Annotated in this window: 63 protein-coding genes and 5 pseudogenes (1 of these 68 running past the window's edge); 15 read left to right on the forward strand and 53 right to left on the reverse strand. The window is 35.5% G+C overall.

What is annotated here, in order from left to right:
- Positions 1-56 precede the first annotated feature (56 nt).
- From CD001_RS00670 to CD001_RS00805, 28 genes and pseudogenes are all read right to left on the reverse strand, one after another.
- Positions 57-467, reverse strand: a complete 411-nt coding sequence (locus CD001_RS00670) for a PH domain-containing protein (protein WP_096185717.1) — start codon at positions 465-467, stop codon at positions 57-59.
- Between the two features lie 546 nt (positions 468-1,013).
- Complete coding sequence (locus CD001_RS00675; RefSeq protein ID WP_096185719.1) at positions 1,014-1,919, reverse strand: alpha/beta fold hydrolase; 906 nt, start codon at positions 1,917-1,919, stop codon at positions 1,014-1,016.
- Entirely contained in the window at positions 1,888-2,346 is a 459-nt protein-coding gene (locus CD001_RS00680) for an RDD family protein (RefSeq protein WP_096185721.1), read from the reverse strand. Before CD001_RS00680 ends, CD001_RS00675 begins: the two co-directional genes overlap by 32 nt.
- 115 nt (positions 2,347-2,461) lie before the next feature.
- Positions 2,462-2,977, reverse strand: a complete 516-nt coding sequence (locus CD001_RS00685) for a GNAT family N-acetyltransferase (protein ID WP_096185723.1) — start codon at positions 2,975-2,977, stop codon at positions 2,462-2,464.
- 498 nt (positions 2,978-3,475) lie between these two features.
- Positions 3,476-3,658: a hypothetical protein gene (locus tag CD001_RS00690; RefSeq protein ID WP_096185724.1), complete on the reverse strand. Its 183-nt coding sequence runs from the start codon at positions 3,656-3,658 to the stop codon at positions 3,476-3,478.
- Between the two features lie 53 nt (positions 3,659-3,711).
- A complete protein-coding gene (locus tag CD001_RS00695) occupies positions 3,712-4,281 on the reverse strand; it encodes a GNAT family N-acetyltransferase (RefSeq protein ID WP_096185725.1) in 570 nt (189 codons plus the stop codon).
- Between the two features lie 170 nt (positions 4,282-4,451).
- On the reverse strand, positions 4,452-4,967 hold the full coding sequence (locus CD001_RS00700) for a GNAT family N-acetyltransferase (RefSeq protein WP_096185727.1): 516 nt from the start codon (positions 4,965-4,967) through the stop codon (positions 4,452-4,454).
- Positions 4,968-5,570: 603 nt separating this feature from the next.
- Positions 5,571-7,475 (reverse strand): endonuclease MutS2, encoded by a 1,905-nt coding sequence (locus CD001_RS00705; RefSeq protein WP_096185728.1) that lies wholly within the window; start codon positions 7,473-7,475, stop codon positions 5,571-5,573.
- 1,670 nt (positions 7,476-9,145) lie between these two features.
- On the reverse strand, positions 9,146-9,478 hold the full coding sequence (locus CD001_RS00710) for a hypothetical protein (protein WP_096185730.1): 333 nt from the start codon (positions 9,476-9,478) through the stop codon (positions 9,146-9,148).
- A gap of 136 nt (positions 9,479-9,614) precedes the next feature.
- Positions 9,615-9,890 carry a hypothetical protein gene (locus CD001_RS00715; RefSeq protein WP_096185731.1) on the reverse strand — a complete coding sequence of 92 codons (276 nt, stop codon included), beginning with the start codon at positions 9,888-9,890 and terminating at the stop codon, positions 9,615-9,617.
- Positions 9,891-10,061: 171 nt separating this feature from the next.
- On the reverse strand, positions 10,062-10,700 hold the full coding sequence (locus tag CD001_RS00720) for a DUF1349 domain-containing protein (RefSeq protein WP_257009674.1): 639 nt from the start codon (positions 10,698-10,700) through the stop codon (positions 10,062-10,064).
- Between the two features lie 264 nt (positions 10,701-10,964).
- Positions 10,965-11,171: a hypothetical protein gene (locus CD001_RS00725; RefSeq protein ID WP_096185734.1), complete on the reverse strand. Its 207-nt coding sequence runs from the start codon at positions 11,169-11,171 to the stop codon at positions 10,965-10,967.
- 145 nt (positions 11,172-11,316) lie between these two features.
- The gene (locus CD001_RS00730) at positions 11,317-11,781 is read right to left on the reverse strand and encodes an AAA family ATPase (RefSeq protein ID WP_096185735.1); all 465 of its coding nucleotides are present in this window, start codon (positions 11,779-11,781) and stop codon (positions 11,317-11,319) included.
- Positions 11,782-11,883: 102 nt separating this feature from the next.
- Entirely contained in the window at positions 11,884-12,393 is a 510-nt protein-coding gene (locus CD001_RS00735) for a DUF6141 family protein (protein WP_096185737.1), read from the reverse strand.
- Between the two features lie 1,087 nt (positions 12,394-13,480).
- Entirely contained in the window at positions 13,481-14,230 is a 750-nt protein-coding gene (locus tag CD001_RS00740; RefSeq protein WP_096185738.1) for an ABC transporter permease, read from the reverse strand.
- On the reverse strand, positions 14,220-14,993 hold the full coding sequence (locus CD001_RS00745) for an ABC transporter ATP-binding protein (RefSeq protein ID WP_096185740.1): 774 nt from the start codon (positions 14,991-14,993) through the stop codon (positions 14,220-14,222). Before CD001_RS00745 ends, CD001_RS00740 begins: the two co-directional genes overlap by 11 nt.
- Before the next feature lie 275 nt (positions 14,994-15,268).
- Positions 15,269-15,421: pseudogene (locus tag CD001_RS26730) on the reverse strand (DUF1048 domain-containing protein); the annotation flags it as partial.
- 165 nt (positions 15,422-15,586) lie between these two features.
- Positions 15,587-15,925 carry a DUF1048 domain-containing protein gene (locus tag CD001_RS00755; protein WP_096185741.1) on the reverse strand — a complete coding sequence of 113 codons (339 nt, stop codon included), beginning with the start codon at positions 15,923-15,925 and terminating at the stop codon, positions 15,587-15,589.
- Between the two features lies 1 nt (position 15,926).
- The gene (locus CD001_RS00760; RefSeq protein WP_096190441.1) at positions 15,927-16,265 is read right to left on the reverse strand and encodes a PadR family transcriptional regulator; all 339 of its coding nucleotides are present in this window, start codon (positions 16,263-16,265) and stop codon (positions 15,927-15,929) included.
- Between the two features lie 849 nt (positions 16,266-17,114).
- A complete protein-coding gene (locus CD001_RS00765) occupies positions 17,115-17,699 on the reverse strand; it encodes a GrpB family protein (RefSeq protein ID WP_096185742.1) in 585 nt (194 codons plus the stop codon).
- Positions 17,700-17,895: 196 nt separating this feature from the next.
- Positions 17,896-18,060: a DUF2197 domain-containing protein gene (locus CD001_RS00770; RefSeq protein ID WP_096185744.1), complete on the reverse strand. Its 165-nt coding sequence runs from the start codon at positions 18,058-18,060 to the stop codon at positions 17,896-17,898.
- 170 nt (positions 18,061-18,230) lie between these two features.
- The gene (locus CD001_RS00775; RefSeq protein WP_096185746.1) at positions 18,231-18,485 is read right to left on the reverse strand and encodes a hypothetical protein; all 255 of its coding nucleotides are present in this window, start codon (positions 18,483-18,485) and stop codon (positions 18,231-18,233) included.
- Positions 18,486-18,612: 127 nt separating this feature from the next.
- Positions 18,613-19,083: a DUF4871 domain-containing protein gene (locus CD001_RS00780; RefSeq protein ID WP_096185747.1), complete on the reverse strand. Its 471-nt coding sequence runs from the start codon at positions 19,081-19,083 to the stop codon at positions 18,613-18,615.
- A 98-nt stretch (positions 19,084-19,181) separates the two neighbouring features.
- Positions 19,182-19,841 (reverse strand): hypothetical protein, encoded by a 660-nt coding sequence (locus tag CD001_RS00785; RefSeq protein ID WP_096185749.1) that lies wholly within the window; start codon positions 19,839-19,841, stop codon positions 19,182-19,184.
- A gap of 82 nt (positions 19,842-19,923) precedes the next feature.
- Positions 19,924-20,556: a histidine phosphatase family protein gene (locus tag CD001_RS00790; RefSeq protein ID WP_306454050.1), complete on the reverse strand. Its 633-nt coding sequence runs from the start codon at positions 20,554-20,556 to the stop codon at positions 19,924-19,926.
- 163 nt (positions 20,557-20,719) lie between these two features.
- Positions 20,720-21,562 carry a nucleotidyltransferase gene (locus tag CD001_RS00795; protein WP_096190443.1) on the reverse strand — a complete coding sequence of 281 codons (843 nt, stop codon included), beginning with the start codon at positions 21,560-21,562 and terminating at the stop codon, positions 20,720-20,722.
- 136 nt (positions 21,563-21,698) lie between these two features.
- A complete protein-coding gene (locus CD001_RS26735; RefSeq protein WP_257009675.1) occupies positions 21,699-21,833 on the reverse strand; it encodes a hypothetical protein in 135 nt (44 codons plus the stop codon).
- A 734-nt stretch (positions 21,834-22,567) separates the two neighbouring features.
- Positions 22,568-22,982, reverse strand: a pseudogene (locus tag CD001_RS00805) (IS3 family transposase); the annotation flags it as partial.
- Positions 22,983-22,988: 6 nt separating this feature from the next.
- On the opposite strand from CD001_RS00805, the pseudogene CD001_RS00810 reads away from it, so the two are divergent.
- Positions 22,989-23,282, forward strand: a pseudogene (locus tag CD001_RS00810) (IS3 family transposase); the annotation flags it as partial.
- Positions 23,283-23,749: 467 nt separating this feature from the next.
- On the opposite strand, the gene CD001_RS00815 reads toward CD001_RS00810, so the two are convergent.
- From CD001_RS00815 to CD001_RS00845, 7 genes are all read right to left on the reverse strand, one after another.
- Positions 23,750-24,763 (reverse strand): DUF3231 family protein, encoded by a 1,014-nt coding sequence (locus tag CD001_RS00815; protein ID WP_096185753.1) that lies wholly within the window; start codon positions 24,761-24,763, stop codon positions 23,750-23,752.
- Between the two features lie 673 nt (positions 24,764-25,436).
- The gene (locus CD001_RS00820) at positions 25,437-26,879 is read right to left on the reverse strand and encodes an aldehyde dehydrogenase family protein (RefSeq protein WP_096185754.1); all 1,443 of its coding nucleotides are present in this window, start codon (positions 26,877-26,879) and stop codon (positions 25,437-25,439) included.
- A 31-nt stretch (positions 26,880-26,910) separates the two neighbouring features.
- Positions 26,911-27,660 (reverse strand): SDR family NAD(P)-dependent oxidoreductase, encoded by a 750-nt coding sequence (locus CD001_RS00825; protein WP_096185755.1) that lies wholly within the window; start codon positions 27,658-27,660, stop codon positions 26,911-26,913.
- Positions 27,661-27,681: 21 nt separating this feature from the next.
- The gene (locus tag CD001_RS00830) at positions 27,682-28,737 is read right to left on the reverse strand and encodes a tartrate dehydrogenase (protein WP_096185756.1); all 1,056 of its coding nucleotides are present in this window, start codon (positions 28,735-28,737) and stop codon (positions 27,682-27,684) included.
- Entirely contained in the window at positions 28,731-29,966 is a 1,236-nt protein-coding gene (locus CD001_RS00835; RefSeq protein WP_096185757.1) for a M20 family metallopeptidase, read from the reverse strand. The genes CD001_RS00830 and CD001_RS00835 overlap by 7 nt, the downstream gene beginning before the upstream one ends.
- 24 nt (positions 29,967-29,990) lie before the next feature.
- Positions 29,991-31,475: a sodium/pantothenate symporter gene (panF, locus tag CD001_RS00840; protein WP_096185758.1), complete on the reverse strand. Its 1,485-nt coding sequence runs from the start codon at positions 31,473-31,475 to the stop codon at positions 29,991-29,993.
- Positions 31,472-31,762: a YhdT family protein gene (locus CD001_RS00845; RefSeq protein WP_096190444.1), complete on the reverse strand. Its 291-nt coding sequence runs from the start codon at positions 31,760-31,762 to the stop codon at positions 31,472-31,474. The genes panF and CD001_RS00845 overlap by 4 nt, the downstream gene beginning before the upstream one ends.
- A 698-nt stretch (positions 31,763-32,460) precedes the next feature.
- Here CD001_RS00845 and CD001_RS00850 point away from each other — a divergent pair.
- Together CD001_RS00850 and CD001_RS00855 are read left to right on the forward strand one after the other, a co-directional pair.
- Positions 32,461-32,943 (forward strand): competence protein ComK, encoded by a 483-nt coding sequence (locus CD001_RS00850; protein WP_096185759.1) that lies wholly within the window; start codon positions 32,461-32,463, stop codon positions 32,941-32,943.
- Between the two features lie 87 nt (positions 32,944-33,030).
- On the forward strand, positions 33,031-33,324 hold the full coding sequence (locus CD001_RS00855) for a helix-turn-helix domain-containing protein (protein WP_179298548.1): 294 nt from the start codon (positions 33,031-33,033) through the stop codon (positions 33,322-33,324).
- 183 nt (positions 33,325-33,507) lie between these two features.
- Here CD001_RS00855 and CD001_RS00860 read toward each other — a convergent pair whose 3' ends face one another.
- Positions 33,508-34,413 (reverse strand): aminoglycoside phosphotransferase family protein, encoded by a 906-nt coding sequence (locus tag CD001_RS00860; protein ID WP_096185761.1) that lies wholly within the window; start codon positions 34,411-34,413, stop codon positions 33,508-33,510.
- A gap of 453 nt (positions 34,414-34,866) precedes the next feature.
- On the opposite strand from CD001_RS00860, the gene CD001_RS00865 reads away from it, so the two are divergent.
- Positions 34,867-35,214 carry a transposase gene (locus CD001_RS00865; RefSeq protein ID WP_142303525.1) on the forward strand — a complete coding sequence of 116 codons (348 nt, stop codon included), beginning with the start codon at positions 34,867-34,869 and terminating at the stop codon, positions 35,212-35,214.
- On the opposite strand, the gene CD001_RS00870 is transcribed toward CD001_RS00865, so the two are convergent.
- The 6 genes and pseudogenes from CD001_RS00870 to CD001_RS00900 all read right to left on the reverse strand — a co-directional run bounded on the left by CD001_RS00870 (position 35,206) and on the right by CD001_RS00900 (position 39,620).
- Entirely contained in the window at positions 35,206-35,958 is a 753-nt protein-coding gene (locus CD001_RS00870; RefSeq protein WP_096185763.1) for a DUF899 domain-containing protein, read from the reverse strand. The genes CD001_RS00865 and CD001_RS00870 overlap by 9 nt on opposite strands.
- 403 nt (positions 35,959-36,361) lie before the next feature.
- Positions 36,362-37,062, reverse strand: a pseudogene (locus CD001_RS26745) (IS3 family transposase); the annotation flags it as partial.
- Positions 37,063-37,166: 104 nt separating this feature from the next.
- Positions 37,167-37,433: a hypothetical protein gene (locus tag CD001_RS00885; protein WP_407081129.1), complete on the reverse strand. Its 267-nt coding sequence runs from the start codon at positions 37,431-37,433 to the stop codon at positions 37,167-37,169.
- A gap of 232 nt (positions 37,434-37,665) precedes the next feature.
- Positions 37,666-38,172 (reverse strand): hypothetical protein, encoded by a 507-nt coding sequence (locus CD001_RS00890; protein ID WP_096185767.1) that lies wholly within the window; start codon positions 38,170-38,172, stop codon positions 37,666-37,668.
- Positions 38,173-38,282: 110 nt separating this feature from the next.
- Entirely contained in the window at positions 38,283-39,380 is a 1,098-nt protein-coding gene (locus CD001_RS00895; RefSeq protein ID WP_096185768.1) for a hypothetical protein, read from the reverse strand.
- A gap of 27 nt (positions 39,381-39,407) precedes the next feature.
- Entirely contained in the window at positions 39,408-39,620 is a 213-nt protein-coding gene (locus CD001_RS00900) for a hypothetical protein (RefSeq protein ID WP_096185769.1), read from the reverse strand.
- A gap of 407 nt (positions 39,621-40,027) precedes the next feature.
- Between CD001_RS00900 and CD001_RS27120 the strand changes: the two genes are divergently transcribed.
- Genes CD001_RS27120 through CD001_RS27130 form a run of 3 tightly spaced genes read left to right on the forward strand, consistent with a single transcriptional unit; the run spans position 40,028 to position 40,347 of the window.
- Positions 40,028-40,162, forward strand: coding sequence for a hypothetical protein (locus tag CD001_RS27120; RefSeq protein WP_306454051.1), 135 nt, complete (start codon positions 40,028-40,030; stop codon positions 40,160-40,162).
- On the forward strand, positions 40,143-40,232 hold the full coding sequence (locus tag CD001_RS27125) for a hypothetical protein (RefSeq protein ID WP_306454052.1): 90 nt from the start codon (positions 40,143-40,145) through the stop codon (positions 40,230-40,232). Before CD001_RS27120 ends, CD001_RS27125 begins: the two co-directional genes overlap by 20 nt.
- Entirely contained in the window at positions 40,225-40,347 is a 123-nt protein-coding gene (locus CD001_RS27130) for a DUF771 domain-containing protein (protein ID WP_306454106.1), read from the forward strand. The genes CD001_RS27125 and CD001_RS27130 overlap by 8 nt, the downstream gene beginning before the upstream one ends.
- Before the next feature lie 269 nt (positions 40,348-40,616).
- On the opposite strand, the gene CD001_RS00910 is transcribed toward CD001_RS27130, so the two are convergent.
- A complete protein-coding gene (locus CD001_RS00910; protein ID WP_179298551.1) occupies positions 40,617-40,826 on the reverse strand; it encodes a hypothetical protein in 210 nt (69 codons plus the stop codon).
- A gap of 643 nt (positions 40,827-41,469) precedes the next feature.
- Here CD001_RS00910 and CD001_RS00915 point away from each other — a divergent pair.
- The 6 genes and pseudogenes from CD001_RS00915 (at position 41,470) to CD001_RS00940 (ending at position 45,836) form a co-directional block, all read left to right on the forward strand.
- Positions 41,470-41,706, forward strand: a complete 237-nt coding sequence (locus CD001_RS00915) for a hypothetical protein (RefSeq protein WP_096185770.1) — start codon at positions 41,470-41,472, stop codon at positions 41,704-41,706.
- Between the two features lie 21 nt (positions 41,707-41,727).
- Positions 41,728-41,838 (forward strand): annotated as a pseudogene (locus tag CD001_RS27200) (DUF3221 domain-containing protein); the annotation flags it as partial.
- Positions 41,839-42,010: 172 nt separating this feature from the next.
- Positions 42,011-42,454 carry a GNAT family N-acetyltransferase gene (locus CD001_RS00925; RefSeq protein WP_096185772.1) on the forward strand — a complete coding sequence of 148 codons (444 nt, stop codon included), beginning with the start codon at positions 42,011-42,013 and terminating at the stop codon, positions 42,452-42,454.
- Positions 42,455-42,683: 229 nt separating this feature from the next.
- A complete protein-coding gene (locus CD001_RS00930) occupies positions 42,684-43,937 on the forward strand; it encodes an aminopeptidase (protein WP_096185773.1) in 1,254 nt (417 codons plus the stop codon).
- A gap of 241 nt (positions 43,938-44,178) precedes the next feature.
- Positions 44,179-44,892 (forward strand): alpha/beta fold hydrolase, encoded by a 714-nt coding sequence (locus tag CD001_RS00935; RefSeq protein ID WP_096185774.1) that lies wholly within the window; start codon positions 44,179-44,181, stop codon positions 44,890-44,892.
- Positions 44,893-44,993: 101 nt separating this feature from the next.
- Complete coding sequence (locus tag CD001_RS00940; protein ID WP_096185775.1) at positions 44,994-45,836, forward strand: nucleotidyltransferase; 843 nt, start codon at positions 44,994-44,996, stop codon at positions 45,834-45,836.
- 332 nt (positions 45,837-46,168) lie between these two features.
- Here the strand turns inward: CD001_RS00940 and CD001_RS00945 are convergent, their stop codons facing one another.
- From CD001_RS00945 to istA, 3 genes are all read right to left on the reverse strand, one after another.
- Positions 46,169-46,786, reverse strand: a complete 618-nt coding sequence (locus CD001_RS00945; protein ID WP_096185776.1) for a CPBP family intramembrane glutamic endopeptidase — start codon at positions 46,784-46,786, stop codon at positions 46,169-46,171.
- Positions 46,787-46,899: 113 nt separating this feature from the next.
- A complete protein-coding gene (gene istB, locus CD001_RS00950; protein WP_096185777.1) occupies positions 46,900-47,664 on the reverse strand; it encodes an IS21-like element helper ATPase IstB in 765 nt (254 codons plus the stop codon).
- A complete protein-coding gene (gene istA, locus CD001_RS00955) occupies positions 47,661-49,232 on the reverse strand; it encodes an IS21 family transposase (protein WP_096185716.1) in 1,572 nt (523 codons plus the stop codon). The genes istB and istA overlap by 4 nt, the downstream gene beginning before the upstream one ends.
- 614 nt (positions 49,233-49,846) lie before the next feature.
- On the opposite strand from istA, the gene CD001_RS00960 reads away from it, so the two are divergent.
- A complete protein-coding gene (locus CD001_RS00960) occupies positions 49,847-50,302 on the forward strand; it encodes an SRPBCC family protein (RefSeq protein WP_096185778.1) in 456 nt (151 codons plus the stop codon).
- Positions 50,303-50,355: 53 nt separating this feature from the next.
- Entirely contained in the window at positions 50,356-51,006 is a 651-nt protein-coding gene (locus CD001_RS00965) for a YdeI/OmpD-associated family protein (RefSeq protein WP_096185779.1), read from the forward strand.
- 193 nt (positions 51,007-51,199) lie between these two features.
- Here the strand turns inward: CD001_RS00965 and CD001_RS26170 are convergent, their stop codons facing one another.
- From CD001_RS26170 to CD001_RS00995, 7 genes are all read right to left on the reverse strand, one after another.
- On the reverse strand, positions 51,200-51,346 hold the full coding sequence (locus CD001_RS26170) for a hypothetical protein (protein WP_179298552.1): 147 nt from the start codon (positions 51,344-51,346) through the stop codon (positions 51,200-51,202).
- A 335-nt stretch (positions 51,347-51,681) separates the two neighbouring features.
- Positions 51,682-53,034: a UDP-glucose dehydrogenase family protein gene (locus CD001_RS00970; RefSeq protein ID WP_096185780.1), complete on the reverse strand. Its 1,353-nt coding sequence runs from the start codon at positions 53,032-53,034 to the stop codon at positions 51,682-51,684.
- A gap of 9 nt (positions 53,035-53,043) precedes the next feature.
- Complete coding sequence (gene galU / locus CD001_RS00975; protein ID WP_096185781.1) at positions 53,044-53,934, reverse strand: UTP--glucose-1-phosphate uridylyltransferase GalU; 891 nt, start codon at positions 53,932-53,934, stop codon at positions 53,044-53,046.
- Between the two features lie 52 nt (positions 53,935-53,986).
- Positions 53,987-55,039 (reverse strand): NAD-dependent epimerase, encoded by a 1,053-nt coding sequence (locus CD001_RS00980; RefSeq protein ID WP_096185782.1) that lies wholly within the window; start codon positions 55,037-55,039, stop codon positions 53,987-53,989.
- Entirely contained in the window at positions 55,036-56,316 is a 1,281-nt protein-coding gene (locus CD001_RS00985; protein ID WP_096185783.1) for a hypothetical protein, read from the reverse strand. The genes CD001_RS00980 and CD001_RS00985 overlap by 4 nt, the downstream gene beginning before the upstream one ends.
- Positions 56,317-56,384: 68 nt before the next feature.
- Positions 56,385-57,563, reverse strand: coding sequence for a glycosyltransferase (locus CD001_RS00990; protein ID WP_096185784.1), 1,179 nt, complete (start codon positions 57,561-57,563; stop codon positions 56,385-56,387).
- 104 nt (positions 57,564-57,667) lie between these two features.
- Positions 57,668-57,671 carry the 3' end of a hypothetical protein gene (locus tag CD001_RS00995; RefSeq protein ID WP_096185785.1) on the reverse strand. It continues 923 nt past the right edge of the window, so the window shows 4 of its 927 coding nt (coding positions 924-927); its start codon lies off the right edge, out of view — the gene reads right to left on this strand; its stop codon occupies positions 57,668-57,670.

Consider the following 57,671-nt stretch of genomic DNA (forward strand, 5'->3'; position numbering starts at 1 on the left):
CCCTGCTTTACTAATGCAACCTTTACTACAATAAAAGTTAAATTATGTAAAAGTCCTTAAATGTTTTTAACTTGAATATCAGAATTCCTTTTTTGTAACTCCTCTACAAATAGATTTATTTCTTTGGGTGAAACTTGTACTGTTTCATATTTATTGTAAGTAATTTCAATTCTATGAATAGAAAGTGATGGAGATACAAAGGGGTTCGTTGTTTTCCTAAATGATTTAATATCGTTAATATTTATTGTTTGCTTTATAAGTCCATATTTAATAATCAATAATTCATCTTGGATGATGTATCGAGTATGAAGCCAAATTGAACCAAGAAAACAAAGAAAGATAAATACTAAAATAATAACAACTATACTTAATTGAGAGATTGCTTCGTACAAGATTAGTAAAAAAGCAATGATTGACGCCCATATCGGAATTCCCAACCATATGTCTTTCTTTGACGTGAAAACCATTGTAACACCTCCTTATACTTATACATGATACGAATACTACTCACTTTCGTTTAAAATACCATTGATGCTTATTGAGTTAACCTACCCGTTAGCCATCCATTCAGTGCAAAAATCAGCGCTGCACCACATATATGAAAATAATCCTCTAGATCCGTCAATACTGATTCTACGGCTGGGAGAGGACGATCGATGAACTATGGTGAATGAGAGCCCATCCGTTAGTCTGACTCCTTCGACGACGGTGCACCACTGACTGTCGCTCTCTTTGTGGAAGCACTTATGGTAGATTAATCCTATTTTAGTTGTTGCAGAGCCTCCTATATTTATAGTCGTAGAAAGGTGTTTTTAATGGATGTAATCATTGAAAGAGCCTGTCATCTTGAACATAAGACAATAAACAGCAGGTCTTAATATGTATTTTTTTATCTTCTTCAAGGATTGTCCCCGTTTGTTGAACAGGATCAACGACAACCTATTATGCTTTCGCTCTCGTTTGTTTAAGAACATTCACTAACGAAGCTGTTTTTAAACAACCATCCCATAAGACTATTTTAAGAAGTTAAGGACAACATTCTTGAAGTTTTCTGGTTCTTCGAAGTGAGGGAAATGTCCACTATCTTGTAGTGTGATACTCTCACCATGTCTTACATCTTCCAGAAAGATTCTTTTCTGTTCATCACATGTTACGGGGTCATATTTGCCATTAATTAAAAGTGCGGGCTGTGTAACTTCTTTAAGTCTTGGAAGTAACGAATTAAATATTTCATTCTCCTCAAACAATCGGTCATTATGAACACTATTTTTTTCGATAAACTGCTTCCATTCATCTTCTGAATATAATGAATAATCGGTTGTATGTTCAATATTATGAATGTGTATTTCTAATCCCCTTTCACCTAATTCTGGACGTATCTCCACAAACTCTAACATTAAATCCTTGGCTGATTTATCTGATTTGGATAATTCCAGGCATTTCTCTGCCAAGGTTTCTTTTCCCGCTTCATTAAACAATTTTGAGGCTTTTATTAATAAATTTCTCGCCGAAAGTCCAGAATCAAAAGTGGGACATTCAAAAATGATATGACTAACTGACTTTGGAAAAGTAGTCGCATATAAAAGACTAAAATAGCCTCCGAAAGAATGCCCTAACAGTGCCCATTTCTCAATTCCTAATTTTTTTCTAAGTTCCTCAAAATCCAAGATAATATCGATTAAAGAAAAGCTCTCTTCTTTTTTAATTCCTTCAGAGCGGGAAACCCCTCTCTGGTCAACCGCAATAAGTCTAACATCTTCCTGTAATCTTTCTGCCTGATGATAACAGAAATCATAACACCCTTGACCAGGACCACCATGAATATAAAGTAAAGGAGTGTTATTTTCCGAACCATAAATTTCTACATGCAAATCTTTTCCCCGAATATTAATTAATCTCCCGTTTGATGTCTTTTCCATTTTCTTTCCCCCCTTGTCTAGTAACATAAGTGCCACCTATTATATCGTGTACTCCCCGCTTATCTTCACGAAATAGTATCATGAAAATACTAACTACTAGTGATAATCCGAATGTTAATAGAACAATAAGATAACTCCCTACTACTTCCCTTAAAAACATATTTAAAAATGTTACATTTTGATTATCTACTCTTTTTATTTTTATTTTACAGATTCGCTTACCAATGATATATCCACCCCATAAAACAGGAACGATGGTTAAATATAAAACATATACTATTTGCCAGGAAAAACTAAGTGTCCACTCATAGGAGTAATGACCGTTAAAGATAAAAATAATAAAACTTATTGGTATTACAAGTATAATAAAATCCAAAAAACTTGCTAACAGGCGAATACCAAGTCCAGTAGCATTCTCTATTTTCAATAAATTCACCTCTCGTTTTTCTTAATCTGACTATACTTCCTCTTAAGTAAACTCCCCGATAGCGACACAATGGCAATGATTTGCTTGTTCAGCTAAAGCTTACCCTTTAACCGTTCTAGTACGAGAGCCTATACTGAATTAGTTTGGTCTCGCTCCCTAAATATTCTTCACTTCCAATCCTACTTACTTCTTTAAATCCCAATTTATCAAGCATTCTTCTTGCACGAATATTGGATTCGTGTGTCTCCGCATTAAAAACTGTGATTCCTAATTGTTTTGAAGCAAAATCCATTATCCTTATACACGCATTAAATCCGTTCCCTTTTCCCCATAGAGTTCTTCTTTCACCAATTGCTATACCTAATTCAGCCTCATTATCTTCAATACATGCAAGGTCTGCATGCCCGATTAACCTACTTTCCATTTCAATTCCTAAGCGGATAAAATCTTTAGATTTATTATTAACACAATGAAGCCACCACCTATATAATTCTTGCTCATCCCTATTTTTACCCCAACCATTTGCACAACAAAATTTCCCATCCTTACTCCAATTCAAAACATATTTATAATCATCTATGTTTATTAGTCGAATGTTTATCATATGAGCATTACGATCTTTTAAATCCATAAATTCTCCCTTAACATTTCTTAAAATTAATATTGCTTACTGAAGTAAACTCCCTGTTAGCAACACAACGACAACGAAAGTCTGTTCCACTAAAGCTTACCGTTACTTAAAAATATTATTGGAACATGTTTATTATCCAAACTATTAAGTATATTGGAACTGCTACAATTATCGTTCCTGTAAGAAAATAAATAGTAGACCTAATAATAAATTTAAAAACATCATATATAGCTCCTGCTAAGTCATCAAAGAACCTCATCATTAAAAACCACTCCACAACTAACTAGATTTTTCTCGTAAAAACTAAATCAAGTGAGGCAATTCAACCAATTTTTTATTAAACTCTACTGCCAGTTAGTACAATAATCATTAAATTTAATTATTAAAGGATTCTCCCCTTTAGCTTAACATTGTTTTCCAATTCGTAGGACATAAAAAATGAGCTGTATCACTCACAGCCCACGCTTCTACTAACAACTCCCATCACTTTAAGTACAACTATTCATAGCCTATATTATAATTTTTTAGAGTTTTTAAGTTCGCGTAGATACCATAAGCTCCTGCTATGATTAAAAATAAATGCCATATTCCGAAATCTACGCCAGCCCAATACTTAAAAAATATTAAAAACATAACAACAATAAAGACAATGGCAATCATATTTCGAATGTATTTATTCACATTTCTCACTCCTTTCTTGAAGTAATATCCCCGTTCTGTTGAAGAAGAATAGCTTAGTCGTTACTTTGGAAATCTTTCTTTAATAGAGAGTAAACAGCGATATCTCGAAACTTGCCCTTTATAAAATATTCGTCTTTCAAGATGCCTTCTAAAGTCATTCCAAGTTTTCGTAACACTCTTTGAGATTGAACATTCTCAACCATACAAGGTGCCTTTATTTTATTTAACTCCATTTTGTTAAAACCGAATTGAATAACTTCATTTGCTGCTTCAGGGATTAAACCTCTCCCCCAATGTTCATTTGATAAGATAAATCCTATTTCAGCACGGTAATGTTGTGGGAACCAAGCGACAAAATCAATCGTTCCTATCACTTTCTCATTTTCTTTTAATTCAATAGCCCAAGGAGCTAGTTTACCTTCTTCGTATCGTTTTATGATATAACTTATAAAACCCTTTGAATCTTCAAGTGTTGTATGAGTTTCCCACGGAACAAATTTCGATACTTCAGGAACAGAAGAGTAATCGAACATATCGTTAGCGTCATCGAGAGTAAATTTTCTTAATAAAACTCTTTCTGTTTCCAGCGTCGGTAAATCATTGAACACATCTGAAATCTTCATTTTTCTAACCCCTTTGCTATTTAATTTTCTGTAACTTTTCCCCCTTTAGTTTAACATTATTCTCCAAATGACAGACAAAAAAGCCAAGAAATGCAGCTTATTAGATCTTAGACTAAATCTAACCGTTTGTTTTAGTTCATTGATGCACTTTCTATTGGCTGATACTCTTCTTAAATTACCGTTTCTTGCTCAACGTACTCTCTTTTTAAGATTGACATAACATGCAAAGATTCGTAATCATTTTCACCTTTTAAACATTCCCTTAATGTTCCTTCTACTATAAAACCTTGCTTTTTATATAAATTAAATGCTCTTAAGTTATTTACTTTTACATCTAACCATAAACGATGTGCTCTAAATTTCATAAAAGCCCATTTTTTAATTATTTTGAATGACTCTTTTCCGTACCCTTTGCCTTTATCTGCAATTGTGATTCTCATCAATTCGAGGTTATTATTTGGGTTAGTCAGACCTGCAATAATAATGTAGCCAATTAGTCTATTACTTGTACGTTCTTCAATTATCAGATGCATAATATCTTTATCCTCTAAAGCTTCCTTATGCTTATCCATAGACCAAGGAATAATAAATCTGGCATTTTCTTTGTGTGATTCTAAATTACAAACGAACCCCAAATCATTAACAGTTGTATAACGAAGTCTTAATAAATTTGATTCTTGAAACATTTTATTCCTCCCTATAAAAAGATATTAAAAATAGAAAACCTTGTTATGTAATGTACGGGTTATAAGCCATTTCGAAGGTACAAAATAGTTTCCAAATTTCAGCAATTAAGAACCGCCAGTTATCAATTTATCGAAACAGTAATGATAACCGCTCCGATCATGAAATACGAACTGTCTCTGTTTGCCTCTAACATTGACATTAGACTCTCACCTACCCTTTTCTCTTTAGTTTAAGTTGTATGAACTTGTCGTATAACCTGCTTTTATTTTGTACTCCTATTTATTGGAATTCAATAGGTAATGATGAAAAACGAATTCAAAATGTTTAACAAACGTTATAACAATTTCTTGACATATAGAGGTTAATTTTAAAATACGTTTACAAGAAGAAGAACGCATTTCTTAGAGAAATGCGCCCGTTTTTTGAATAAACAAGAACTTATATTAAAGCATGAGATTCATTCAAATTAATCGACTTTGAACATAATTGATATGCAATAGTACTAAATGCTGTTGGCACCTCCGTAAAGTAGAAGAAGAAATTTTTTGCTTAGTTGAACATCTCTTCAATAGCGGAAGATCAACTCTATATAAATTAGACAACTATTTTTCTTTTCTATTTCTAATCTCCTTTTGAACCTTTCGCAGTGCCTTTTTCGAACCTCTCTCTAGATCATGCTGCAGCTTTCTGTTTTGATAACTGGTAAATAAGGTGTTTATATCATACCCTTCAGGATATAATTGAGTTGCTTTAATGTCCAATTCAATCCGCTTAATATTTACTTCCAATACTTCACCTTTATAGAACAGTTTAATGTTATTAAATTGATCTCTTGGCTCATAGACGATTGCATAATCATCCTGGCTGATTAATCGTACCCGGTCACCTACTTCATAATGATATGCCTCTAATGGCTGATCTACTTCATGCACTGGTTTTTTTATTTTGTTTTCTTTTACTGCTTCCAGATTATAATTTTTATTTTCTATATACAATTGAGCTCGCTTCAAAACATTTTCACGGATATTCATCCTACTTGAAATCCAAAGTGCATTACTCTCTCCTGATTTCCCTATTAATAACTTATACATCGGCTTCAATTCAGCACTATTAAATAACATCGCCGCATTCATAAAGTCATCGTGCATTTCAGAATACCGTTTTATTTCCCCATAATGAGTTGTTGCAATTGTCATACATCCCATATGATAAAACTCTTCTAAAATGGCGATTGCTAAAGCAGCACCTTCATTCGGCTCCGTTCCACTTCCAATTTCATCGAATAAAAGCAGAGTATTATTAGTAGCCGTACTCATGATCTCTGAAATATTCTTCATATGGGAAGAAAAAGAACTTAGGGCATTCTCTAAGCTTTGGTTATCCCCAATATCTACAAACACGTGATCAAAAATCGCAATTTCAGTTCCTTGTTTCGCCATAATATGAAACCCTGACATAACTGCTAAAGTTAAAATTCCAACGGTCTTTAATACGACGGTTTTCCCACCCGCATTAGGACCTGTAATGACTAAGCTTCGATAGCCTTCTCCGATTTCAAGATCCAATGGGACAATGCTTCCTTCTAACAATGGGTGTTTACTATTTATTAATTTTATATATCCATAATTATTGATCTTCGGTTCAATAGCGTCGGTACTTTTACTATACTTCGCTTTCGCAAAAATCATGTCGTACTGACTGATACATTCAATATTAATACCTATTTCATGAAGCGATTCATGAATCATTCCGGTTAACGTTGCTAATATTTGATATTCCTCAACTGATTCTTCCGATTTCAAACTCATTAATTCCACATTAAGCTTCGAGACAGCTTCAGGTTCAATGAATACTGTAGACCCTTTAGAGGATGCTTCAATAACCGTTCCCGCTACATGATTCTTAAAGGATGCTTTAATTGGAATCGTAAAACGATCATCTTTCTTACTAATATAAGATTCTTGGATATATTCTTTATTGGCTCCACTTTTCAAAAACTTATTCAAACGTTCTTCAATTTTCCCTTCTGTTTTAGCTATCTGATTCCTAATTCGTTTTAATTCTTTACTAGCTCCTGAATCTACTCGATTTCCTTTAATTGCAAATAAGATATCCTCTTCAATACCTCGAAATTCAGTCATAGAAAGCGCATAGGAGTAAAGTACAGGCGCAAAAAATTCTTTATCTGCCATAAACTTTTTAATTTTTCTACAGCCTCTTAAAAAATCAGAAATAGCAAGTAATTCTGCTGGTGTTAATACCATGCCTTTTTCTAATTTTTTAATATGGCTTGTTATATTAGAAATGCCTGTTAATGGCAAGTGCTTTTCAGCGTCCAATAACTTTCGGGCCTCATTCGTTTCATTTAAACGATTACGAACGACTTTTATATTCGAGCTTGGCTGTAATTTTTCTATTAACTCTTTACCTAAACTGCTGACGCAATGGTTTTTCACTTTATTTTTTAATTCGTGGTATTGTAATTTTTCAAAGGTCATATTATTCATTTTATCTTCCTCATTCCAAATAAAATAAGCCCGCTAAAGCCTTCCCTGCCTTCCAATTTAGACAACTAAACTGGACAGAAAGCTTCCGCGGGCATAACCTTGTCACAAAACAAGGTCAAATTTCGAACAGGCATGAATAAATAAGACCTAAATAAATTAAGCATGACAGGATAGAATCCACCCTCAAAGCTTAATGTCTTACATTCTACGCTAAACGAATATATGGAAATGGAAGCAGTCTGATAGCACATATCAAAAATGTTAAAGTAACATGTTTGAAAAAAGGCATTCCTTAATAAACTGGCATTGAAACCAGAAAATAAACACCTTATTCAACTAATCACAATTAGTTGATACCTACTACCGACATACTTCACCACACCTTTTTATAATATGAGATTAATGTAGCATGGAAAAACGGTTTCGTCAAACCGCATTGAGAATTAGTTTGCGTCAACTAATAGTGAGCATTTTTTTCAAAAGATGAAATTGCCTCTTTTTGTTTAGTTGCATCATTTTACATGCAGCTCCGTTAGACTGCATCAGCTCGCTTTCCGCGGACGAACCGCCGAGCCTCCTCAGGAAAAGCGCCTTGCGGGGTCTCGTCTAGCCCGTTTTTCCGCAGGAGTCTCCCTGATTCCGTCCAACTGCGCCGATGTTTATTTCCTTACCTTGAACTGATAGAGCTTTCTTTGCTTTATGGTCTTTCTCTTAATCAGTGAAGCAGCCTTTTTAAATCTCTCTCAACAACATTTACCCCCGATTGTGGAAGATCATTACATGGCCTTATTGAACTTTAGCTAGTAAGTAATGATGCTACCCTTGTTCTTTCATTAGCGTAAAAATTGATTATCATTAGTAAGGCCATAAGCATCGTGACTAGCAAAGAGTTATTAAAATAATCCATAAATAATTCCTGAGACCATCGAGTTCCATCGGTAATTATCCAATAACTGATTTTGTTTAATATGGTAATCCCATCTTGTTCACCAAAACATGCATTGTAATCGCAGCAATAGCCTGTTCCACTAAAGCTTATCGTTTGTTGAAGAAGCCTGTTTAATTATCTTCCAACTCTTTAACTCTTTTTTTCAATTCTTCTATTTTTGAAAACGCAAAGAAAGCCATACTTAAAGCACCTATCGCAACAGAAAATGCAAAAATAACCATAGTATCCATAACCATTCCTCCTAATCCATTAATACTCTATCCTCCAAATTATTGAACTCCTCTCCCCTTTACTTTAACATCATTTTCCAAATGACAGACAAAAAAAGCCGCATGTGCAGCTTATTAGATTTTAGGTTATCGCTCTCCGTTACTTTTTAAAAATTATTGGAACAATTTAATTATCCAAACTAATAGGTATATTGGAACTGCTACAATGATCGTTCCTGCAAGAAAATAAATAATAGACCTAATAATAAAATTAAAAACATCTATATAGCTCCTACTAAGTCATCAACGAACCTCATCATTAAAACCATTCCCTCAACTTTAACTAGATTTTTTTTGTAAAAAAACTAAATGAAGTGACTCAATTTAACCAATTTTCTCTTATACTCTACTGCCAGCCAGTTAGTACAATAATAATTACATTTGCTTATTGAAGGATTCTTTCCCGTTTGTTGAACAGGAGCAACGACAGCTTATTATGCTATCGCCACCCTTTAGTTCAATAGTTTTACCTCCCATGCCCCTAAGCCTGGAGGGTCACTAAGTGCTACCATTGGTTTAAAATCAGCTTTAATTTTATCTCCTATTACCAACTCTCTATAATCTATTTCCTCACCATTCGAATTTATTATTCTGGCATTTTCTAAACCTAATGATGCTCGTTTATAAGTGGGATTTAATAGTTTATTGCTTTCAATCCAAACAAACGTATCTGTATCCTTTTCAATGATTGTAAATGTCTCTTCCTTCAATAAATCCACAAATACAAATAGGATTCCGGTTACTAATATAATTACTAACAAAGGTCTCGTAAATTTTTTTCTCATATCATACCATCCTCCCCTTTAGTTTAACATCATTTTCCAAATTATAGACAAAAAAAGCCGCGAAATGCAGCTTATTAGATCTTAGACTATCGCTCTCCGTAGCTCAATAAGACTTTTCCGTTTCCGTTTACACTAACTATCCTCCAATAATTAAGTTTACAACCGCTAATGCAACTGACAGACATGACACAATAAATAAAATTCTATAAAACTTCTTTCTTTCAATATTTTTATTATCAAGCTGAAAATTACTTATGGATAGAAACAGTGTTAGGCATAGTAGGAACGGGAAAATAGACTCTCTACCAGTAAAACCTGCCCAAATAACAAAGCTCGTGGATACTATTGTTAAAACCAATAGTAATACCCTAAAATAAGAAATCGCTTTTTTAAATTGTAAAGTAGTTTCCATTCAGTATCCCCTTTCCAATTCACCCTAATTTTACCATAAAACCCTAAGTCTACATATTTAGGTATTCTCCCCATTACTGGAACAAAAGCAGCGACAGCTTATTCAGCTATCGCTATCCCTTTAGTACAATAACCTCACCAGACAGCAGATTGATGAAGCATTTCATAAAGTTTATAAATAAGCTTCTTGAGTGTTGTTAGAAAGTTCTTCAACTTCTATAAAATCAAACCTTACTTCCTGGTGTTTCCCTTGTGGGCTACAAGCATATAACCCCACTTTAACAAAAGAATGTTCTGGGATATCCAAGTGAGCAATACGTATTTGATACCATTCTACCCAGTTGGATGAAAAGTCAACATAACAATTCTGACCAATTCTTGATATCCTGAAATACAAATATTCATAATTATAGTCTACATTTTGTGATGACCAATCGGAATAACCATGATTTGTAACAACTGCACCCAATTTACTTAATCCATTTGGTATATATTCCAATGATGTTTTTATCCATATATCTTCCGAGAACCTCATCATCAACCCTGCTTGGTCATACTTTGATTTAGGTTTTGTCTTCACTTTTGTAGTTAATCTAACATTTTTATCTGTTTCTGTATAAAGAAAATGCCCATTATCTACTTCGAAACCATAATGTGTTTTCTTCCAATAATCGGTGTTCTCATCCGTTTGTATTACGAGTTGAGAGGAACTTTTGTCTATAAACCATTCTTTAGGTTCGCAAAACCACACTAATTCATCACTAAGCTTGTTATTTTCAAAACATTCGTTAAATATTACATTTGTTTTCAAATAATCACCCCTACATAAAATTCTAAACTTAACTTTACCCAGCTTCACTTTAACAACTAAAGGAATACGTATGTTCATTCCTACTCAATCAAAAATTGTCCTTTGCTCGCATTTAGTTGCATATAAAGCAAAAATCAAGTATTTCTTGGTAAAATTCATTCCAATTATAATCTTATTTGGTCACTTCACTTGGATTTATAAAAAAAGCCGCATGGGCAGCTACCTAGATTTTTCCTAAACCCACCACAGTAGCCTTCAGCTTATTTATTTGCTATTTTCAAAGTAATAAAGCAAAGCACCTACCGTCATTCCTAATGAGAATCCTATTCCAACACCCGCAATTTGAATAAATACAATTTCGAACATAAATCCAATTGTACTTAAGATCGAGCCCCCTAATAATCCAAAAGTCATTCCGTATACTAGATAGTTTGCTAATGTTGACTTCTTTTCATTATTATGATCAGCCATATCGCTCCCCTAATCTTCTAATTTGTTCTTCTTTTCATATCTGTAACTAAGATAAAGTCATATAGTGGACTAAACCAATAATACGACCGTGTATTCATACATACTTGGACTTATTTAAATTTTTAGATGTTAAACAATCACACTCTTATAATAAATCTTTAAGACGACTACACACGACATCAATTCCACGATGTGAAGTATCAATAATAATATCCGAACTTTTCTCTAATAGTGGTAAAACGTTTTCATAGCTATCGATTACCTCTGCCCTTTCCTCTGGGCTTTTGCCATAATGATGAGAAGTTCTGTTATTAATTCTATCAATCATTATCTTCAGTTCAGCTTTGAGTAACACGACATAATCAAAATGTTTATAAAATTTCCCTTGATTTGCATAGCATCCTGATAAAAATAAATGGGATTCTTTGTACTTGTCTATCAATTGAGTGATTTTTTCTTCATCCCAGACTCTTTCTTCTATTTCACCATTTTTTATGACCTTTATGTAGCCATAATCCGTATCGACTACATTATATCCTTCTTTTTCTAATTGTTCTAATGCACTTGAAGTACCGACACCAGATAAGCCTGTAACAAGTATGATTGCCATGATGAGATCCCTCCATAAATGTTCTCAGTCAGTACAATAATACAAGATGACCGGTAGCTCTTTTCATAGACTCATGCACTCTTTTAATTATAGATTGATTGTTTATTGCCTCTCATTTAATGCATCAATTGCTTCGATCATTTCATTTTGCTTCTGAGTGCCCAGCACTACAGTTTCATTCTTTAAATTTATCTTTATTCCTTTATTTCCATACATCGTATACGATTTTTCTCCTAAAGAATTAACACGAATTCCCCAACCACCAAATTCGAAAAAGCTATAAACAATAGGCTCATAGTTCTCTATCTCTTTAAATAAAATCCTCCTATAACGAAGATGAAACGGTACATAACGGATATAAATCCCATCAACACGAATTTCGATTATAAGTTTAAAAAACGCCATCACTACAGGAAAAATAATCCCAAAAATGAACCAGAAAATGAGAAGGAGCCAATCGGGCGCTGGATTACTACCAAATGGATTTCCTAAAAGAATTTGCTGGATAAACCCATACGTAAAAAGCAAAGCAATAAGTAAAACCACTATCCATACCCAAAATTGACGAGGTTTTTGAATTTCACGATAAATCATTTTATTGTTCTTCTCCATTCTTACCTCCTTTCTCTAGGCGGACACACGATCCTTTATTTGATGAATTTAAGCGAAATTTTTAATTTGGCGGCCATGAGATCCCTTATTTCGTCTAATGGTGCCTAAATCTAAGCCATTTTTAAACAATAGCGTACCTGATGGCCGCTAACTTTGAAAAAACACCGGTTTGTTCACACATAGCGGATCTCATGTCCTCAAGAGCTAATCATCCTGCTCGGCGGACACTGGATCCCTTATTTTATAAATTTAAGCTATTTTTTCATTTTAGCGGCCATGAGATCCCTTATCACCTTTAAAGTTAGCTAAATCTAGGCTATTTTTAACCAATAGCGTACCTGATGGCCGCCAATTTTCAAAAAACAACGGTTTGTTCACACATAACGGATCTCGTGTCCTCAAAAGTTAATCCTCCGACTTTATTGTCGTCATTTAACGTATTGGAAATTTCCCTTTAAGCCAGGTGTACTTAACTGGCTTACTGCGAAGACAGTAACATCCCGTATCTTCGAGATTTTCTTCGTTTAACTCGACCATTTCAAATGTTTCCAAACGATTCTCCCCCATTATTTAAATGCTCTTCATTTAAACATTAATTCAATAAAAAGGAGCGATTTCCTTCTGAAACAAAATGGCTCCCGTTTTTTAACAAGAACTATTACCATATTTATCAGTTCTACTGGAATACCATGTTCTAATGGATGATTAAGGAGACCTTCAAAAGTCAATGATCTAACAACTTAGGAATCAAGTTTGTGAAACCTTGAAAACTTTTCATTCAATCCAAAAAACTATGAATCACATTCCAACTGATATGTAATTCATAGTTCCTTAAGTTAATAACATTCATTACGAAAGCCGTTTTGCTTCGGAATCTACTCTTTTAATTTTTCCTCCCAGCCAAAGAGCACTATCCGCTGTAAATTATCTTAAAATGGCACCTTTCGCGTTGGGGTAAGTGATCGAGCCACCACCAATCACAACAAGGGTTCCTTAAATTCATCGATGGTTGCCCTGACATTTAAGCCGCCTTCCATGTCATCGCAGCCGCTGACTATATTGATATGGCTAAACATATACGGTGTAATTAACCTAACTGGCGCTTAAATGCTTTATTTGCGAAAAAGTAAGCGACGACCATGATGCCGACGCACCATGCAAGCGCGATCCAGATATCGTTGCCAACAGGCCCTTCATACAAGAGGGCACGAATCGCATTTACGATTGAAGTCACTGGCTGGTTCTCAGCGAACGCACGGACAACTTTAGGCATGGTTTCGGTAGGGACAAAGGCTGAACTGATAAACGGTAGGAAAATCAGCGGGTACGAGTACGCTGTTGCCCCTTCCATAGACGTGGCTGTCAATCCAGGAATGACCGCCAGCCATGTCAGCGCCAGCGTAAACATCCCAATTATCCCAGCTACAACGAGCCAATCCAGAATACCAGCGCTGGAACGGAAGCCCATCAAGAGGGCGACAAGGATAACCACCACGACAGTCAGCGCATTGGAAACAAGCGAGGTCAACACGTGAGACCACAATACCGATGAGCGCTTGATGGGCATCGTAACGAAACGCGACATCAACCCGCTCTTCACATCAGTAAACAGCCGCACGGAAGTGTAAGCGACACCGGATGCGATCGCTATCAGCAAAATTCCCGGCAATAAATAATTGACATAGTTGTCCGTACCTGTCTCTATGGCACCGCCAAATACGTAGACAAATAGCAGCATCATCATAATTGGCGTAATCGCCACCGTGATAATTGTATCCGGACTGCGCATAATGTTGCGCATTAAACGTCCTAGTAATACCCCTGTTTTACTTTTCATTTACATCTCCTCCTTTTTTGCCGATGATCGCGAGGAAAATTTCCTCCAATGTCGGCTGCTTCTCGATGTACTCCACTTTCGCTGGAGGGAACATCTCTTTGAGTTCGGTTAGAGTACCAGTCGTGATGATTTTTCCGCCATGCAGGATCGCGATACGGTCCGCAAGTTGTTCAGCTTCCTCCAGATACTGTGTCGTCAGTAAAACGGTCGTGCCGCTGTCGGCAAGCTCCTTGACGGTATCCCATACTTCAATTCGCGCTTCGGGGTCAAGCCCTGTCGTCGGTTCATCAAGAAAAATGACTGCTGGCGACCCGATCAGACTCATTGCGATGTCAATCCGTCGCTTCATCCCGCCGGAGTACTGGTCTGCCCTGCGATTAGCCGCATCGGTCAAGCTGAATTTTGTAAGCAGATTGTCGGCGACTTGAGCGGGTTTGGAAACTCCCCGCAACTTGGCGATCATTATTAGGTTTTCCCGCCCTGTGAGCATGCCGTCTAAAGCTGCGAATTGCCCTGTCAGGCTGATACTCTGTCGAACATGATCCGGTTGACGATGAACATCAAAGCCGCAAATTCCTGCTTCGCCTCCATCGGACTTCATCAGCGTAGAGAGGATGTTGACAGTCGTCGTCTTACCCGCACCATTTGAACCTAGCAGTGCGAAAATTTCACCACGCCGCACCTCAAAATCAACCCCCTTTAACACTTCCTTGTCTTTAAAAGATTTTTTTAACCCTTTTACAGAAATCGCTTCATTGCTCATACTTTTTTCCTCCTTTTAAAATCGCAGCAAAGTCGCTTACGAGATCCGAAATATAAGGCGCTTTGCCTCTAACAAGCGAGCGGGTTGCTCGCCCCCAGACGAAGCGGCGTAATTATCCGGTCGAGTGCTTTGCGTAGATAGATTACGTATATTCATCTACTTAGTCTGATTGATAATCAGTATCACTTATTACTGGGTTAAAAATAGAACTGAATAGTTAATTCACATTTGTAACCAGCTATTCAGTCGGTATAAATCTATTGAATTTAGTTTTTCTAATCGCTACTCTGATTCAAACCTTCACAATACTTGACGAAATAGGTTTTAGTTTTTGCCACTAGTTCATCTGCAAAAGACGCCATATCGTCCCCAGTGATTTCTATCACTTGTCATCCTTCTGCCGGACCGGCTTCGAACAACTCGATAATTCATACAATCAAGCAGTTTAGTTAAAAACGTTTAGAACGAGAAAGCTCATGCAGGTCGTAACCCGCCTTTAGATGGGCTGTATCATTCAGAGCAAACTCAAACAATATATTCGGGTTTGCGTCATTAGTGTCGGTGCTAGGCGAAAATCAACTAGGATTTCTCCTTTAGCCACGACCAATCGTATCGTTCAACTTCGTGCGATATTTGTCCATCCAAGTTTTCTCGTCCTTCATTAGTTCATCGCAGAAAGCGGCCACGTCCTCACCAGTGAGGTCAGTGACATTCTTGCCTTCCGCTGCACCTTCCTCGAAGAGGTCGAGGATGCCGCCAAAGATCCGACTGATGTCCTTCCACTCGGTGACACCACCAGCAGTCCACATATATTTTTGTATAGCTTTGTAAGCGTTATGGTACTCCTTTGGAAGTGCCTTTGCACGCGCCTCCATCTCCTTCCATTTCCGCTTTTCATCCATACTTCCAATAATTTTTTCAATAAAATTCATTTTACCTCCTCCTTTTGATTTCTTTAGTTTTGAGCTCGTTCATTTTGCTTGAGACGAACTCCCATTTTTCCCAAAAAATTTTAAGTTGTTCTTGACCTGCTGCATTGAGTGTGTAAAATTTCCTAGGTGGTCCCTTAGTGGATGGCTTTTTCTCGATGTCCACCAGTTTGTTTTTCTCAAGCCGCATGGTAATCGTATAAACTGTGCCTTCAACCACGTCAGTGAAACCCAGTTCTCGCAGTTGCTGCGTGATTTCATAACCGTAAGTTTCACCTCGGCTAATAATCTCAAGTACACAACCCTCAAGGACACCTTTCAGCATTTCTGTGATATGATCCAAATTCATCACCCATTTGTATTTCATTTTATTTTTTCAGTACTCTTATCACAGGTAGTTTGTAATACCGATATTAAGTATTACTTAATACTAGTATATAGTAACGCGGAATAGCGTTACTTGTCAAGAATAAAATTTCATCCTACAAATCCCGTTATTAAGGGCTTCATATGTGTTTTTATCAAATGTGATAGCTCAGAAATTAGTCTAAATTTTAAATTGGCCATTTTAATTATGTCTTTAAAGGATCCTTTTTATATAGCCACGGTTCCCAAGCGGACACTGGATCCCTTATTTGATCAATTTGAGCTATTTTTTCTTTTTAACGGCCATGAGGGACCTTATTTCCTTTAAAGTTGCCTAAACCAAAGTCTTTTTTCAGCAATAGCGTACCTGATGGCCGCCTACTTTGAAAATACACCGGTTTGTTCACACATAACGGATCTCATGTCCTCAAGAGTTAATCACCCTGCTCGGCGGACACTGGATCCCTTATTTCAGCAATTTGAGCATTTTTTTCATTTTATCGGCCATGAGAGACCTTATTTCGTCTAAAACTGCCTAAATCAAAGCCTTTTTTAAGCAATAGCGTATCTGGTGTCCGCCTACTTTGGAAAAACAACGGTTTGTTCACACATAACGGATCTCATGTCCTCAAGAGTTAATCATCCTGCTACTCTAAACTTTTTTGTCGTGAAGGGCGATTCTCCTCGGTTTTTCAAAAAAGAATAGCGTTTCTGCCTTTTTGCAGAAACACTCCCATTAGTGCAATAAATAGCAAAATTTATTTAAATTAATTAGCAACACTCATGACTCTCTTTCTTGTAGAGGATGCTACAATAATTATCCCTTCTAATCTACTGCGTTTGCTCTCCCCATAATTTCTTGTACTATCGAATCTTTGGCATCTGCATAGTCTTGTACGTGTTTCCATTTCCGGTGGGCTAAATTTCGTTTTACGCTTCCATATTCATCTCGATCGGATTTGTTCGTTCTTAGCCAATTACGAAAGCGCAACATTCGATCAACCTCTGATGATCCTTTGCTAAATACGTGTAGATTAATATCTGTATCAGGACCTTTGAAGAGTCGGTGTTCAAACCAATCTGGTTCCCGTATACGTAAAATGTAACCAGCGTCCTCCAAGTCAGAAACATAAGCCGCTTCGTCTGCAGAGTCTCTTACAACCAACAGAATATCAATAATTGGCTTTGCACATAGTCCAGGCACTGAAGTGGAACCAACATGCTCTAATTGCAAAATTTTGTTGCCAAGTATTGAACGAATCCGTTCAGCCTCTTGTTCAAATAGCTTTGGCCAGTTTGAATCATACTCTAGGAGCGTAATAGTTGCATTGTGGGGTTTAAATTCACCAACTGATACGTCATGAAGCCTTTCATCATTTTTAGAAGTGGAATTGTTATTATCAGAAGTCAATTAAATCACTCTTTCATTTGTTTTTAACATTAAAACTTTCCACAGTTTTTATTATGTTTAAACAGGCAGGTCTATTATTAATTAATTTTATCATGAATATAAATAGAAGAGACTTGTTCCACTATCCTCCCCATTACCTCAACAAAGATTGAAGTAAAACCCCTATTACAATCTATTAATAGGGCACTCACAAAAACTATCTAAGGAAATTTTTAATTGCTTCAATGCGTATTTTATGACTACAATCTTCGCAACAAAAAAACCTACTCATTCTTTCCTTAAATTGTTTATATTGTAGTGAACCTTCGTATACTTTGAATTTTCTTTTACAACTATAACAAAGTACCTCATAATAAATCATTGTTGTCCTCCCCTAAGTGACACATGACTTTTATTTGATTTATCAAAGATTGTAACTCGTTCTCTTATTGAATAGTATCGTTGTACTACCCAGTAAATGACGTTGTTTTTGTTAGTTGTTACTCTTAAACATAAGCTCTCCATTAATGGAATAATGCAAAGTGAATTACATTACTTCCTTTTCATAACTATAAAATAAAGCAACGCTCCTAACAAAATAAAAATAGCTAAGCCTATTAACACCTTTATTGGTGAGATAGCAAAATATACCGGTGAAATTACTTTAATACTCTGATTATTTGAAGTAATTTCACCAATCGTTTTTACCGTCCACCAATCGTCAACAGTAGAATGATTTGCAGCAAAATAAAACCATACTAAAAAGCCAAGAAAAGTAAATAAGCACACCCCTACTAAGCGATTCATAACCTCACCTCAACAAAAGATAGATGGTACTTATCTATCCTGAAATCATTACTAAAAGCTTAATGCTATAAAATATTTTGAGATTACCCTGTTGTCCCTCTTGCTCACCCATTTGTTTCTTAACTTCTTAATCCTTTGTTTCAACATCTAATACAATACTTTCAAATAATTCTTCTCCGTGATAAATATCAATCTTCCATATACCGCTTTGAGGAAATTCCAAAACCGAGGGTACGTGTGCATCAGCACCATTATTTGGAGAACCTATCCCGTCTGAACTATTTATAAAAAATAAACTAATCACTTCTCCTGTTTTTTCGTGTGTAGCTTTTATGTCAAAATTTTTTGTTCTAAGAAAATCTCTATCCGCCCAAAAATGCCACTTCTGTTTTGACCTTTCATTTTCTATTAACCCTTTTCCAGGAAAAAGTCCTAACTTTCCTTCAATGCCTACCATCTCTACTCCGTTGGATAAAAATGAATCAGTAGGCTCCAACTTGGTTTCATCAGAAGACTCACTAAAGAAAAACATAACTGAAAAAATAATTATTGTAATAATGCTAAAACCTAAATACTGTTTTTTATCCCCGATTTTCAACAAACCTCCCCGTTAGCACGATTACAACTCTGGCAGCTTCTTGAAGTATTGCACCCGTTAATGCAATACAGTTGTTGTTATTTTCTTTAGAAATTTACCTACTCCTGTTCTTTATCAGATAGAATTTCAACATTGACTTTTTGTTGAATCTTTCCGAGTTCTTTCAACCAGTAATGGATATCAAGATTGTCATCTTTGATATGGTTAAACTCATCTTTCGTAAAAAGTTCTTGCCCTATCTGAGTTAGTGTAGTTTCATTTGTATAATCATTGTCATCAAATGAACCAAAATCACCAGAATCTTGGATAATACGTCGGAATTTAGAACCCACCTTTGAAGAAGCTTTTATCTCTAGGGCATCATTTTTTTCGTTACATGCAACCACACGGTAAATCGTCACTTCTTGTTTATTAATTTCAACAAGAAAAATTTGTCCTTTTCCTTTTGCAACTTTATAAATCCTTCCTACTTGATCTTCTATCCATTTCCCCAAAAAAGGGGCTACTTCTCCTTCTAATTTTTGGTGTTCTTTTAATAATTCTTCTCTTTCACGCCAATCCATTCTCAACAGTTGATCAGATTCAATTTCACTTCCACATACATGGCATACATGTTTATATGGAAATACAAATGGAATCCAGCAAAGGAAGATTCCATATGGGATAATAAATACAAAGATGAGGCAGACGACGACACGTAAGCCTATAGAATATGTTTTTTCCACATCATCACTTTTACACTCCGGACATATATCCATAAAAATCCACCTACCCAATTTTTATGTTTCCATCTTTCACTCTTCTGCTTCGTTAGTTGAATACAAATTCATTACTTATTTTCTAGATTAAAATTTGAATATTAAACCATCCAGTTTCTTTTGGAAAATCGTCTCTTGTTAGCTTATTTCCTGTAATAAACTGTCTATAAGATGTGATTGTTCCATCGTGAGAAATTACATAGATTTTTTGAGTTTCCTGCTGACTACACCAATCAAGAAATTGTTTAGCCAATTGATTAAAATTCTGTTGGGGTAAATTGTTTATTCCATTAGCCCAAAGTTCTTCAGGAAGTTTTTCTTCAATTTGTACATTTGGAAACTCATCGGATATTTTTTGCCTATCTAATAATTCATCACAAGGTAATGTTCTCCCATCAGAAACTTGAGGAAATATTCTAGGAGATACCAATGGATTTACAAGTTTTTTGCAATTTATGCCCTCACTCCAGTAATGAGCTGTTTGCAAAGCTCGTCTCAAAGGACTAATAACTAATATAACTTCTTTTAACAGAGGTAATTGTGTTCTAAGCAACTTAGCTTGATTAATCCCTTCATTCGTAAGTACTGGGTCAGAAGCTTGTAAACTATTGGGTATATTTAGAGTGTGCTCCCCTTCTCCGTGTCTAATAAAGATTAACTCCATATATAGATTCCTACTTTCAGTAAAGAATACTAGTAGAATGTCTAATAACACTGTCCATATCTCCCGATTACTGGAACAAGAGCAGCGACAGCTTGTTCAGCTATCCTGTTCTTTAGTGCAAGAAGCAATTGTTCATATTAAACTAATGCACCCGTTAGTTGAAGTAAATTAGGTTATTTCACAATCTGCAAATTTTAGAATCATCACCCTTATTCTATATCTTCAAATTACTAACCTTTTTCGGATTATGAAGTTTTAACCACTTTTCAGACTCACTTATCATCCAATTTCCAAATTTATTTAAAAAACCAATTATTTCATCAGCATTGTCAACTGGCTTTATAGCATATTTAAGTACTTGTTTCATTTCAGCTTCCTTCTCTGGATAATGTTTAGAAAATACCTTATATGCTGGGAATAAATCTCTTGTATATTGATTTTCTTCTTCTACCACAAGTGCAAGTCCTGCCCTTACTATAATTTTCATTATCCATCCACAACAATCTAAAATATCTTCAATATCCTCATTACCATCAAGGTCGTCCTTTGCTTGTTCCACTTGATTTTTGAGGTTGACTAGGTGTTCATTACCAATTGTTTTATCTGCTTTATAATTCGGTAAGTAAACCTTTAAATCTTCCCCAAATACGCATACACTATGGGTTTTTATCATAAATGGAATAATTGAAAAAGTAGAGGTGTCTATAATATCTTCAATGCTATATAAACTAAACTCCACCCCATTCACAAAGTTGAATTTTTTGTTAAGTTCTTGTTCAACTTTGTGGACCCAGCCCAAGTCTATATCATTAATATCATTTTTGGTTACTGCTATTGTATCTAAATCAGATACGTTATAAATATCTAAACCACGAGGAACTGAACCCCTAATATATACGCTGTGTAAATCTGCTCTTAAATGGCTTTGATACTTTTCTATAACTTCTTCTATCACCTTATAAAAATCAGGTTTAATTTTCTTTAAACTTGAATCGTTTATTATATACCCGTTGTCATCAGTTGGACAAAAACGCCCAATACTTTTAATATGTGTCAACTTATCTCTCCTTTGTTGTTTCAGTAAACTCCCTGTAAGTATCATAACAAGACCTGCTGAATCTTGAACTAAAGTACCCGTTAGTGCAATAAGAAATGAGCTTCTATTAGTTGGTTTATCAAAAGTTTGTACTTTACTAACTCTTTTTAATTGAATCAATCGCCTCTTTTAATGCAATTGGTTTCCGAGTACTAACCACTAACCTTTCATACTTCATATGCAACTTTAGTGCAGTGTTTCCGCCAACAATATATCCCTTTTCTCCTTTCATATTGATTCGTATTCCTAAACCCCAAAAATCTTTAAGTGGACTAGAATTAATAATTTCATAGTGTTTTATATCCTTAAATAAAAACTGTTTATAACGAAAGTGAAACGGCATAAACTGTATATATATATACCATCTTCCCGAATTTCTATTACAAGTTTTGCGAAGATTAGTGAAACCACAATGACCAAGAATATATATAAAATTACATCTGGCATTGGGTTCTTCCCGACAGGTACTCCTAAAATAATTTGTGATATGAATACATAGCAAAGAAAACCTGAAAATGCCAAAATAACACTCCAATATAGGAAAGACCTCGGTTTTTGAACTTCTTTATATATAACTTTATTTTGCTTCATTATTTTTACCCTCTTTAAAAAACGAGTATGTTTATTTATCATTTAATAAAATCAGTACAATTTATTCAACGCTCCTCCCCTTTAGTTTAACATCATTTTCCAGTTAATAGACATTAAAAAAGCCGCATATGCAGCTTCCTAAATATCCCCTAAACTCACCCATTAATATAATTACTATTATTCATACAGTGATATCCCATTGGAGCATTCCGACTAACGCTCTTTCGAATACATAATGACATTTAAATGATTTACTAATTCATAGAAAAAACGTGTTAGGGATCTTAGCTCATTTTATCTCAAGTGAAAAGGCAATGTAATAAGAAGAACTGTCCCATTAGTCGATACTGTTCTGAAGTTAGTACAATAAATATTTCACCTAATGATTGTTACATCTTTTGGTAAAGTATTTTCTTGTATCCACTTTTCTATCAATTGATAAAAGAGAATATTGTTAAACCAATGAACGAAATCAAAAAGTTCAAGGTCAAGTTCGTGTTGAAAAAACCGTACCAAGAATGAACTCTGTTTTAATGACCTTAAACGTCGCTTCAGCGACGGCGTTATCGTATGGCGTTCCTTTCTCACTCAATGAGCGTTCAATACCGAATGTTTCTAGCGCCTGGTCAACTCGCTCCCTCTATCTGTATGAAACATTTCGAGTCGATTTAGATTGTATTTCACCGATGCAAAGGCACATTGAACTAACTCAGCATTCTTATAAGACAGCACCGTAGCCAATGATTTCACGATTCTATAAATCTACTAAAACACAAATATATTGCCATTTTTGCTGAAAATCCGTGATAACAATGATGAAGAATTAACGAAATTGTTCACTGAAATCTTTATAAACAGCCGAAATATTTATGGTCAACGAAAGATAAAGTTAGAACTCGAAAAACTTGGCTGGACGGTTTCTAGCCGCCGTATTGGGCGAATCATGCATGAACAAGGTCTTGTTTCAAAGTATACGGTTGCCCAATATAGACCAACAAAAACGACTTGTATCGAATCAGAAATTGGAAACACATTAAATCGAGAGTTTAATCAAGATCAGGAACTCAAAGTGTTTGTCAGTGATTTAACATAACCTTATCTAACTTGTCCAATCAATTGTAACCGTCCACTAGTACGATAATACAAGGTTTCGGTAACCCATTTTCATAGACTCTTGGGCAATCTATTGCCTTTCTTTTAAGTGAGTCACGACATAGGCTGTAAATACGAAAGGCAGAAAACTAAAGGGGGATTAGCATCTTTAATCGCATCCCACATAGCAAAAAAAGTATAAGTAAGGATAAAACATAAGCCATTGATAATTGGTTTTTTCAATGGAAGTTGAAATATCTCCATGAAAGCTAAACATAATTGTTAAGTTGAGATTTGATTTAACATTCACAATAACTTCGAATATTATCAGCAAAATTCCTTTATATATCTTCGGTTTAAGAGTTGAGCAAATCCTGATAATGCGATGACCACAGTAACTTTTCTATCTGATCGTTATTCATTTATAAACATCAACTTTCTTCTAGAGTATAAAAGTTATACACATTAACCTTTTGCTAACTTTTTATGGTGTGGGATTTGTGGAGGTTGCTCTAACCATGCATTTTTAATCATTATGTCAACCCCGTCTTTTGCAAATTGAGAAATCTCTGTTGTTAGGCGAACATAAGAAGTGAAAATATCCGTTCGTAAGCTTGCTGCTGACGCGGTTGCATAATTTGAGGTGCTTGATGAAGTGAGTAGAGATATATGAAACATAATTAATTTATCCGAAAATGGTGATATTGTTGAATCAGTTACTTCCAAATCCCATGGCATTGGGGAGGGAAGATCATCGTCTGTTAACATAGTGGTAAAGACTTGCACATGTTTAGTTGCTATTTCCTTTGCTTTTGTACAATAGTTTCGAACTTTTTTGGACTTAGCAATTTGGGCAAAACCTGTCATAAGAGCTTTACCCAAGGAATTCGTTTCAACATTTGCTTCAATATGAGTAATTTCTACAACATTTAAAGGTCTGTTATTGTTATTTAAATTTAGTATTCCACCTAAATAACTCTTTTTGTCAACAAAGTCAACATGATCGGAAGTTGTCACATAAGGATTTCTTACAAATAATCCTTTTGATAATAACGCTTCCGATGTTTTATTATATAACTCTGTAGAAGTCTGTATCGCTTGACTTAGGAAGTGACGAACATCAGCGTGTGCTGCAGTTGCCAAAGCTACACCATAAACGGATAATCCAATTTTAGACATGTTCTTGAGGTAATATAAATAAACCGAATCTGAAAACAGGCGTGGAGCAGTTGGGCTTACATCCTCATCGGTAAATCCAATTGGCAACGGTTGGTTATCGTTTTGTAGTATTTCTTTACTTAAATTAAAATTTTTAACTGATATATCGAACGCAAATTGTAATGCTGACTTTATTTCAGCATCATCAACATTGGCTAAAAAATATTTCAAAATACAAATAGAAAAACTGTTGTTTTGATAGCTACTCCAAACCACTGAGATCTCTGAGGATGTTAGCCTTAGATTTTTTCCTTCTCTCATTTAGTATTCCTCCTATGTATTGTTATTAAATAATATCCACTTAATTTTGGACATTTATTCAACTTTGCTATCTTCTAACACTTGTAGGAAAGAATAAAAGTTCAGGAAGCTTTGTAAAAAACATATAAATAAAATTTGGTGAATGAATGTAACTCAAGTAAGATGAGCTTATTTTGAAGAGGAACAGCTTACAATAGTCATTTGCTTCGTAGTACAACGATTAGATTCAATTAAAAAATGAAAGTCCATAATCGTATGATTGTGGATATCATAAGCCTGATTTCTCGGTAAGAATAAGAAGGATTAGGCTTTTGGGCTTTTGGGCTTTTGGGCTTTTCAACCTTCTTGAGGACAGGAGATCCGTTATGTGTGAACAAACCGGTGTTTTTCAAAAGTAGGCGGCCATCAGGTACGCTATTGCTTAAAAATGACTTTGGTTTAGGCAAATTTAGACGAAATAAGGTCCCTCGTGGCCGATAAAATGAAAAAATAGCTCAAATTGATCAAATAAAGGATCCTGTGTCCGCCGGGCAAGATGAGTGACTTTTGAGGACAGGAGATCCGTTTAATGAAGTTTTTTTGTATTAAAACATTCTAATCGCATAGATTTCCATAGCGGACACCTATGCGATTCACATTTGTTTTCGCTTTTCAATAAATTATTTCTAATCTTTTATTGAAATTTAATTGCTATGTTTTTTAATTGCGTGTAATTATAAAGGGCAATAAATCCTTTTTCTCTTCCAAACCCACTTCTTTTATAACCCCCGAATGGCATTTGAACACCACCACCTGCTCCATAATTATTAATAAAAACTTGACCTGACTCAACACTGTGTGCCAGCTTGTGAGCGCGGTTAATATTAGAAGTCCATATCCCGGTTACTAAGCCATAATCCGTGCTGTTTGCTAACTTTAAAGCTTCTTCCTCATCCTTAAATGTCAATACCGTTAAGACTGGTCCAAATACTTCCTCTTGAGCGATTTCACACTCATAAGGAACCTCATCAAAAATCGTCGGCTTTATGTAAAAACCGTTTTCACACCCTTTGATCAATACCCGTTCTCCTCCAGTAATGAGGCGACCATCACTTTTTGCTCTATCAATCATTCCTAAGATCCTATCAAATTGCTTTTTATTTAATATAGGTCCAACATCACTGTCTTCGATTCCAGGACCTATCTTTAATGACTCGAATTTACTGACAACCTTCTCTAAAAATTGATCTTTAAATGATTCTTCGATAATTAAACGAGACCCTGCAGAACACGTTTGACCTGCATTTTGAATAATTGAACGCACAACTGTTTCTACTGTTTTTTCAACATCACAATCTGAAAAAACGATGTTTGGTGACTTTCCTCCAAGTTCTAATGTCACCGGGACAACATTTTCTGCAGCTAATTTCATGACTGTTTTTCCAGTTGGAACGGAACCAGTAAATGTAATATGTTGAATATGTGGATGGCTGCACAACGCAGCTCCAGCCTCGTGTCCGTAACCTGTAACATGGTTAAAAACACCATTTGGTAAACCAAGTTCATGAAAGTATTCTGTCATTTTATTCGCTGTCATTGGCGTATCTTCAGCGCTTTTTACAACGACCGTATTGCCAGTAGCAATCGCTGCTGCGACACTTCGAGAAATAATTTGTATTGGATAATTCCAAGGTATAATATGAGCCGTAACACCAACTGGCTCTCGGACTGTATAATCAATCATTCCGTCTTCAATAGGAATTGTTTCTCCCATTACCTTATCCGCAGCTCCACCGTAAAACTCAAAATATCGAATGGCAGCATCAACGTCAGCGTACCCTTGAGTGAGTGGTTTACCAACATCGAGAGTTTCTAACTTTGCTAGTTCATCACGTTCATTCTTCATTTTTGCAGCAACCTTCATTAACAGTTCACCACGTTCATGTGGCTTTATCATCACCCACTCCTTCTGATTAAATGCTGAACGAGCAGCTCTTACTGCCTCATTCACATCCGCCTCAGTTCCTCTAGGTATGGTTGTAATGAGTTCACCATTTGCTGGGTTTTTCACTTCTATTACATCACCGTTTTTAGCCTCTACCCAAGTTCCATTTACGTACATTTGGATTCTTTCCATTCCTGTACCTCCTCATCGAATTAACACAGGATTACACGCTTCGTCCCCCATCAACATGAAGGACTGCACCTGTTACCATTCGGGCTTCAGATGATAATAAATATTTTACTGAATGAGCAATATCTATTGGTTTTATAAGGCTTCCTAATGGTACACTTTGTCGAAAAGTAGTCTCTTTCATTTCATCTACATTTGAACCTTCCTTTGCAAACTGACCTAGCATATTCGTATCTGCAGGTCCTGGGTGAAGAGTATTTACCCGAATAAAATCAGGAGCTAATTCAAGTGCTAGAGCTTTTGTAAACGACTCAACAGCCCCTTTTGATGCAACATAAACTTGTAAGCCCGGACGAGGTCTCGTTGTAGACACTGAACCGATGTTAACAATTGATCCAGCTTTATTTGGTCTCATATATTTCACGGCTTCACGGCATGTTAAAAATACCATTGTCATATTCACATCCATGATTTTATGAAATTGATTGACATCAATCTCTTCGACTGGAGTTGCACTTTGTGCTAAGCCTGCAGCATTGACGAGACCATCAATTTGACCAAACGTATCTACCGTTTTTTTAAAAGCATCACGCACAACACTTTCTTCTAAAAAGTTACCTTCTATCGTTAATAGGTTTTCGTTTGGTTCTAAAGATGAGAGTGAAGAAACGTTGACATCACAGCCAACAACTTGTGCTCCATCAGTAAGTAATTGACTGACGATCTCCTTGCCCATCCCTCCCCCGGCACCGGTAATGATAAAGGTTTTATTTTCAAATGACATAAAATCACTCCGTTCTATCACTTATTCCTTGAACGCCAATAAGATCGCCTCTCCCATTTCCTCTGTCGATGCTGTTCCGCCTAAGTCAGGTGTAAGAGAGGCGCCCTCTGTTAAAACTTCTTCTATTGCATTCATGACTCGCGCCTTTAAACGACCGTACCCAAGGTGTTCAAACATTAAAGCAAGTGACCAAATTTGGGCAATAGGATTTGCTATCCCCTGGTTAGCAATATCCGGAGCAGAGCCGTGAACGGGTTCAAACATCGAAGGATACGCTTTCCCTGGATTAATATTTGCAGATGGGGCTATTCCAAGCCCACCGACAATTGCTGAACCTAAGTCAGATAAAATGTCTCCAAACAAATTTGATGAAACAACGACCTCAAAGCTCTCTGGACGTTGAATAAAATAAGCAGCTAACGCGTCAATATAAATTTTCTCATACTCCAAAGTTCCATATTGTTCTGCAACCTCTTCAGCCACCTTGTCCCAAAATTTCATCACATGGATAATCGCATTTGACTTTGTTGCACTCGTAACCTTTTTGTAACCGTGTTTTTTTGCGTATTGAAAGGCATATTCAACAATGTTAGAGACACCTTGCCTTGTCATAATCGTATTTTGTACAGCAATCTCTCGCACCTCTCCAGTAAACATACTGCCTCCAACATTTGAATACTCGCCTTCAGCATTTTCACGCAAAATTACGAAATCAATATCTTCAGCATCCTTGAGTGGACTAGAAAGCCCTTTTAAAAGTTTAACTGGTCGAAAATTTACATACTGCTGAAACGTTTTACGAATAGGCATTATTAGTTCCCAAACAGTTACGTCATCAGGAACACGCGCATCACCAATTGCACCAAATAAAATAGCATCAAAAGATTTTAATAGGTCTAACCCATTGTCAGGCATCATTTGACCATGTTTTAAATAGTAATCAGAATTCCAATCAAATTCTTCAGCAATCAGATCAATCCCTTCATTCCTAACTTGTTCTAAAATTTTGTATGCTTGTTTCATCACTTCCGGTCCTATCCCATCTCCAGGTAAAACAGCAATTTTTACACTCATGATTCATGGCCTTCTTGATTTAAAAATCGTAATGCAGCTTGGCGGTATATTTCTGTTGTTTGACCGAGTTCTTTTATATCAATGTATTCATTTATTTGGTGGGGGATTTCTCGATCACCAGCACCAATTGTAACGATTGGTACACCATGTATATGTAAAAATGTGCCATCCGTAGCTCCTGGTACTCCATTATAAATAGGTTCTACATTTAACACTTCTTTCACAGAATTGTAGACAGCACGCACAACAGGATTATCTTTATCTGTAGCTGTTGGAGGTCGGTCATCTAATACTTCATAATCTACCTTAAAGTATTCGTCCTCAGCTTTTAGTTCGGCAAAAATCTTTTCAATGCCTTGTAAAATTTCTTGATGGTCCTGGCCAGGGACTGTACGTATATCAAACGTAGCCATACAACGATCCGGAATTACATTTATTTGCGCATCTCCTTTAACAGGAGATTGTACAATAGTTGGAGAAATAGACGGCCATTTTAAATAAGGATCTTCCCCAAACCGCTGAATCTCTTGTTTTTCATAGTTTTGAAGAGCTATAATAATCTTTGCCATCCTCCAATTCGGATTAATTCCACTCCAGGAAATTGCCCCATGCGCTTGTTTGCCGTATACAGTCACTTTTACACGTAAGGCTCCACGTTGTGCAATACATACATTGTTTTCTTCAGGTTCGCAAATAATCGCCCCATCAACATTGTCTGCCCAACCTTGCTTAATAAAGTGTTTAATCCCGATCATCAAACCTTCCTCATCACAAGGTATACAAAGAATAATTTTCCCTTTGAACTCTTCTTTATCTTCTAAAATCGAACGTACCGCTGTAATCATACATGCAAGATTACCTTTAGTATCATTTGTTCCACGACCGTACATGCGCCCTTCTACAATTTCTGCTCCAAATGGGTCATAATCCCATGTCTCATGATCACCTTCTGTGACAACGTCCGTATGCCCTTCGAACAATAAGGTTTTCCCTGGTTTACCAGAATCGATCACACCGATCACATTTGGACGTCCGGGAACGACTTCTTCAACATGAACGTCGATCCCAATGTCTAGGTGACGGAGAAAGTCTGCTATATAATAAGCAACCTTCTCCTCATTCCCTCCAGGTATCCCAGGTTGATAAACACTTTTTATTTTCACGAGTTCTTGGGTTAGCGAGACTACACGTTCATAGTCTCGCTCCAGTCTTTTCGTTTGTAACATCGTCATTACACTCCATCCCTCCATACGTACTTAATTGTTTTGTACTAATTGTTCATGAGCTTTCGCACTAACAGGAAATTCATAAGCTTCTCTTTTAATAAGTAAACTAAAGGTAACAAATGCCACTAAAGATAGGATGACAGGTATTACAACAGCGTGAACCCCGAATAACTCACCGTGGGCACTGTTATATTGGAAAATTGCTATATAAGAAACGATACCGGTAATCATTGAGGCAAGTGCACCATATTTGTTGCCGTATTTCCAATAAAGACCTAATATGACTGGCCAAATAAATGCTGCCTCTAATCCACCAAATGCGAAGAGATTTAAGAAAATTAATAGTTCAGGTGGATTAATTGCCAATAAGAAAACGATAATCCCTAATACAGCGGTCACACCCATACTTACTTTTTTCACGTGGTTGTATGAAGCTTTTGGTTTAACATAATTAAGGTATACATCTTTAACAACCGAAGAACTAACGAGAAGTAGTAATGAGTCAACTGTGGACATCATCGCTGCTAAGGGTGCCGCTAGCACAAGCCCCGCAAGCCAACCAGGTAGTACTTCTAATGCAATCAAAGGAATAACTTGGTCAGCCACTTCTATTCCTGGCAATACAGGTCGGGCAAATACACCGATTAAGTGCATGTTTAACATGATAAAACCAACAACTACAGTTCCAATTAATAATGCTTTATGCATTGATTTTGAATCACGATACGACATTGCACGAACAGCCACTTGAGGTAATGCAACAACACCTACTCCGACTAGTATCCAGAAAGAAGAAACATATAGAGCAGTCAGTGATCCGTCATGACCATATGGAGTCACAAGGTTCGGGTTCTCCATCATTAAATCATTAAAGATAGTTCCTAAACCGCCACCTGCAATAATGACACCAATTAACAGCAGCAACGTCCCACCAAACATGACAATTCCTTGTAATGTATCAGTAAACGCAACAGCGCGGAATCCACCGATAATGACATAAATTAAAACGGCAATTGCAAATACAAATAATGCAGATGTATAAGTCAGACCAGTTAAAGACTGAATTAAGTATGCACCACCAATCCACTGTGCCGCCATGGCTGCAAATAAAAAGATGATGATACTTAATGCTGAAAGAATAACGACTGAAGTACTCTTATATCTATGCTTCAAAAAGTCAATTAACGTAATAGCTTTGTAGCGACGTGCCACGATTGCAAACTTCTTCCCTAAGACTAAAAGCACAAAATAACCCGTCGCTACTTGTGTCATAGCTAATAAAACCCACCCTAACCCAATTGAATAAGCAGCACCTGGGCCTCCGAGAAAACTTGATGCACTACCATATGTAGCGACCATCGTCATCGCAAGAACTAGTCCACCTAGTTCGCGACCGCCAAGAAAATAATCGCTTAAAAAAGACGTTGATTTAGCCATTTTACGGTTGGACCAAACCCCAATAAAAAAGATAACAACTAAAAAGATTAATAAAGGTAGTAAAACATCCCAATTCATGAGGTATGGCTCCTTTCTTCTGTTACATCTTCATCTTCTAGTGAAATATCAACAAGTACATATTTGACAACGATAAAAACAAGGACGACCATTACCACAAATCCAGCGATACAGCTCCAAAAAAACCAAGCAGGAAAACCTAAAATGTATGTGTACTCTTCTGGTGGTTTTGACCCCATCGTATAGGCAAAGCCATACCACCATAAAATATTAAACACTGCCAGTATTACACCTATCCAAGCTTCTCGATGTGCGATCTGAAACCGCCGATCTTTAGTCTTCCCCATAGAAACACTCATAAAAAGTCCCCTTTCTTTATTTAAACACGTCTTCTACCTAACCTTTTTAAAAGACATGTTTAATCTCAATAATAGATGACATAGAAAAAAATTAGCGTTATAACTCAGTTGAATTCTCTTATTTAAAAAAAGATAGCTAGAATTCAAGTAGCACCTTCGTTTCAAACCGTCATTTTTCTTTAAAAACTTACTATAGGTTTTTTGTCAGTTATATTAATCTATTTATATTTGTTAATGATAACCCCATATTATATTAATTTTAAATTTTCCGACTTTTTATTACATTAGACATTTTGTAAAATGAAAGTGGACTTTCATAAGACAAGTTGAGCAAAAGGGATTGAGAATGTTGATCAAAATATAGTAATGGCGAGAAAAAATAGTTGAAAATAAAGTCAAAACTAGAATTTCACTCAAGTAAATAATATGTACGTAACAATTGACTTGGTTTTCTTTTGGCAGGAACAATAACGAAACCCTATATTTCATTTTTATCTGTCATATACTGCAACACTTCCGACTATCCCCTGTTAGATCCATCCTCACATTTCCGTATATACTCGGTAGTTCCATTTGGAAAAATATAGATAATTATCCATATACACCGTTTGTATACTTCTTACACCACTTCCTGCTATTCATAAAACACCTTTTAAATAACCTATACCCCAAAAAGGAGAATCCACATGACAAAAATGATCCAACATTATGAGATTAACGAACAAACGATGGCCCTTATTCCAGCACAGCAAATTGAATTCGATACGATTGCAATTGAAACCAATGGACGCTACTTTGTAAAGCAAACACCTATGAACATCATTAAGCGAGGGTGTCTTGAAGGAGGATCTAATTACGAAGGGAGAAGAAAAGCGGTGACACACTTAACGGGCACGATGCATAAAGTACCGATCCCAGTGAATCCGCACTTAAACCTTTTTGCTTTTCCGACTCATTCACCGAAACACTTCGAATGCGGGTGGCTATTTTATCATCATATTCGTCAACTCTCCCCTACCACTCCGCACGAGACCACTGTCACCTTCACGAACAACGAGACAATTCAGGTCAACACTTCCTATTACACCTTAGAAAAACAAATTCACCGAACGTCCTATTGTGTTATCCGATTTTCATATAAAACAATGACATCTGCAAACCCTTACTAGGTTTTGTTATCACAGTTAATTTCCGTGTATACACGGTGTTGTCTCTTTTTAGATCACAAGATAATGGTCGAAAAAGGGGACTGTTTTATGGATGAGAAGGAAGCTCATAGAGAAATATTAGGTGTGACAATACGCAAATATAGAGAAAAGAAGCAGTATTCCCAAGAGCTTCTGGCAGAATATGCGGATATGAATCCAAAATATATTAGTGATATTGAACTTGGAAAGTATAACCTTACCTTTTATATACTTTGTAAAATAGCAGCAGCATTAGAGTTGGAAACACCAAATGAATTAACAAATAAAGTCGTATCAGAAACGTATGCAGACATGCTCAAAAGAGCGAAAGAGTTAAAAGAGGTTAGAAAAAGGAACGAGTAAATGCTATGTCTCACGTCATGTCACTTTAACCGATATATTGCGCTTATTATACGTGTTATTTTGAAATATGTAATAAATATCAAACAAAAGCCTAATCTCTCCTTTATTCGAAAGGGAAATTAGGCTTTTGATGTTCAACAGTCGCGTCCTTTTATGGAATAACGCCTGAGCTTCTCACTATTTTTATTTATACCACTTAGGCTTTAATTTGCTGAAGTAATCATGATCTTCTAAAAACATGTACACTTTATCTAACATGTCATTCATGTTGTCTGGAATCGTTTTTAAAGTCCATATTACAGTAGAAAAAACGCACATAGCTAAGTAAAGTGAATATAACCTCCAAAAATATTCATCGGGGTCAGTATTATTAAAATACCCTCTGATTTGCCCTATTGAAAAAGGAATACTTACTTCTCGGCTAAAAATGCCAATTTTAAGAAATTCATGAATTGGATCTCCCCAATCATACCTGTTAAAGTCAATTACTCCAGAGAATTTTTTATTATTAACAATGATATTTCCAAGATGGAAATCATCATGTTGGAATAAGTTTGGCCGTTGCTTCATAAGGTGAATATTCTCTTCAATAAAACTCATTATTTTTTGATCATTTTTCACTTTAACATCACATGCTAAGTAAGCATCTATATATTTCTTATGTTTATCCACTTTCCTTAAATACCACGAAGGGATATGGTTTGGCGCAGCATATTGATGCATTTTCTTTAATTCCTTACCAGCCTCTATACCAATATCAAATTGATCTTGATCTGAGTATTTTGAGATTTCCTCTTCAGCATCTTTCCCCTCTATGTAGGATGTGATCATATACCCTCGATTTCCTACCTGACCAATAGAAATCGGTTGTGAGCAAGTAACATTATAATCCTGCATCCTTTCTAGAATAGAATATTCTGTCTTTTTTGATTCAAACTCGCCTATGCTAAACAGCCGAAGAAGTAACTTGTTGCTATCATCATTCATATGTATTAGATATTTTTCATCTGAAGAAAACCCCTTTTTAAGTTGAATGACATCCCTACAATTACTTAGTAATGGAATCTGTTTTGTTAACGTTTCGATCATTTGCTCACCTCTGTTATTCAGTATTGAAGAACAAATCAATAACCTCAAACTTGTATAATTCTATTAATCGAATATATTTCCCTTTAATTAAATAACTTAGAGCTTCTATTCACATTCTAATACCGCCTTCTCTTATTAAAGAATTTGTCTCTATACATAAGAAAAGCGCCCTTTAAGGGAATAATTATTATATTGCCTTAATCGTCAAATCACTTAATGCTTCTTCAACTGAAGCTCCCTTTAGCGGAATAACTTTATTGTAACGGAAATAACTTTCGTATTATTAAGGTAGGTTTATGAAGCCATTCGACCTGTACGATCCTTAAAATGGGCGGAGAAAAAAGCGACGGAATTTCTTGAGCTAGCTAATGCAGCCCTGCTCAACACGAACATGAAGGGCTTTGCTTCAACCTTCTTCTTCAAATCAATGTGTTGAAACAACAAAAAGAGCATATGGCGAGTCTCGATTCCGAAATTGAAGGAATTACAAGCACATTAGACGATTTTAATATTATATCCTCCATATCTGTCTTCGGTAAGCAAACCGCCTCCATGATTCTTGCGGAAATCGGGGATATTCATAATTTTGAGGATGCTAGAAAGCTTGTAGCATTTGCTGGAATTGATCCAGGTGTATTTTCTTCAGGTCGCTTTACCGCCTCATTGAGTCGTATATCGAAACGTGGATCAAGGCAGCTTCGACATACCATTTTCTTGGCTGCACAATGTTCGATTCGGGGAAACATTAATCTAACCTTACGAAGTTTTTATGAGGTATCATCTGCTCACGATTCAATCTGAAAAGTTAGGGTTTGCACCATGCACGGCAGCTGCACGCCCCTTCGGTTCCTCCCAATCTTCCTGACGACCAAGCGCAGTCAAATCAAGGAAATAGTATGAGCCCCCAAGCATCTCGGCGCCACGGGCGTACATGGAGTAAGTGTGAAAGACTTTCTCACCATTACGTAGAAAACAGCTATGACCCGGCTGTTCCCCCTCAGTGAAATAAATCATTCCTGCCTGTTCATGCTCTGACCTAGTACGGTAGTTGTACTCGATAGGAGCAACCGACTCATCCAATGTAACGTGGAAGTCATAATTAAAGTCACTACCATACGAGGAATACCAAGGGAAGTCCCAACCCTTGAGTGTCTTGTAGGCTTCAATTTTGTTTAGCGGTGCACGTGAGATCGTAACGAACGTCGTGTCACGAGCGTGCAAGTGCTTGAGAAGACCTTCAGATACTTCGTCAGCCGCTGCTGAACAACTCGAGCATCCCTTGTCCCACCTTGGATCAAACATAAAATGGCGAACAATGAGCTGGTGGCGTCCTTCGAACAGGTCAAGCAGACTGCTCTTGCCATCCGGTCCTTCGAAAACGTAATTCTTTTCAATTTCGACCATCGGTAACCTGCGGCGTTCGGCATTTAACGCATCACGTGCACGGGTGGCTTCTTTTTCTTTTTTAAGCAGTTCTTTACGTGCATCAAGCCATTCTTCTCGAGACACGACTATTGGAAGTTGAGTCTTTTCTGTTTTTCCCATAATGATTGCTCCCTCCTTATGTTTTCTTTAGTTTATCAAATATGACTGTATAGAATTTCTTCTCAATTGCTAAAAATATTTGGCCTGATTGGGGAACATGTTGTAGTAGGAATTTAACTGTTGCTAAAGGTATAGTTGCTCTACCTGGGGTACAGCCGACAAAACGGGATATTATACGCTAAGGGATAATCAAAAATGAACGCGTTTATAAAATAGCTTCATTATTTGCTTAAATTATGGAAAATACCGATTAATTTCATAACCAAAACTCATACCAAAATCAATCTACCAAAATATGTAACAGATATCCTTTTTGGTTATTTGTAATCATAATCCTAATATATCAGGTGTTTCAGCCTTAACATATAAAATATGCGCTTTGACGGTGCTACCCCTATATATTGCGTAACCCTAGCTTTCGAACGAATTTTTGAAAATCTGGATGCGTGTAATGAGTACCCTGATCAGAATGGATAAGAGCGTTTTTAGCCTTCTTAAAGTTCCTGTTTTTCTTCAGTTTTGTTAAGGAATTGGTCGCCAATTCCATGATGATACGACTTGACATATAATGTACTAAAACCTCACCTGTAGATCCATCTTTAATGACGGACAAATAGGCTCTCTGTCCAGCGTGATAGTTTAAGTAAGTGATATCTGTAAGAAGTACTTTCCCCGGTGTCTCATGTTTAAATTGACGGTTTAGTAGATTGGGGCAACTTGGTGTTCTTGAGTTGCTTTCATCATTATCCTGTATGGGTTTGCTTTCCTAATAGGGTAGACGATATCAAACTTTTTCATGAGTCTACGGATTTTCTTCAAATTGAAGACACACTGAAATTGACCCGCCAATGTCATTTTGATTTGACGTGCCCCTTTCTTACGACCTTTAAAATGAAATGCTTTTAATATCATTGCTTTTGCTTCTTTATCCTTCAATTCTAGGCATCTCCGTGCCTCTTCTGATTTAGCTGAGAAGTAATTGTAGTAACCACTTCGCGATACACCGGCAGCCTCATAGAGAAATTTCATCATATGTTTTAAGTTATATTTTTCAATCACTTCACGAATGAGAGTGTACTTATGACTAGCAGGACGTAGAACGACATACAGTGATTCAATCGATAAAAAGTATTATAGTTATATGAGAGGAGCACAAAAGGAAACGTAGACTACATCTATGTTTCCTTTTAAGATAATCCAACACTAGATTACAGGTCACTTAATTGAGGTGGTCTGTCAAAAAAGCCATTTAACTCATCAATTGGAAGTAGATTTTTTAAACTTTCACGATTCTCAAATAAAATACTTTGAAGATATGAAAGTTGCTCTTTTAAAAGTATTAAATGCTCCTCTTCTTCTTCTTTTTTATCTTCTTCAACATCATCCAACGGAAGCCACTCAAGCATTTCCTTCACGATCGTATTAATCTTCCTATTCACTGCATCTTCACCATAAACTTGACGTGCTTTTTCAATGGTTTACTGCACTTCATCATCGAATGTTTCTTGGTCCTCTTCAGAGTTATTGTAGACCTTCAATAAAATCTTCTAATCCATCATTCATCTTATCTATGACATTTCTAGATGTATGACTCTCATTATTATTTAGTTTCATATCATCACCAGTATTATTTTTCCTTTTAACCAAAATATTGATACAGAAACAAATGTTCTTGTATAAATTACCTTGGTGATCTTTATGGTGCCTTCAGTTAGATGTTTCATATTTATTGACTATGTTAAACATTTTTATTAGTCTCATTTCAATTTCTTCTAATTGATCTATCGGATCAACTTCATAAGGAGGTTTCCAAATATCAATTAAAATATCATTTTCATGTTCTAATTCTTCCATTAGACTCTGTAAAAGATCTTTATCATGTTCTTCATTTTCAACTATAACAACTATTTGTTCTAACTCATGGAATATGTTATCCATTCTTATAGAGGTTATATCATTGCTATTTATCTTGGCTCTTGACCTTAAAGAAAATCCTAGGGCAACTTTATACTTTATTTGATTTGTATCTATCGATTCAGATCGAAAATCTTTAATGACACCTTGGATTATCTCAGTAAATCTGTGTAAATCCTGAATATATTCAGTCCTTAATTGTGACTCGTTCCTTTCCTTGTGATTCTGGATTTCATGAATTAGGTAAAAGTTCAGTATCAGTGAAAGTGCAAAGCAAATTATTAGTAGCTTTTTCATCATAATATCCCTCTAAATATTAATTTTTTACTTATTTTCCATTTTAACACACCAATATAATGTTGTAATATAACAAAAGAACCATTATATACAATGGTTCTTTTGTTAGTTGTTTAGTAAAATTGTGCGGTTCCTTGAATACCGAATGGTAAATATTCACGTTCATTATCCACCATTTCATATAGGTTAAGCATAGTAAAGTCTACTTCATAATAACCATCTGAATTTGTAATGCCATCGTGAGAGTATATTGAATATTGTGCAATGCCTTCATCATTGTTTCCATATTCAAAGTTGCTTGCTCTTCTAAAATTCCAAATGAGATTTAGTTGTAATGGGTTATCAAATGCCTCATTGCTTAATAATGTTTCGGAAGTTCTAACAGGAATGTTGATTTCAACTTCACGTATCTTTAAGGGGACATTAAAATTTGTTACATCATTTTGACTAGGTTTTTCTGGAGTAAAATAAGTATTGTTTAACCCTTCATTTACAAATACAGCTTCTCTAATCCAGGCTGTTGGTGAAGGTTGACTACTATACTTTTTTGCCCCTTCAACATCCGTCCATTGTCTTGTTACCCATGGAGACTCAGTATTTCTGTTTAAAATTGTTTGTATTTCAATCCCAATACCATCATAATGTGCTTCACCAATTTGTACTAATCCCATATTTTGCAAATTTGCTTCAATAACTTCTTGGTCTTCAATAAATGTTTCTTCCTTTACTTTTATTTTATTGATATCATCATTAAATTTAACTGTAAAAGGGTCTATTCTGTTTTCGTATGCTTCGAAATCGCCATCCTTATCTTTTAATCCAAAAATATTAATTGTTGCATAACTTCTATCTTTAGGTAAGTAAGCCTCAAAAAAAAGATCTTTATTCTCCACTTCGCCTGTATAAATAGTCATATCATCATTATATTTCTTATTTGTTGATAGGAGATGATATGTTTTTGGTTCTTGGTTATTAATTTTTATTTTACCGTTTAATACTCCGTTCTCCTCTTTTAGATCGGAAACTGCCGAAGTACCATTGGTTTTGGTAACTTCAATTTGTTTATTATTAATTCGTTCTTGCTTATAAAGGATTTCAGGTGTTATACCATTACTTGGAATTTTCACTTCATTTTCCTCATAACTAAATCCAAATGCCGAAACAGGCAAGACCATTACAATAGTCAAAAATATCAAAATACTCTTTCTCATTCAAAAACACGCTCCTTTAAAATATTTTCATTTCATTTCGCTGTTTTCAGCATAGATATCAGACGCTATACCGATATCATCACTAAAAAAATTATCAGTCTCACTATCAATTACCTTTGCATTAGAGTGTTCAATACTTATCTCAGCACTTTGAGCATCTACTTTGTTGCTAAAACCTACTAACAAAAGCACTAGTGAAAAGGTCAGAAAAGAAACAAACTTCAACTTTTTCTGATACATTTTAAAACCCTTCTCTTGTTATTGAGTTTTCACAAAGTCATCCGCATCCGTCCATCCATCAAAGTTAGTTGAATATGAAATTACATATATCTACCTCCTCTATTTAATAATGATCGAGGCTAATTCTAGCAATACATTATAAAACAAGGATTTAAATACAATAAAATTCAAAAAATAGTTTTATAATACATATTTTCCAAATTTATCTATTACATTTATTGGTACAAGTTTAATTTCCAGATATAAATCTGTCAACATTTATCTGAAAATTTTTACATTTTGTTGCAAATCAAAAAAGAACGATGAGTTTACTGCTCACGTTCTTTTTTTATGCTTTTTCCCTAAAGAAAAACGGTTATAAAGAACTATATAAAGAACTAATAAATACCATATTTAGGAGGGATTTTATGCAAAAAATTTTAGCTAATGTAGAAATTTCGATTCCACCAGACTATATTTTAATTTCAAAAGTAGAACTTCAACAATTAAATAGAGAAGGAATTATTAGGAGTTTATTGGTCTATGAAAGAGTTAAAAAATAGGATTAACCGAAAGCATGAATGGATAAAAAAAACATATACAGTACCCTACAAAGTTCAGGGAAATTCTTGATGTTGAGAATGGTGGTTTCGTTTATTATCCCAAGATAAAAGGACAAACATGGGCATTTCAAGCTAATAGGGGTACAGTCTCGAAAATGCGGATTTACAACGTTAAGCTATTATAAGAGATGAAATTTTCTGACTTAGCAACGATAAGAATTTTGAGACAAGTCATATGAGACACTGATAAGCTTTATTTCACGTATTTTTGACTCCATCTCAATAGATTAGACTCTATTGATACAAACCTCATAGTCTTTGATATAACAGTGTTTGTATCCTTAACGTTGTAAATTGTCAAAATCCTGACTCCACCCCTTATTGAGCTAAAGGGAGTTTTACTTAACCAGCCAAATTAAAAAGTCGGTTCCTTAGCGTACAGAAATCAACTTTTTTAGGTTGCAATTTGCTTAACGTATAATATGCGCGTTTTGTCGGTAGGACCCCTACCTGTACAACAAGCCAAATCAATAATTATTCCTTCTGCTTTCGATGCCCATTTTTCTAAAAAAGTGATATCTTCTGTATATGTGTCATTTTCCTTATCATACAAAATAGGGTTATCATATTCTTCGAAATTATCTAATGTTGTTTTTTCAGTCATTTAAACTCTCCTTAACTTAGTTTCCATCCTAAAAACAAAATTAAAAGTTCTTTGTTAAAGTAAACTCCGCTTTACTTTAAGTACAATGTTTCATAATCTCTAATTATTTTTAACACCAATATCCAAATTAACTTCCAATGCTTAATCGATTATCCGGCCCTTTTGCTTAATAAAAATTTACCTCAAATGATTACAGCCAACGAAATGTACCACCATTGACATCGTTTTTACCACTAAATGACAAGGAATTTACCACTGTATGACAGGCTGTTTACCAGTTTGTGTTCTTTGATAATTAGTCAGCTAATCAATAAATGCGTTTTAGTAGTCTAAGGCTATAAATCATTTAAAATTAGTATTGGTATAATTTGTATATAGGGTTATGATTATACAAGGCAAGTAGGGAGTTCATATTGTACAAACGGGAGTTTAACACAATAAGAAAGGAGGAAAAAATGAAATATTTCTTATACGGTACAGTAGGTTTAGTTTTAATTTTTATTGTCTTAAATATGTTTAATTATGATGGGGTTACTATTATTATAGGTTTTGTTGAATGGGTTACTAGATACATTCTACCTTGGATTGCGTTATATTGGTTTATACGATTTGTTAAGAGCAAAAAAGAATAGGAGGGGTTTATTTGAGGAAAATTCTATCTTTCTTGTTATTAGTTACTTTGTTAATGATGGAATGTAGTGACGGTACAGATATTGAAACTACTAATAATCATGCATATAAAGAGGAAATTTCCACAAATAGTTCCTTATTCGGTATATCCGATGAGAAAGTCCTCAGTGGCGAGGTTATCAAAAAGAGAAGGAAAGAAATTACTTTAAAAGGAACCAGCAATTTACTTTCTCCTAATGGTGAAATCTAGGTTACTGTTGAAGATAGAAGTACGTTGGCTGACATAAAAAAAGGACAGAAAGTGAACGTATGGTATGACTACATTAGGGAATCCAACCCTCCACAAACTAGAGGTTTAAAAATTGAACGTGAAAGCAAGTAATGGTTTGTTGGTGAAAATTAACCAGATAATCAAACGCACCTTTTTTACTAAACGGGTGCTTTTGTTCAAGATTCAGCCGGTCTTGTTATGGTACTAACGGGGAGGTTAGCACAATAATGAATTTTGTTTTTTTGTAGTAGAATAATCCATTTAGCGATAAGGAGAATTTACCTTGGAATTTAAACTATTATCAAAAAATGATTTAAATAAATGTACGGAAACATTTATTGAAGTTTTCAATGATGAGCCTTGGAATGATGAATGGACATTTACAAAGGCTAAAAAATATTTACTGAGTTTTTACCAGACACCTGGATTTTTAGGCGTTTTAGCGGTAGAAAACGACGAAATTTTCGGCTTTATTTTTGGTGTGAATAGATTTTGGTGGAGCGGAGATGAGTTCTTTATTAATGAAATGTGTGTAAAAACACAATGTCAAAATAAGGGTATTGGAAGAGCGATGTTAAATCATTTAATAAAAGAGCTTCATAGCAGTAATATAAGTAACATTACACTGCTCACAGATAGAGGAATACCTGCCGAAGAATTTTATAAGAAAAATGGTTTTGAAGAAATAGAAAGAATCCTTTTCATGCATAGGAACATCAAACTATAGTTATAGGTAGATGCATTGTTTATTGGTTAAGAAAAGACTGGTGTTAGAATTAAATAAACCAATTATTCATATAAAACTAACCTTGATTGTTAAGAATACACTTTTAACTAACGGAGTGCTTTTGTTCAAGATTCAGCAGGTCTTGTTATAGTACTAACTGGGAGGTTAGTTTAAGTAGGTCAGGGTTCTGTAGTAAAATTATACAAGAACATCACAGGGGAGATATTAAATGATTAAAGGAATATATGAATTTATAAGTGAAACACAGTTAAAAAAGTATGCAGAACTTGCTGTACGAGCTGGTGTAAATTTGCAAAAAAATCAATTATTGATTATTCATAGTGATATACAAAATGCTACGTTTGCACGTCTAATCCAAACGGTAGCCTACGAAGCAGGAGCTTCAAATGTATTTATAGATTGGACAGATGAACAGTCTAACAAAGAATTTTACTTAAATGCAGCAGATAGTGTCATCGATCACTTTCCTGATTGGCAGGCTGCCCGTTTTAAGGAGTGGGACGATGCAGGTGCTGCTTACATCCATATTATTTCTGAAAACTTAGATGTCTTTAAGGAGGTTTCCACAGAAAGGATAAGTCGTTTCCAAAAAGCTTCTCGTACCAAATTGAGGGATTATTATGCGAAAATTAGATCCCACGAGGTACGCTGGTGTCTTCTAGCTGTCCCGTACGTTGTATGGGCAACTAAAGTATTTCCCAACCTAAGTAAAGAAGAAGCTTTACAATCATTATGGAAATTAATTTTAAAAGGATCTCGGGCAGATGGGAAAAATCCTATAAAAGATTGGGAGAGTCATAATGGAGCCTTCGAGTCTCGAAAAAAAATCCTAAACGAGAGCCAATTTGAAGCCCTGCATTTTACAAATAGCCTTGGAACTGATTTATTAATTGGTCTACCTAAAAATCATCTCTATATCGGTGGGGGTGTCATAGATAAAAATGGAATACTTTTCTTTCCGAACATTCCTACGGAAGAAATATTTACTGCTCCCCATAAAAATAAGGTGAATGGCAAATTGGTAGGTACTAAACCTCTTGTCTATGGGGGAAGTGTCATCGATGAATTTTATCTAATTTTTAAAGATGGACGGATTACCGACTATTATGCCGCAAAGGGACAAGAAGTGTTACAAAATCTAATCGAAACAGACGAAGGTTCACATTATCTAGGTGAAATTGCCTTGGTCTCTAATAAATCTCCTCTTGCTCAGGCAGATACTCTTTTTTACAATACCTTGTTTGATGAAAATACGGCCAGTCATATTGGAATCGGAAATGCATCTCCTTCCAATATTCAAAATGGCATTGACCAATCTGAGGAAGAGTTGAAGGAAGCGGGTCTGAATACTTCACTTTTGTTAGTCAATGTGACCTTTGGTACCGAAGATATGAAAGTAGTGGGCATTAAAGAAGGTGGAACTGAAGTCCTGCTAATGAAGGATGGGGATTTCCAATTCTAAATCGTCTACAACTTAAAAACAGAGAAAACTGATTTCTGGTGGATTATACTTAGTGCTAGTTATAGTGAAAACAAACTGTGCAGCATTCCTGTAACAAATGAAGATTATGGGTTATGTTTGTGAAAGAATGTACTTAAACAAAACGGGAGCTCTAGTTCAAGATTCAGCAGGTGTCTTGTTATGGTACTAACGGGGAGAAGAGTTGAACATAAGAAAGTAAAAAATAGAGGGGGAATTAAATTTGATTTTACATACTGAAGATTTTGGGGAAGGACAACCTATTGTTTTTCTACATACTGGTTTGCAAACTGGTCTGACTGATTTTGAATATCAGAGAGAATATTTTAAAGATAAATATAAAATTGTTCTACCTGATTTACGTGGTCATGGCAATTCGGTAGAAGATGACTTTACTAACTTTTTTGAAGACTCAGCAAAAGACATAGCTGAAACACTTAGCCATTTAGGTATAGAGTCCACACATATTGTAGGATGTTCATTAGGAGCTCTGGTAGGACTTTATTTCGCAAAAAGATTTCCTTCTAAAGTAAAAAGTTTAACGATTTCTGGTGTTTTGTCCAAAAGACCCGACAATTGGATAGAACTTCAAAAGGAAGATGTTGAACATCAGTCTCAATTATTAAAAAATAATGATGCATTGAGTTACTTTGAAAATTTACATAAGTCCAATTGGAGACAGTTCCTTGAGATGGCTAAGAACGAAAATTGGTATCCATTTGAAGAAACAAATGATTTGGATGGTATTATTGCTCCAATTTTGTATATGGTTGGTGAGGGGAATAAAGCTGAAGCTAAAGGGACATTATTTTATCCTTCAATAAAAGATGATGTTCATGTATCTATTATTCCTTTTGCATCCCACTTGGTTCATTCGGAACAACCAGATATATATACGAGAATATTAGAAAAGTTTTTAAAAAAGGTTGATAATTAAAAAGGGGTATTCAACTATTGGGATTGCGATAGCTGAATAAGCAGTCGTTGCTCTTGTTCCAGTAACGGGGAGCATTACTGAAACAACAAAGGAGAGGTAAGTTGACACATATTAAAAGTATTGGGCGTTTTTGTCCAACTGATGACAACGGGTATATAATAAACGATTCAAGTTTAAAGAAAATTAAACCTGATTTTTATGAGGTGATAGAAGAAGTTATAGAAAAGTATCAAAGCCATTTAAGAGCAGATTTACACAGCGTATATATTAGGGGTTCAGTTCCTCGTGGTTTTGATATTTATAACGTATCTGATTTAGATACAATAGCAGTAACCAAAAATGATATTAATGATATAGACTTGGGCTGGGTCCACAAAGCTGAACAAGAACTAAACAAAAAATTCAACTTTGTGAATGGGGTGGAGTTTAGTTTATATAGCATTGAAGATATTATAGACACCACTACTTTTTCAATTATTCCATTTATGATAAAAACCCATAGTGTATGCGTATTTGGGGAAGATTTAAAGGTTTACTTACCGAATTATAAAGCAGATAAAACAATTGGTAATGAACACCTTGTCAACCTCAAAAATCAAGTGGAACAAGCAAAGGACGACCTTGATGGTAATGAGGATATTGAAGATATTTTAGATTGTTGTGGATGGATAATGAAAATTATAGTAAGGGCAGGACTTGCACTTGTGGTAGAAGAAGAAAATCAATATACAAGAGATTTATTCCCAGCATATAAGGTATTTTCTAAACATTATCCAGAGAAGGAAGCTGAAATGAAACAAGTACTTAAATATGCTATAAAGCCAGTTGACAATGCTGATGAAATAATTGGTTTTTTAAATAAATTTGGAAATTGGATGATAAGTGAGTCTGAAAAGTGGTTAAAACTTCATAATCCGAAAAAGGTTAGTAATTTGAAGATATAGAATAAGGGTGATGATTCTAAAATTTGCAGATTGTGAAATAACCTAAGGTACTTCAACAAACGGAGTGCTTTAGTTGAAAAAGAAACAATTAAATAAAAGCGGAGAAATTCTCCGCTTTTATTTAATTTCTTCATTGTCTGAGCTAAGGGGAATCATTTTTTGAAATATATAATAAATATCAAAAGCCTCCACAATCACACCATAATCCTGCCCAGTACACGAAAAAACGCGTTCCTCAAATAAACGCTCCCGATTGTTGAAAATCAATGGCTGTTGCAACTAGCTCGCTCTTATTGGATTCTAGCACCAATTGAACAAGATTCATTTTATATCTAAGAATTTATCTCTTGTTTTTCATTTAAGTTTTTTGTTGTTTTTAGAACCCCAATAAGAAGCACAATCCATAAAGGAGCATTCCCAATAGCGTGGACCGCAAATGAAGCCAACGTAGATTGAGTAAGTTGGGCAATTAATGGCGCTATCATCATACTAGGTATCATTCCAATAATGTGCCATTTTAATGCTATATGTAATACCCAAGCCCAGAGTAATCCGTTAATAACCCAAGCCATATTTCCAAACATCATTTCTTGTATTGGTAAAAGATATCCTCTCCATATCATTTCTTCACTGAACATTGCCACTAAGTGAATCGGGACAAAAATCATTAATAGTTTCCAGTTCCCTTTTAATGAGACACCAAAAAACTCTTTAGGAGGAATATTGAATTTTTTTAACGGGTTAAAAGGTGCAGGTAAATACTTTGGTGGTGAAAATAGTTTGTACTTCGCTAATACTTTACCTATAGGTTCTAGAATTTGGTCAAGAAGTATAGTTAATACAACAGCTAACCCAATCCAAAGCCAATCACCTTTACTTATAGGATTTAATCTGAAGCGTTGTGTAATTGCTTCTATAGTCAGTGCTCCACCTTCTAGAAAAATATACAAACTGATGGATAATGGCAGTAATAATAGAACGGGACACCATAGCCAAAACCAGAAAGAATAAATTAAAGGGATACCTTTGTGACCGTCAAGTAAAATGTTACAGTTTTTGCTGATTAATTTGTTACACTTTCCTGCCCGAAGATGTTCTTTCGATGCTTCATTCGATAACTGTCACCGTTTAAATGTATTATTTCAACACGGTGTACAATTCGGTCTAGTATTGCAGTCGTTATGGCAGGGTCCCCTAAGAGTTCGCCCCATTCTTTTGGTGCTTTATTAGAAGTTAAAACAATCGATGTTTGATCATGTAAATCATTAATCAAATGGAAAAATAGGTTTGCTTCTTGCTGATCCATTGCCATAAACATTAAGTCATCAATAATAACTAAATCGGCATCTCTCATTCGTTTTAAGCTTGTTTTTGATTTACGTGTTATTTCTTCTGTTTTTAATGCATGCACAAGATCACCCATTGAAGTGAAGATAACTTTATACCCTTCATATATTGCTTTGATTCCTAGCCCTATGGCCAGGTGCGTTTTTCCCACACCTGGAGGACCCAATAAAACTAAATTGTACAGCTGGTCAATCCATGTCAGATCACCCAACTGATTGAGTTGTTTCTTACTTAATGACTGTTGCTCTTTAATATCAAACTCTTCGAGTGTTTTATAGTCTGGAAATGTCGCCCATTTCAAACGTTTTTCAACTTGTTTTTCTTCTCGGCGTTTTTGTTCATATTGCATAATATCAAGTAAAAACCTTGTATAAGAATGGTCATTTTGTTCAGCTTGTTTAATTAATTCTGTTAGGTGATTAGATGTCTCAACGAACCGTAAGGTTCTCATAAGTTCTTGTAATTGATTGAGCTGTGTCATTGACAATCACCTTCTAATATAGAGTAATACTTGTCCATTTCTCTTTTTGATGCATTTGTATCCATTACCCAATTCGAAGTCATCGTTGTAGGTCGTTTCATTTGTTCAGCGTTATCGTTTCGAGTAATGTGTAACGATCGTTGTCGTTTTAGGTACCCAATGATATCGCTGAAATCTGTACCACTATAAAGGTTTCGGTGAATACATTCATCGAGCGCACTATTAATAATCATAGAATGATTTCCTTTGATCGAATTTAATATCAGTTGTAACTGGTCGCGAATGTAACGTGGATTCTTTTCTCTTACTCTTGATATAAACTCATGAGCTAATTCTTGATTATCAAAATAAGTTGCCACAGAATCGATAAAGGCATCTATTCCTTTTGTACGGTCACGTTGATGTTTACGATCTTGAATAAGTTTTCCTTTCTCTATTGATATTTGATGCTTAGCCAAGATCTCCCCGTCAGGACTACAAATGATGAGCTTTTCATCATCAACGACTGTAAGATAAACCTCCTTGTATTTATGGAAACTCCCTAATGGTAGTGAGTATCGATTAGATAAATACCGTATGGTATTGTCCTTACGTATAGACCTTGATATACTGTTATTGTTGTTATGTTGAACATCAATGATGTTCGTGACTGGTTTTAAGTGTTGTTTTTCAAGGGCAAACACTTCAACCGGTCTTTTTTTTGTGGTGTTATGAACTTTGGCGTTTCCAGTTCGGTTGAGCCATTCTATCGCATGTTCATTCCATGATTCTAAGTTGTGAAATAGTCTATGCTTAGCGTAATTATGCTTGATAAAACCTACGACATTTTCTATTTTACCTTTACTCTCAGGATCCGCTTTTCTACAAACAAATAAGTTGAACTTCTTTGCTTCTTTATACCTTTGAAACTCCTCAGTCAAAATTAAATCTCCATTATTTTCACTAACAACGAGTAAATTATCTTGGTCATATACCAACTCATTAGGGATACCATGAAACCATTGGAAGGCTAACTCATGTGATTCAATAACGTCTTTCGTTGTAAAAGGACGGTCTAGCCAATACATGTATTTATAACGAGAATGAGATAATACAAATGCAATGAAATATAGTTTAACTGTTCCTGCTCCATTAGATTTCTTGTTTTTCGTCTGGCCGAAGTCCACTTGGACTTGTTCTCCTAATGGAGGATCGGGTAAAGCCTCATATGATCTAGGCGATATCTCCTTCAGGATGTTGTATTCTTTTCTTAGTTCTCTCACATAAGATCTAACAGTACTTTCTCCCACTTCAAAAGATGGATATTTCTCAAGCAGCCAATCTTGTACTTGAGCTGCCGTCATATCTGGGTACTGCCTCAACCAGGAAAGAATTAATTCTTTATACTTATCAAGCTTCTTTTCTCTTGATTGAATAGTAACCATCCATTCTGCCATCTCCTGCGGATTTCTATTTAAATAACGATATAACGTTGGTCTTGAAATCCCTAGCTTTTCTGCAACCTTACTCTTACTAAAACCTTGTTTTAACAGTTGATCAATTTCCATATACACTTGCCACTTATCCACCTTTCAAACCTCCTCAAACACTTTCAGATATACAAATCTATTATATCTAGTGTCTAAGAAGAAAAATTAGTATTTTTCCTGGATCTCTTGGAGAGTCACCAGAGTCTTAATGGACAAGAAGTGTTAAATCTTATCAAACGAGAACTGTTACATTTAGTTTAGCAGTCACAACCTTTCCTTACTAATTTTGGAGTACCCCAAAAAACTCCGTAGTAAATAATAATTCCCGGAATTGCAAATAACAAAATTTGCAGCCCTATTGACATAAGAAACACTTCACTTTTGTATATATTGTTTTACAAAAATATGAGTAATTCGTTCTTTATACTATCCTGCTTCGTTACTTAAAGTAAAAAACGTTCACAATATCTATTTTAACATAAATATCCAATGACCTTAAGAAACGTTCCTCAACAACCTGGCACTTTTCATGAAGAAAGACGCTTTCCTTATCTCAGAAAAGTCCCCGATTATGGAAGATCAATTATTACGTTTCCTTTAGAAAAGTGGCTCAATTTTATGTGAGCGAAAACATCAGTGACCGTAGTTCTTCATTAAAAAAAACGAACCCTATGCTATACTCATAGAAAAAGGTTCTAAGGAGGTAGTCTACCTTGAGTATTCGTTTTGAAGTGAACAGAACGTTCCAGACATCCAAACAAAAAGCTTACGAGGCTTTGCTTGATCTTGATTCTGCCGAGCACTGGATGCAAGGGTTAGTAGGAATCGAGCGATTGGACGATGGACCTTTAAAGGTAGGAAGTGAGTGGAAGGAAACGAGGAAAATGTTCGGAAAAGAGGCTACTGAGCATTTTGAGGTTGTCGAACTGCATGAACCAGACAAAATTGTCCTACGCTGTGATGGAACGAAAGGAACAACCGGAAAAGGTGAATTTGTGTTTACATATATCATTTCATCGGCAGGGACTCATTCGGAAATTACTTTACACGGCGAGATAAACGGCCTTTCTGGCATTGCTAAAGTATTTGGTAAAATGATGGCTGGAGCTTTTAAAAAAGCTTGTGTAAAAGATTTAGATGCTTTAAAAAGCTATATAGAAAAGTCATAACTCGTTTACTATTGTGAATCCTAATCTACTAAGAACAATAAAAGGAGTCAGTTATGTCCATTATTGATAAATTAAACGTAAATAAATACGAAAATATGGCTGTACTCAATGAACCAAGTGATTATGATGTGTTTGATGGATTTAAGACGGAATTATTAGGAGACCATGACGCCATTTTCATTTTTATCGAAACAGTTGATGAAATGGTGAATCAAACTCAAAAAGTGATCAATGAAGAACAATTACGAGAAAAAGGATACTTATTTTTTGCCTATCCGAAAAAAGGAAATAAGCGATATGATACGTACATACATAGAGATGAGATTTTTCCTGCAATGAAAGTCGACGAGGATGGATATGTGGAAAATAGTGATGTGAAATTTTCGCGAATGGTCAGTATGGATGATGTCTTTACTGTCGTTGGATTAAAGCGTGAAAAGAAGAAAGCGAAAAAGTCAGCCACTGCAAGTCAACGTGTAACAGATTACGAGGATCATGTGAAAGATATCGAAAAGCTATTAACAGATCATCCGAATGAACAAAAGTTTTATCAAGAGTTAACACCAGGTTACCAAAGGGATTGGGCTCGCTATCTCTTTTCTGCTAAGCAACAGAAAACACGAGATAAACGCCAAGTACAAATGGTTGATATCTTATCACAAGGATATAAAACAATTGATTTGTATCGTCAAAATAAGAAATAGTTTTCAAACGATGTGTGTATGGAATAGCTTCTATCTATTAATATGTACAGAGCATGTTCCGGGATGACTAATGAGGTCGATTATTACAGTCATTCCTGGTAAAAAACGAATGTGCTTCTTGAAACTATTCCTCGGCATAAGCTTATGACAATTTTAGATCAGTAAAGCAAAAAATCGGACCGCAATCATATAGTTACTTTTTCAAACTAGACGTCTGATTCATTCCTTCTGAAAGCTTTGCTTCAATGAGTTGTAGGATTGCATCAACTTTGATGTCATGTTCGTTGTCACCGCGACTTTTGATTTCTCTCATCAGTTCTTTTAATTCTTCTACACCCATGATTATGCTCTCCCTTATAAAAGAAATACTGCGCAAAAGATTAGTGCCTTTCGCTCAGCTTCAGCTTGTGTGCTTGTTTACTTGCAGCCTTGTGATACAACAAAACTCACTCTATGTTTCACTACTTCACAAAATCATGTGCACCAACACTCGTTCGTGCAGCTGCATGCCACAAGAAGAGCGGCTGGCAAACTTTAAGTAATTCTAGAAAAAAGGAACGACTCGGATCTTGGAATGAGTGGGGCGGTTACTTTTTTCTCGTTTCTTTGACCTTGAAGAATCCATCGGCTGTTGCAGGTTGCACTTTATATACAACAGCCAACGAATTGAATATCTTAAACACTTTCTGGTGTACGTACTCGATTACTCTCTCTCGTACTTCGCGTCACGGATGGACGGCCGATTGAGTAATAGTCTAGCTCTGCTTCTGTAGCTCGCTCTAAGCTGTAGCAGTTGCGTCCGTCAAAGACGACCGGCTGCTTCATTTTTTCAGCAAAGATCGCTAAATCTAAGTCTTTAAACTGCGGCCAATCAGTGACGATAAACGCAGCATCAGCGTCCTTAATTGCTTCTTCTGCGCTTTCGACGTATGACACGCCGCCTGGCATAAAGTTAGGTGCATTGTCCATTGCAATCGGATCAGTGCCGACGACTTCTGCTCCTTGATGTAAGAGCTCGCCAGCTAATGCAATCGCAGGAGATTCACGCATGTCATCTGTATTCGGTTTAAACGCTAACCCTAATAACGCAATTTTCTTCCCTTTTAAGTCGCCTAAAACTTCATTCGCTTTATCAACGAGAAGAACTTGCTGTTTCTTGTTCACATTCATAACCGCGCGTACGAGTTCAAAGTCCTCTCCTACTGTTTCAGCGATTTTCACTAACGCACTCGTATCTTTCGGGAAGCAAGAACCGCCATAACCAATTCCGGCGTTTAAAAATTGGTTACCGATTCGGCTATCAAGCCCCATACCTTGCGCAACGTCATGGACGTTTGCATTTAACTTTTCACATAAGTTGGAAATTTCATTAATAAAACTAATTTTTGTTGCTAAAAACGCATTGGATGCGTATTTAATCATTTCTGCGCTTCGAACATCCGTTTTATAAATGTGAATGCCGAATGGCTTATTAATTTCTTCGATTAATGCTGCCGCTTCTTCACTGTCAGAACCGATGACGATTCGATCACCGTGGAACGCGTCATGAACAGCTGAGCCTTCACGTAAAAACTCTGGGTTTGATACGATCGTCACATTGTGCCCTTCTGTGACATGTTCCTGAATGAGTGAAAAAATATAGTCGTTCGTTCCGACCGGGACCGTACTTTTTGTGACAACCGTAATGTCGCCTGTAATGTTATGGGCAATATCTTTCGCGACTGTTTCAATGAAACGAAGGTCCGCTGTTCCGTCTTCGTTCTCAGGTGTACCGACAGCAATGTAGGCAACGTCCTTATTAGCAAAGCCTTCTTTATGGTCAACCGTAAATTTCAGACGGCCCGCTTCAATGTTACGAGTCATGATTTCATCTAAACCTGGTTCATAAATCGGTGATTTTCCCGATTGCATGAAAGCTACTTTGTCTTTATCAATATCAATACACGTCACTTCGTGGCCAATATCGGATAACGCAACACCTGTTACGAGTCCAACATAGCCCGTCCCTACTACTGCGATTTTTTTCATAGCTGCCTCCTATTGTTTCACGAGAAATTTCTTTTGAATTTCTTCCATATATTCTAGCATATCCGACTTTAAGTCATCACGTTCTAAGGCAAAGTCAACAGTTGCTTTGACAAAACCAAGCTTGTCGCCAACATCATAACGCTTTCCGGCAAATTCATAAGCAAGAACGACTTGATCTTCGTTCATCTTTTTTATCGCATCTGTCAATTGAATTTCGTTCCCCGCTCCTGGTGGCAGCTCATTCAAAATGTCAAAGATCTCTGGACGAAGAACATAGCGTCCCATAATCGCATAGTTTGAAGGTGCTTCTTCCATTTTTGGCTTTTCGACTAAATCACTGACATGGATGACACCCTCTTCGACTTCTGTTGACTTCGGAGATACGATGCCATACTTGGATACATCTTCTTCCGGAACAGGCTGAACACCGACAACAGATGAATGATAGCGATCATACACATCGATCAGCTGTTTTAAGCACGGTGTTTCGGATTGAACGATATCGTCACCTAATAAAACCGCAAATGGTTCATCACCGACGAAGCTGCTTGCGCATGCAATCGCATGTCCTAACCCTTTCGGTTCCTTTTGACGGATGTAATGGATGTTTACCATGTTTGAAATACGCTGAACTTCATCGAGCATGTCCATCTTTTGCTTCTTTAACAACGTCTCTTCTAGCTCGTACGATTTATCGAAGTGGTCCTCAATCGCGCGCTTGCCACGTCCGCTAATGATAATAATATCTTCGATTCCAGATTCAATCGCTTCTTCTACGATATATTGAATCGTCGGCTTGTCTACAATTGGCAGCATTTCCTTCGGCTGTGCCTTCGTTGCAGGTAGAAAACGTGTCCCTAACCCTGCAGCTGGAATAATCGCTTTTTTGACTTTTTGCATGTCGATTCACTCCTCTTATTGTTTGTTCATAAGCCCTTCCAAGGCTATTAATTTATTTAGATAAGAATCCTTCATGTTGAAGAGAAGGAACTTTTTCCTTCATATCGTAATACTCTTTATACCAATCAACAAAATTCTTTAGTCCTTCATCAATCGTTGTCGTCGGATTGAACCCTGTTGCCTTGTTCAAACTGTCGATATCTGCATATGTTGCTTGGACATCTCCCGGCTGCATCGGTAAAAACTCTTTTTTCGCCTCAATACCGAGGTGTTTTTCTAATGTTTGGATAAAGTCCATCAATTTCACCGGCTGATTGTTGCCAATGTTGTATAGTTTGTAAGGTGCATAGCTAGAGCTTGGATCTGGATTTTCTCGATCCCATGAATCATCCGCTTGAGGCGGCATATCGATTAATCGAACAATCCCATCAACGATATCATCAATATAAGTGAAATCTCGCATCATCTCACCATTATTAAACACTTTAATCGTCTTTCCTTCAACGATATTTTTCGTAAATGAATAATACGCCATGTCCGGACGTCCATAAGGACCGTAAACGGTAAAGAAACGAAGTCCTGTCGTTGGAATGTTGTATAAATGGCTATATGTATGAGCCATTAACTCATTCGACTTCTTCGTTGCCGCATAAAGGCTAATAGGATGGTTTACTTCGTCTGATGTCGAGAATGGCATTTTCACATTTGCTCCGTATACCGAGCTCGATGATGCATAAATAAGGTGCTTAATGTCAAAGTGACGGCATGCTTCTAAAATATTCGTAAACCCTTGAATATTTGAGTCGATGTACACATGCGGGTTCTCTAAGCTGTAGCGTACACCAGCTTGGGCAGCCAAGTTTATGACAACATCAATCTGTTCTTTTGCAAAACAATGATTTAATGCTTCACGATCAGCTAAATCCTCTTCATAAAAAACAAAAGAATCGTAAGAGCGTAAAACCTCTAAACGATCCTTCTTTAACTGGACATCATAATAATCATTGAGATTATCATAACCAACTACCATATGACCTTCATCTAACAATCTCTTAGCTAGATGCATACCAACAAATCCGGCAGCACCGGTTACTAATATATTCATACATTAACTCCTTTATTATTACTAAAATTGTTATTATTTTTTCTACTTATCAATAATGAGATTATTCCTACTAATAAAATACCTCTTCCAATAGAATTGTTTAAACTCGCCTGAGCAAAAGAACCAAGCATAACAACAATAAAAGATATAATTGACACATGAGAGAAAAGTGGGTCCTTAGAAATAATTTCATAAGATTTTATGATCAATAATGCCATTAATACTATGAACAAAATTAATAAAAAAGGACCTCCCTGGATAAACATGATCACATAATATGAATCTATAGCTTCTCCTGGAAATACATGACCTGGATTAGCCAGCAAGCCAAAAATTTCTTTATTTTGATCAATTAGATATGTAATGCTATCAGTCCATCGTAGCCCTCTTCCAGATGCCTCCCCAACACTAGTACGAAACATTAATAAATCAAGAACTTCAATTATTCGAGAAAATTGTGATTGTATCCTTCCTAAATTGAGAATCCAAGAGAAGTAAGTGATAATGCTTAAAATAGTCATAACCATAATCCCTATAAAAAAGTACTTATAAAGTTTATTATTTTTGTATGCAATAATGCCTAAAATTATAGTAAAAAATAAAATCCATATAAGAAATGATGTTCTTTGGCCAGAAGATATCAATGTAATCATCGACATTATAAACCAAATAATATTTTTATCTTTTGAAAATATTATTCTTTGTAAAAAGAGTATATTTGCAAATACAGAAAAAGTTCCAAGTGCCGCTATTGAACTGAATGCACCTGTAAATCTATTTATATGACCATACCTCAAATCAGAATCACTAAACCTAAGATCTAAGATGTAATTTAAAGAAAGAGATGTATTAAAATTCAAAAATTGTAACATGACAAAAATAAGATGGACTATTATAGCTATCTTAAGAACAAGGAATAGATCTTTTAAAAAATTACTTTTTTGTTTTATGTAAATATTTATGCCAATTAATAATGAAAATAAAAACAAAGACCAGTTAAATATATCCGTTACTAAATATAAAGGATAACTATATATAATCACTCCTAATAATGGATATAATATTAAACATAAAATGAAGAATATAATTATGAAAAACTCTATACTATTAATGATTAGGAGTCTTCTTCCTCTTATTAATATCCCAAAAAATAATAGAATAAGTATTATTGACAAAATATCAATTATTGACACGCTCAAGGCTGACATATTTATCATCGTCATTGACCCTAGACCGGTAAATATAGATACTAAATATACAAAATAAACTTTTCTCATAATAAACCTACTTCTTTATTAGAATTTAATGTAAAAATATTATTATAATATAGATAAATTTATTCAATTTATTTTTTTTTCAATAATTCTATATATAATTGGTCTAAAGCATCTGCATAGTCTGACATTTTATGCCTTTTTGGAATAATCTGACCTGCTTTAATTCCTTTTTCATGATAGTTACCAACTTCTAATTCCTCAATGATTACTTTGGCTAAATCATTTGGGTCAATTTTCCTTTGCCCTGTTAAAGCAAAAGTGTCTGGATCTACAGAATAATTAATACTCGTTTTACCTTTTATTGCCTTTTCTGGTTTTATAAGTCTCCCGTAAGATTCACTTCTTATAACCTCAGGGATACCATCAACCTTAGTTGCAATTGCAGGAGTATTTTGCATGGCGGCTTCTATTATTACATTTCCTAGCGATTCTCTTATTGAAGGTAAAATTAAATAAGTAGACTCAGCCATGTATCTTGATACTTCATCTGGACTTACACTTCCTTTAAATGTAACCATATTTTGAATTCCTGATTTTTTTGCACTTTCATATAAAGACTTTAATAGAGGTCCTTCTCCAAGAAAAACTACATTAACATTAAAGTTCTCTCTAAGTAGTATACTAATAGCATCAATAATTACTTCTGGTGACTTAACTTCATCTAGTCTTCCAACAAACAATAGTTGGTTCGTTTTTCTCTTAACCCCTTTTACTAACTTTTGTTGCGGGATACCATTGTAAATTGTTATTATTTTCTTTTTATCGGCATTAAACTTCCTTTCCAGTAGCGATTTAGTTGCTAATGAATTTGCTATTACTACGTCCGATTTCCACAACCAAAACCTGTTACATAATAGACTGATTACTTTGTTCCCACTCCAAGCAGTACCATGTTCATGGCAAATTAATTTTGTTCTAAAGAGTAAAGTATGAGAAAGAGAAGCCCAAATATTCCCTGTAGAATTTTGCCCGTAAATAATTTTTATATTATACTTTGTAACTATCTTGATTATTTGAAAAATAACTCTAAAATCAAATTTAAAAGACCTTTTTGCTTTATAGCATTTAACACCAATAGATTCTACTTCATTAATTAAATCTCCGTTATAATTTATAGCAAACACAATATGTTCTTTTAATTTTTGAGGATTTTTTTTCTTGATTTGACGTAAGTAATTTATAAACATGACTTGCAACCCAGCTCTTCTAGCTAAAGGAACTACATGTAGAATTTTTGCGTCCAACATTAACACCTGCTTTTTATAAGAAATTACATTAATAATAAAGAATGGAATGAGATATTAGCATAATACATTAATCCTACTAAACTCCTGCTAGTAAAATGGGTATTTTAG

The organism is Evansella halocellulosilytica (assembly GCF_002335745.1).
In the GTDB taxonomy this organism is placed as follows: domain Bacteria; phylum Bacillota; class Bacilli; order Bacillales; family Salisediminibacteriaceae; genus Bacillus_CA; species Bacillus_CA halocellulosilytica.

Excerpts from the sequence above, each read along its gene's own strand:
- CD001_RS00670 (WP_096185717.1), bottom strand. The coding sequence starts at position 467 with ATGGTTTTCACGTCAAAGAAAGACATATGGTTGGGAATTCCGATATGG.
- CD001_RS00675 (WP_096185719.1), bottom strand. The coding sequence starts at position 1,919 with ATGGAAAAGACATCAAACGGGAGATTAATTAATATTCGGGGAAAAGAT.
- CD001_RS00685 (WP_096185723.1), bottom strand. The coding sequence starts at position 2,977 with ATGGATTTAAAAGATCGTAATGCTCATATGATAAACATTCGACTAATA.
- CD001_RS00695 (WP_096185725.1), bottom strand. The coding sequence starts at position 4,281 with ATGAAGATTTCAGATGTGTTCAATGATTTACCGACGCTGGAAACAGAA.
- CD001_RS00700 (WP_096185727.1), bottom strand. The coding sequence starts at position 4,967 with ATGTTTCAAGAATCAAATTTATTAAGACTTCGTTATACAACTGTTAAT.
- CD001_RS00705 (WP_096185728.1), bottom strand. The coding sequence starts at position 7,475 with ATGAATAATATGACCTTTGAAAAATTACAATACCACGAATTAAAAAAT.
- CD001_RS00710 (WP_096185730.1), bottom strand. The coding sequence starts at position 9,478 with ATGAGAAAAAAATTTACGAGACCTTTGTTAGTAATTATATTAGTAACC.
- CD001_RS00715 (WP_096185731.1), bottom strand. The coding sequence starts at position 9,890 with ATGGAAACTACTTTACAATTTAAAAAAGCGATTTCTTATTTTAGGGTA.
- CD001_RS00725 (WP_096185734.1), bottom strand. The coding sequence starts at position 11,171 with ATGGCTGATCATAATAATGAAAAGAAGTCAACATTAGCAAACTATCTA.
- CD001_RS00730 (WP_096185735.1), bottom strand. The coding sequence starts at position 11,781 with ATGGCAATCATACTTGTTACAGGCTTATCTGGTGTCGGTACTTCAAGT.
- CD001_RS00735 (WP_096185737.1), bottom strand. The coding sequence starts at position 12,393 with ATGGAGAAGAACAATAAAATGATTTATCGTGAAATTCAAAAACCTCGT.
- CD001_RS00740 (WP_096185738.1), bottom strand. The coding sequence starts at position 14,230 with ATGAAAAGTAAAACAGGGGTATTACTAGGACGTTTAATGCGCAACATT.
- CD001_RS00745 (WP_096185740.1), bottom strand. The coding sequence starts at position 14,993 with ATGAGCAATGAAGCGATTTCTGTAAAAGGGTTAAAAAAATCTTTTAAA.
- CD001_RS00755 (WP_096185741.1), bottom strand. The coding sequence starts at position 15,925 with ATGAATTTTATTGAAAAAATTATTGGAAGTATGGATGAAAAGCGGAAA.
- CD001_RS00770 (WP_096185744.1), bottom strand. The coding sequence starts at position 18,060 with ATGATTTATTATGAGGTACTTTGTTATAGTTGTAAAAGAAAATTCAAA.
- CD001_RS00775 (WP_096185746.1), bottom strand. The coding sequence starts at position 18,485 with ATGAATCGCTTAGTAGGGGTGTGCTTATTTACTTTTCTTGGCTTTTTA.
- CD001_RS00785 (WP_096185749.1), bottom strand. The coding sequence starts at position 19,841 with ATGGATATATGTCCGGAGTGTAAAAGTGATGATGTGGAAAAAACATAT.
- CD001_RS26735 (WP_257009675.1), bottom strand. The coding sequence starts at position 21,833 with ATGAAAGGAGAAAAGGGATATATTGTTGGCGGAAACACTGCACTAAAG.
- CD001_RS00815 (WP_096185753.1), bottom strand. The coding sequence starts at position 24,763 with ATGAGAGAAGGAAAAAATCTAAGGCTAACATCCTCAGAGATCTCAGTG.
- CD001_RS00820 (WP_096185754.1), bottom strand. The coding sequence starts at position 26,879 with ATGGAAAGAATCCAAATGTACGTAAATGGAACTTGGGTAGAGGCTAAA.
- CD001_RS00825 (WP_096185755.1), bottom strand. The coding sequence starts at position 27,660 with ATGTCATTTGAAAATAAAACCTTTATCATTACCGGTGCCGGGGGAGGG.
- CD001_RS00835 (WP_096185757.1), bottom strand. The coding sequence starts at position 29,966 with ATGACGATGTTACAAACGAAAAGACTGGAGCGAGACTATGAACGTGTA.
- panF (WP_096185758.1), bottom strand. The coding sequence starts at position 31,475 with ATGAATTGGGATGTTTTACTACCTTTATTAATCTTTTTAGTTGTTATC.
- CD001_RS00845 (WP_096190444.1), bottom strand. The coding sequence starts at position 31,762 with ATGGGGAAGACTAAAGATCGGCGGTTTCAGATCGCACATCGAGAAGCT.
- CD001_RS00850 (WP_096185759.1), top strand. The coding sequence starts at position 32,461 with ATGACAAAAATGATCCAACATTATGAGATTAACGAACAAACGATGGCC.
- CD001_RS00855 (WP_179298548.1), top strand. The coding sequence starts at position 33,031 with ATGGATGAGAAGGAAGCTCATAGAGAAATATTAGGTGTGACAATACGC.
- CD001_RS00860 (WP_096185761.1), bottom strand. The coding sequence starts at position 34,413 with ATGATCGAAACGTTAACAAAACAGATTCCATTACTAAGTAATTGTAGG.
- CD001_RS00865 (WP_142303525.1), top strand. The coding sequence starts at position 34,867 with ATGGCGAGTCTCGATTCCGAAATTGAAGGAATTACAAGCACATTAGAC.
- CD001_RS00870 (WP_096185763.1), bottom strand. The coding sequence starts at position 35,958 with ATGGGAAAAACAGAAAAGACTCAACTTCCAATAGTCGTGTCTCGAGAA.
- CD001_RS00890 (WP_096185767.1), bottom strand. The coding sequence starts at position 38,172 with ATGATGAAAAAGCTACTAATAATTTGCTTTGCACTTTCACTGATACTG.
- CD001_RS00895 (WP_096185768.1), bottom strand. The coding sequence starts at position 39,380 with ATGAGAAAGAGTATTTTGATATTTTTGACTATTGTAATGGTCTTGCCT.
- CD001_RS00900 (WP_096185769.1), bottom strand. The coding sequence starts at position 39,620 with ATGTATCAGAAAAAGTTGAAGTTTGTTTCTTTTCTGACCTTTTCACTA.
- CD001_RS27120 (WP_306454051.1), top strand. The coding sequence starts at position 40,028 with ATGCAAAAAATTTTAGCTAATGTAGAAATTTCGATTCCACCAGACTAT.
- CD001_RS27125 (WP_306454052.1), top strand. The coding sequence starts at position 40,143 with ATGAAAGAGTTAAAAAATAGGATTAACCGAAAGCATGAATGGATAAAA.
- CD001_RS00910 (WP_179298551.1), bottom strand. The coding sequence starts at position 40,826 with ATGACTGAAAAAACAACATTAGATAATTTCGAAGAATATGATAACCCT.
- CD001_RS00930 (WP_096185773.1), top strand. The coding sequence starts at position 42,684 with ATGATTAAAGGAATATATGAATTTATAAGTGAAACACAGTTAAAAAAG.
- istB (WP_096185777.1), bottom strand. The coding sequence starts at position 47,664 with ATGACACAGCTCAATCAATTACAAGAACTTATGAGAACCTTACGGTTC.
- CD001_RS00965 (WP_096185779.1), top strand. The coding sequence starts at position 50,356 with ATGTCCATTATTGATAAATTAAACGTAAATAAATACGAAAATATGGCT.
- CD001_RS26170 (WP_179298552.1), bottom strand. The coding sequence starts at position 51,346 with ATGGGTGTAGAAGAATTAAAAGAACTGATGAGAGAAATCAAAAGTCGC.
- CD001_RS00970 (WP_096185780.1), bottom strand. The coding sequence starts at position 53,034 with ATGAAAAAAATCGCAGTAGTAGGGACGGGCTATGTTGGACTCGTAACA.
- galU (WP_096185781.1), bottom strand. The coding sequence starts at position 53,934 with ATGCAAAAAGTCAAAAAAGCGATTATTCCAGCTGCAGGGTTAGGGACA.
- CD001_RS00980 (WP_096185782.1), bottom strand. The coding sequence starts at position 55,039 with ATGAATATATTAGTAACCGGTGCTGCCGGATTTGTTGGTATGCATCTA.
- CD001_RS00985 (WP_096185783.1), bottom strand. The coding sequence starts at position 56,316 with ATGAGAAAAGTTTATTTTGTATATTTAGTATCTATATTTACCGGTCTA.
- CD001_RS00990 (WP_096185784.1), bottom strand. The coding sequence starts at position 57,563 with ATGTTGGACGCAAAAATTCTACATGTAGTTCCTTTAGCTAGAAGAGCT.